General features: G+C 71.5%; 38 protein-coding genes and 1 pseudogene (1 of these 39 running past the window's edge). 16 read left to right on the top strand and 23 right to left on the bottom strand.

What is annotated here, in order from left to right; all coding sequences use genetic code 11:
* The first annotated feature begins 334 nt into the window (after positions 1-334).
* On the top strand, positions 335-1,294 hold the full coding sequence (locus RBH18_RS09725; protein WP_306205955.1) for a pyridoxal-phosphate dependent enzyme: 960 nt from the start codon (positions 335-337) through the stop codon (positions 1,292-1,294).
* A 143-nt stretch (positions 1,295-1,437) separates the two neighbouring features.
* Here RBH18_RS09725 and ppc read toward each other — a convergent pair whose 3' ends face one another.
* From ppc to RBH18_RS09755, 6 genes are all read right to left on the bottom strand, one after another.
* Positions 1,438-4,233: a phosphoenolpyruvate carboxylase gene (ppc, locus tag RBH18_RS09730; RefSeq protein ID WP_306205957.1), complete on the bottom strand. Its 2,796-nt coding sequence runs from the start codon at positions 4,231-4,233 to the stop codon at positions 1,438-1,440.
* Between the two features lie 179 nt (positions 4,234-4,412).
* A complete protein-coding gene (locus RBH18_RS09735; RefSeq protein ID WP_306205959.1) occupies positions 4,413-5,186 on the bottom strand; it encodes a DUF2927 domain-containing protein in 774 nt (257 codons plus the stop codon).
* 80 nt (positions 5,187-5,266) lie between these two features.
* Positions 5,267-6,379 carry a glycoside hydrolase family 6 protein gene (locus tag RBH18_RS09740; RefSeq protein WP_306205961.1) on the bottom strand — a complete coding sequence of 371 codons (1,113 nt, stop codon included), beginning with the start codon at positions 6,377-6,379 and terminating at the stop codon, positions 5,267-5,269.
* Positions 6,380-6,404: 25 nt separating this feature from the next.
* Positions 6,405-8,357: a radical copper oxidase GlxA gene (gene glxA / locus RBH18_RS09745; protein ID WP_306205963.1), complete on the bottom strand. Its 1,953-nt coding sequence runs from the start codon at positions 8,355-8,357 to the stop codon at positions 6,405-6,407.
* A complete protein-coding gene (locus RBH18_RS09750) occupies positions 8,354-10,249 on the bottom strand; it encodes a glycosyltransferase family 2 protein (RefSeq protein ID WP_306205965.1) in 1,896 nt (631 codons plus the stop codon). The genes glxA and RBH18_RS09750 overlap by 4 nt, the downstream gene beginning before the upstream one ends.
* Before the next feature lie 273 nt (positions 10,250-10,522).
* Positions 10,523-12,289 carry a hydrogenase maturation protein gene (locus tag RBH18_RS09755; RefSeq protein WP_306205967.1) on the bottom strand — a complete coding sequence of 589 codons (1,767 nt, stop codon included), beginning with the start codon at positions 12,287-12,289 and terminating at the stop codon, positions 10,523-10,525.
* 186 nt (positions 12,290-12,475) lie between these two features.
* Between RBH18_RS09755 and mfd the strand changes: the two genes are divergently transcribed.
* From mfd to RBH18_RS09770, 3 genes are all read left to right on the top strand, one after another.
* On the top strand, positions 12,476-16,090 hold the full coding sequence (gene mfd / locus RBH18_RS09760; protein WP_306205969.1) for a transcription-repair coupling factor: 3,615 nt from the start codon (positions 12,476-12,478) through the stop codon (positions 16,088-16,090).
* Between the two features lie 190 nt (positions 16,091-16,280).
* A complete protein-coding gene (locus tag RBH18_RS09765; protein WP_306205970.1) occupies positions 16,281-16,493 on the top strand; it encodes a hypothetical protein in 213 nt (70 codons plus the stop codon).
* Complete coding sequence (locus RBH18_RS09770; protein WP_306205972.1) at positions 16,480-17,139, top strand: hypothetical protein; 660 nt, start codon at positions 16,480-16,482, stop codon at positions 17,137-17,139. Before RBH18_RS09765 ends, RBH18_RS09770 begins: the two co-directional genes overlap by 14 nt.
* A 22-nt stretch (positions 17,140-17,161) precedes the next feature.
* Here RBH18_RS09770 and RBH18_RS09775 read toward each other — a convergent pair whose 3' ends face one another.
* Positions 17,162-17,632, bottom strand: a complete 471-nt coding sequence (locus tag RBH18_RS09775) for a MarR family winged helix-turn-helix transcriptional regulator (protein ID WP_306205975.1) — start codon at positions 17,630-17,632, stop codon at positions 17,162-17,164.
* 73 nt (positions 17,633-17,705) lie between these two features.
* Here RBH18_RS09775 and RBH18_RS09780 point away from each other — a divergent pair, with 73 nt between their 5' ends.
* Positions 17,706-18,893 carry an FAD-dependent monooxygenase gene (locus RBH18_RS09780; protein ID WP_306205977.1) on the top strand — a complete coding sequence of 396 codons (1,188 nt, stop codon included), beginning with the start codon at positions 17,706-17,708 and terminating at the stop codon, positions 18,891-18,893.
* 144 nt (positions 18,894-19,037) lie between these two features.
* On the opposite strand, the gene RBH18_RS09785 is transcribed toward RBH18_RS09780, so the two are convergent.
* A complete protein-coding gene (locus RBH18_RS09785) occupies positions 19,038-19,595 on the bottom strand; it encodes a TetR/AcrR family transcriptional regulator (RefSeq protein WP_306205978.1) in 558 nt (185 codons plus the stop codon).
* A 63-nt stretch (positions 19,596-19,658) separates the two neighbouring features.
* Here RBH18_RS09785 and RBH18_RS09790 point away from each other — a divergent pair, with 63 nt between their 5' ends.
* The gene (locus RBH18_RS09790) at positions 19,659-20,567 is read left to right on the top strand and encodes an alpha/beta fold hydrolase (RefSeq protein WP_306205980.1); all 909 of its coding nucleotides are present in this window, start codon (positions 19,659-19,661) and stop codon (positions 20,565-20,567) included.
* Between the two features lie 137 nt (positions 20,568-20,704).
* On the opposite strand, the gene RBH18_RS09795 is transcribed toward RBH18_RS09790, so the two are convergent.
* Genes RBH18_RS09795 through RBH18_RS09805 form a run of 3 tightly spaced genes read right to left on the bottom strand, consistent with a single transcriptional unit; the run spans position 20,705 to position 24,452 of the window.
* The gene (locus RBH18_RS09795; RefSeq protein WP_306205982.1) at positions 20,705-21,370 is read right to left on the bottom strand and encodes a hypothetical protein; all 666 of its coding nucleotides are present in this window, start codon (positions 21,368-21,370) and stop codon (positions 20,705-20,707) included.
* The gene (eccE, locus tag RBH18_RS09800) at positions 21,367-22,770 is read right to left on the bottom strand and encodes a type VII secretion protein EccE (RefSeq protein WP_306205984.1); all 1,404 of its coding nucleotides are present in this window, start codon (positions 22,768-22,770) and stop codon (positions 21,367-21,369) included. The genes RBH18_RS09795 and eccE overlap by 4 nt, the downstream gene beginning before the upstream one ends.
* Complete coding sequence (locus RBH18_RS09805) at positions 22,767-24,452, bottom strand: right-handed parallel beta-helix repeat-containing protein (RefSeq protein ID WP_306205986.1); 1,686 nt, start codon at positions 24,450-24,452, stop codon at positions 22,767-22,769. Before RBH18_RS09805 ends, eccE begins: the two co-directional genes overlap by 4 nt.
* A gap of 108 nt (positions 24,453-24,560) precedes the next feature.
* On the opposite strand from RBH18_RS09805, the gene RBH18_RS09810 reads away from it, so the two are divergent.
* Positions 24,561-25,367 carry an SUKH-3 domain-containing protein gene (locus RBH18_RS09810; protein WP_306205988.1) on the top strand — a complete coding sequence of 269 codons (807 nt, stop codon included), beginning with the start codon at positions 24,561-24,563 and terminating at the stop codon, positions 25,365-25,367.
* The gene (locus RBH18_RS09815; protein ID WP_306205989.1) at positions 25,364-26,443 is read left to right on the top strand and encodes an SseB family protein; all 1,080 of its coding nucleotides are present in this window, start codon (positions 25,364-25,366) and stop codon (positions 26,441-26,443) included. The genes RBH18_RS09810 and RBH18_RS09815 overlap by 4 nt, the downstream gene beginning before the upstream one ends.
* Here the strand turns inward: RBH18_RS09815 and RBH18_RS09820 are convergent.
* From RBH18_RS09820 to eccCa, 5 genes are all read right to left on the bottom strand, one after another.
* Positions 26,407-27,447 carry a right-handed parallel beta-helix repeat-containing protein gene (locus tag RBH18_RS09820; RefSeq protein ID WP_306205991.1) on the bottom strand — a complete coding sequence of 347 codons (1,041 nt, stop codon included), beginning with the start codon at positions 27,445-27,447 and terminating at the stop codon, positions 26,407-26,409. The genes RBH18_RS09815 and RBH18_RS09820 overlap by 37 nt on opposite strands.
* A gap of 89 nt (positions 27,448-27,536) precedes the next feature.
* Positions 27,537-28,760 carry a S8 family serine peptidase gene (locus tag RBH18_RS09825; protein ID WP_306205993.1) on the bottom strand — a complete coding sequence of 408 codons (1,224 nt, stop codon included), beginning with the start codon at positions 28,758-28,760 and terminating at the stop codon, positions 27,537-27,539.
* Positions 28,761-28,870: 110 nt separating this feature from the next.
* Positions 28,871-30,607: a WXG100-like domain-containing protein gene (locus RBH18_RS09830; protein ID WP_306205995.1), complete on the bottom strand. Its 1,737-nt coding sequence runs from the start codon at positions 30,605-30,607 to the stop codon at positions 28,871-28,873.
* A gap of 15 nt (positions 30,608-30,622) precedes the next feature.
* Complete coding sequence (locus tag RBH18_RS09835; protein ID WP_306205997.1) at positions 30,623-31,267, bottom strand: hypothetical protein; 645 nt, start codon at positions 31,265-31,267, stop codon at positions 30,623-30,625.
* Between the two features lie 116 nt (positions 31,268-31,383).
* Positions 31,384-35,349: a type VII secretion protein EccCa gene (eccCa, locus tag RBH18_RS09840; RefSeq protein ID WP_306205999.1), complete on the bottom strand. Its 3,966-nt coding sequence runs from the start codon at positions 35,347-35,349 to the stop codon at positions 31,384-31,386.
* A gap of 115 nt (positions 35,350-35,464) precedes the next feature.
* Here eccCa and eccD point away from each other — a divergent pair, with 115 nt between their 5' ends.
* Entirely contained in the window at positions 35,465-36,847 is a 1,383-nt protein-coding gene (gene eccD, locus RBH18_RS09845) for a type VII secretion integral membrane protein EccD (protein ID WP_306206001.1), read from the top strand.
* Here eccD and RBH18_RS09850 read toward each other — a convergent pair.
* Genes RBH18_RS09850 through RBH18_RS09865 form a run of 4 tightly spaced genes read right to left on the bottom strand, consistent with a single transcriptional unit; the run spans position 36,825 to position 39,898 of the window.
* The gene (locus tag RBH18_RS09850) at positions 36,825-37,577 is read right to left on the bottom strand and encodes an SUKH-3 domain-containing protein (RefSeq protein ID WP_306206003.1); all 753 of its coding nucleotides are present in this window, start codon (positions 37,575-37,577) and stop codon (positions 36,825-36,827) included. The genes eccD and RBH18_RS09850 overlap by 23 nt on opposite strands.
* Before the next feature lie 13 nt (positions 37,578-37,590).
* Positions 37,591-38,331 carry an SUKH-3 domain-containing protein gene (locus tag RBH18_RS09855; RefSeq protein ID WP_306206006.1) on the bottom strand — a complete coding sequence of 247 codons (741 nt, stop codon included), beginning with the start codon at positions 38,329-38,331 and terminating at the stop codon, positions 37,591-37,593.
* Between the two features lie 50 nt (positions 38,332-38,381).
* On the bottom strand, positions 38,382-39,128 hold the full coding sequence (locus RBH18_RS09860; RefSeq protein WP_306206008.1) for an SUKH-3 domain-containing protein: 747 nt from the start codon (positions 39,126-39,128) through the stop codon (positions 38,382-38,384).
* Entirely contained in the window at positions 39,125-39,898 is a 774-nt protein-coding gene (locus RBH18_RS09865; RefSeq protein ID WP_306206010.1) for an SUKH-3 domain-containing protein, read from the bottom strand. Before RBH18_RS09865 ends, RBH18_RS09860 begins: the two co-directional genes overlap by 4 nt.
* 133 nt (positions 39,899-40,031) lie before the next feature.
* On the opposite strand from RBH18_RS09865, the gene eccB reads away from it, so the two are divergent.
* From eccB to RBH18_RS09880, 3 genes are all read left to right on the top strand, one after another.
* Complete coding sequence (eccB, locus tag RBH18_RS09870; protein ID WP_306206012.1) at positions 40,032-41,459, top strand: type VII secretion protein EccB; 1,428 nt, start codon at positions 40,032-40,034, stop codon at positions 41,457-41,459.
* Between the two features lie 162 nt (positions 41,460-41,621).
* The gene (locus RBH18_RS09875) at positions 41,622-41,945 is read left to right on the top strand and encodes a WXG100 family type VII secretion target (RefSeq protein WP_306206054.1); all 324 of its coding nucleotides are present in this window, start codon (positions 41,622-41,624) and stop codon (positions 41,943-41,945) included.
* A 13-nt stretch (positions 41,946-41,958) separates the two neighbouring features.
* Positions 41,959-42,243 (top strand): WXG100 family type VII secretion target, encoded by a 285-nt coding sequence (locus RBH18_RS09880; protein WP_306206014.1) that lies wholly within the window; start codon positions 41,959-41,961, stop codon positions 42,241-42,243.
* 285 nt (positions 42,244-42,528) lie between these two features.
* Here RBH18_RS09880 and mycP read toward each other — a convergent pair whose 3' ends face one another.
* Entirely contained in the window at positions 42,529-43,815 is a 1,287-nt protein-coding gene (gene mycP / locus RBH18_RS09885; RefSeq protein ID WP_372338890.1) for a type VII secretion-associated serine protease mycosin, read from the bottom strand.
* Positions 43,816-43,968: 153 nt separating this feature from the next.
* On the opposite strand from mycP, the gene RBH18_RS09890 reads away from it, so the two are divergent.
* The 3 genes and pseudogenes from RBH18_RS09890 to RBH18_RS44240 all read left to right on the top strand — a co-directional run.
* Entirely contained in the window at positions 43,969-44,376 is a 408-nt protein-coding gene (locus tag RBH18_RS09890; protein ID WP_306206016.1) for a YbaB/EbfC family nucleoid-associated protein, read from the top strand.
* Complete coding sequence (locus tag RBH18_RS09895) at positions 44,373-44,711, top strand: hypothetical protein (protein WP_306206018.1); 339 nt, start codon at positions 44,373-44,375, stop codon at positions 44,709-44,711. The genes RBH18_RS09890 and RBH18_RS09895 overlap by 4 nt, the downstream gene beginning before the upstream one ends.
* Before the next feature lie 16 nt (positions 44,712-44,727).
* Positions 44,728-48,657 (top strand): annotated as a pseudogene (locus RBH18_RS44240) (WXG100-like domain-containing protein); the annotation flags it as partial.
* Positions 48,658-53,412: 4,755 nt separating this feature from the next.
* Here the strand turns inward: RBH18_RS44240 and RBH18_RS44095 are convergent.
* Complete coding sequence (locus RBH18_RS44095; protein ID WP_372338892.1) at positions 53,413-54,213, bottom strand: TIGR02996 domain-containing protein; 801 nt, start codon at positions 54,211-54,213, stop codon at positions 53,413-53,415.
* A 2,432-nt stretch (positions 54,214-56,645) separates the two neighbouring features.
* Between RBH18_RS44095 and RBH18_RS09905 the strand changes: the two genes are divergently transcribed.
* Positions 56,646-57,518 carry a hypothetical protein gene (locus RBH18_RS09905; RefSeq protein ID WP_372338891.1) on the top strand — a complete coding sequence of 291 codons (873 nt, stop codon included), beginning with the start codon at positions 56,646-56,648 and terminating at the stop codon, positions 57,516-57,518.
* 1 nt (position 57,519) lies between these two features.
* Here RBH18_RS09905 and RBH18_RS09910 read toward each other — a convergent pair whose 3' ends face one another.
* Positions 57,520-57,671: the final stretch of a hypothetical protein gene (locus RBH18_RS09910; RefSeq protein ID WP_306206022.1), read on the bottom strand. 367 nt of this gene lie beyond the right edge of the window; 152 of the gene's 519 nt are visible here — the last part of the coding sequence; its start codon lies off the right edge, out of view; the stop codon is at positions 57,520-57,522.

The following is a 57,671-nucleotide window of genomic DNA, read 5'->3' on the forward strand; positions in this document are numbered from 1 at the left end:
AAGGGAACGCCCGTTCCTGAGCCTCTACAGGCTCGGGGACGGGCGTTTCTGCATTTCTCACGCACGGCGCGACCGAGGAGCTGACCGGTCCGGTCACCCGCTCCGCGTGACCGCTGCGACACGGGCGTGACCCGCTACAGCCGACCGGCGCAGGGCCCCGGACTTCGCCTTGACGCGCATCGTCGTCAGCGCTGCGATTCGTCACGGTTGGAGCGAGCTGCTTTCTAGGGCTCTTGCGAAGTGCAGAGCTGCGGATTGCTTGGTTGTGCAGGGTGGGCCGGGAGTGGGGAATTGGCGCTCGGGTGCGGGGCTGGGCGGTTCGTAGGATCGGTGTATGACGACGGTGAGCTTGCAGGATGTTCGCGGGGCGGCTGAGCGGCTTTCGGGAGTTGCGCATCGCACGCCGGTGCTTCGGTCGCGGACGTTGGATGAGCGGGTGGGGGCTCAGGTCTTTCTGAAGGCCGAGAACCTGCAGCGGATCGGGGCGTTCAAGTTTCGCGGAGCCTACAACGCGATCTCGCGGCTCACGGACGAGCAACTGGCCAAGGGCGTGGTGGCCTTCTCGTCGGGGAATCACGCCCAGGCGGTGGCGCTGTCGGCGCAGCTGCTGGGGAGCTCGGCGGTCATTCTCATGCCCGAGGACACCCCGGCCGCCAAGGTGGACGCGGTCAAGGGGTACGGGGCCGAGGTGCTCGGCTACGACAGGTACACCGGCGACCGGGAGGCGCTGGGCCGGCAGCTGGCGGAGGAGCGGGGGCTGGTGCTGATTCCGCCCTACGAGCATCCGGATGTGATTGCCGGGCAGGGCACTGCGGCGCTCGAGCTGTTCGAGGAGGTCGGGGAGCTGGATGCGGTCGTGGTGCCGGTCGGCGGCGGCGGGCTGATCGCGGGGACGGGGATTGTCGCCAAGGGGCTGTATCCGGGGGTTCGGGTTGTCGGGGTCGAGCCGGCGGCGGGTGACGACACCAAGCGGTCGCTGGCCGCGGGAGAGCGGGTGCGGATCACGGTGCCTCGGACGATTGCCGATGGGCAGGCGGCGGAGATTCCGGGGGAGCTGACCTTCTCGATCAACAAGGGCCTGGTCGACGAGGTGGTGCTGGTCAGTGACGACGAGCTGCGGGACGCCCTGCGCTTCGGGATCGACCGGCTCAAGCTGGTGGCGGAGCCCAGCGGGGTGTCGGGGCTGGCGGCGTTGCTGGCCGGCCGGCTCGACCCGGTGCCGGCCCGGATCGGCGTGATCATCTCCGGTGGCAACGTCGGCGCGGCGCGGCTCGCGGAACTCCTGACCGCCTGACCCGACGAAGCGCGACGACCAAAAGCGCGGCCCGGAAGCAAGCGCGGGCATAGAAGCGCAAGCGAAGAGAACCCACCCGCGGATGCGGGAAACGGAACCGGCCGCTCCCGCAGGGGAACGGCCGGTCCGGGTGAGCGCGACGATCAGCCGGTGTTGCGCATGCCGGCGGCAATGCCGTTGACGGTGGTGAGCAGGGCTCGTTCGAGGGCGGCCGAGTCCGACGGCACCCGGCGCGACCCCGGCGCGGTGGCGAGCTGGCGGTCGACGTCGCCCAGCGCCCTGTACTGGCGCAGGAGCGCGACCTGCAGGTGGTGCAGCGGCTGCAGGTAGGTGTCGCGCACGTCGAGGGTGCGGGAGAGCTCGGCCTGCGACTCCAGCAGCTTCTCGGCGCCGGTGATGGCGAGGACCTGCTCGACCGTCTTCGCGTACTCCTGCTCGATCATGGTGAAGATCGGGTGGAGGTCCGCCGGGACGAGGGTCTCGACGTAGCGGCGGGCGATGGTGAGGTCGGTCTTCGTCAGCATCATCTCGACGTTGGAGATGAAGGTGCGGAAGAACTGCCAGTCGGCGTACATCTCGCGGAGGACCTCGACGTCGTGCTCCTCGCGGACCGCCGCGAGGCCGGTGCCGACGCCGAACCAGCCGGGGACGATCTGGCGGGTCTGGGTCCAGCCGAAGACCCACGGGATGGCGCGCAGGCCGCCGAGGCCGGCGTCCGCGTTGGGGCGCTTGGCGGGGCGGGAGCCGATGTTGAGCGCGCCCAGCAGCTCGGTCGGGGTGGCCGCCCAGAAGTAGGCGGGCAGGTCCGGGTTCTCGACCAGCGCGCGGTACTGGCGGTAGGCCGCCGCGGACGCCGTGTCCATGACCTTGTCCCAGCGGGCCAGGTTGCCGAGGTCGACCTGCGGCTCGGTGTGCAGCAGCGTCGCCTGCAGCACCGCGGCGACGGTGAGCTCGAGGTTCTCCCGGGCGAGGGCCGGCAGCGTGTACTTGTCGGAGATGACCTCGCCCTGCTCGGTGACCTTGATGGCGCCGTCGAGCGTGCCGTAGGGCTGGGCGAGGATCGCCTCGTGCGTGGGGCCGCCGCCGCGTCCCACGGTGCCGCCGCGGCCGTGGAAGAGCCGGAGGCGTACGCCGTGCCGGGCCGCCACGTCGCGCAGCGCGCGCTGGGCCTTGTGGATCGACCACTGGCTGGTGGTGATGCCGCCGTCCTTGTTGCTGTCCGAATAGCCCAGCATGATCTCCTGGACGTCGCCGCGGGCGCGGACGATCTCCCGGAAGGCCGGCAGGGACAGCATCTCGTCGAGCAGGTCGCCGCCGGCGTCGAGCTCGGCCGGGGTCTCCAGCAGCGGGACGATGCCGATGCGGGCGCGCGAGGTGTGCACGTCGATCAGCCCGGCCTCGCGGGCCAGGACGGCCGCGGCGAGGACGTCGTCGACGCCCAGCGTCATCGAGATGATGTACGACTCGATGACCTCGGCGCCGAACCGGTCCTGCGACTCGCGGATGGTGTGGAACACGTCGAACGTCTTGCGCGCCGACTCGGTCAGCGGGGCGTCCGCGGCGGCCAGCGGGCGGCGGCCGGTGAGCTCGGTGGAGAGCAGCTTGGTGCGCTCCTCGCGGCTCAGGGCGGTGTAGTCGTCGACCTCGCCGACCTGCGCGTACAGCTGGGCCAGCACCTCGTGGTGCTTCTCCGCGTGCTCGCGCACGTCGAGGGTGGCGAGCTGCAGCCCGAAGGCCGACGCGGTGCGGATGACCGACGCGACCGAGCCGACGGCCGTGAGCTGGCCGGAGTTGCGGGCCAGGGACGCGCGGATCAGCTCGAGGTCGGCGATCAGCTCGTCGCTGCCCAGGTAGTCGCGGCCGGGCACGTGCGGGGTGTTGCTGCTCAGGCGCTTGCGGGTGTTCGCCAGCTTGGCCTTGATGCAGCGGGCCTTCAGCCGGTACGGCTCCTCGGCGTTGACCCGGCGGAAGCGCCCCGAGACCTCGGGCAGCTTCTCGAGGTCCTGGGCGAGGCTGGCCGACAGGTCGAGGGAGACCCCGCGCAGCCGGCGGGAGACCGACAGCTCGTCGATCAGCTCGTCCATCGCCAGCTCGGTGGCCTGGATGCCGTGCTCGTGCTGGATGATCAGCACGTCGCGGGTGACGGCCGGCGTGACGAACGGGTTGCCGTCGCGGTCGCCGCCGATCCACGAGCCGAAGGTCAGCGGGCGCGCGGTCGGGGCCGTCTCCACGCCCAGCTGGCGCAGCGTCTCGGCGAGGTCGTCGAGGACCTGCGGGGCGGCCTCGGCGTACAGGTCCTTCAGGTAGTAGACCGCGTTGCGGGCCTCGTCGGTCGGGTCCGGGCGGTCCAGGCGCAGCTCGTCGGTCTGCCAGAGCAGGTCGATCAGCTCGGCGAAGCGGCGGGTGGAGACGGTGGTGTCCGAGGCGCCGTAGAGGATCTCGGCGCTCGCCTCGGCATCCAGGGCGTCGGCGAGGCCGCGCAGCTTGGAGAGGATCGAGCGGCGGGCGGCCTCGGTGGGGTGCGCGGTGAAGACCGGGCGGACGGCGAGCCGGCGGGCGGCGGCGGCCACCTCGTCGGCGGGCACGCCCTTCTCGGCGATGCGCTTGGCGGCCTGGTCGAGCCAGCCGCCGTCCCGGGCGCGGCGGCGGCGCAGGTCACGCGAGCGGTGCACCTGCTCGGTGATGTTGGCCAGGTGGAAGTAGGTGGAGAACGCGCGCGCGAGCTTGGTGCCGGTGGTGACGTCCATGGCGGCGAGCCGCTCGGCGGCGGCCGGGGCGTCGGTGCGCACCAGGGCGCGCACCTCCTCGACCAGGTCGAGCAGCGGCTTGCCCTCCTGCCGGGCGAGGGTCTCGCCGAGCAGCTTGCCGATGCGGCGGATGTCCTGCCGCAGGGCCGCGTCGGGCCCGTCGGGATCTATGTGGCCGTGCTGATCTGTCACTGGGGCGCTCCTTTGCCTTCAGGTGCTCCAGGACGGCGCTGTCCCGACTTGGCGATCGTATCGGTGCGACAGGGTGTGGTGTCGATTTGAGGTAAGTCTCATACGCCCTTACGTCCGCTTCGGGCGTCTCCGGTTTACCTCGGCGACACAGGACCCGCGGGGCGAATCAGGGCAAGGGGCTACGAACCGGTCACCCGTACGGCGCGGGTGACGGCCGCCTTGTCGTCGCCGGGGCGGACGGCGTCGCTGTAGAGGAGGCGGATGACCTCCTTGTCGAGCTTCGAGTAGCGGGTCGGCGCGGGAAGGTACCGGCCGTAGAAGATGCTGCCCGGGTACTTGTTCGAGTCGCGCAGCAGGCCCATGCCCTGCGTCAGCTCCTCGCGGATCAGGTGGCAGCGGATGCCCGGGCTCAGCCCCGACGAGCGGATCAGGACGTTCGCCCGGGTGATCGACGAGAAGCCGTTCCACTCGACGTGGACGAAGCCGTCGTTGCCGGTCACATAGTCGGGCTCGAGCGACTTGAACGTGGCGAGCGGGGCGAAGTGGAGGTCGATGTCGGCCGGGCCGGTCGTCAGCGCGAGGTCGGTGGACCGGCTGAGCGCGTTGAAGTCGGTGACGACCTTGTCGAGGCAGGTCCGGGCGCTCTTCGTCGGCTTGCCGTGCACGCGGACGGTCACCCGTGGCTTCGTCCACCGGATGACGGGCGCGGACTTGGCGCCGTACTCGGAGCCGAGGGCGATGCTGAAGAAGTAGGCGAGGCCGGCCTTGGTGACCGCCGGCTTCGGCGGGGTCCTGGACGGCGAGGCGGAGGGCGTGACCGGGGCGGGCGGCGTCGAGGCGGGCGGGGCGGCGGACGGGCTCGCCGGGGCCGACGAGCCGGCGGCCGGCGGGGTGCAGGCGGCCAGGGCCACGGAGGTCAGCAGCAGCATCGGCAGCATGCCGCGAAGCGTCACGGGAGTCCTTCGGAGTTGCCGGAACGGCGCAGGGCCGGGCCGCACGATGGTACGGCCCGGCCCTTGATCGCGCAGCCCCGCTATCCCGCGAGCGCCAAGGCGTAGTCGGCGAACCATTGACCGGCCGCGGGAGCGCCGTCCCCGCACGCGCCGTCGGACTCGCCCGGGCGTTTGATCCACAGGTACGCGTCCGCGAGCGCCACGCCCGTGGACGTCGTCGGCAGGTCCCCGAGCTTGCGGCCGGCCGGATTGCACCAGTGCTCGTCGCCGTCGGGGCCACGGTCGGCGGGCCCGTTCCCGTTGCGGCTGGTGTCGATCACGAAGCGGGCGCCGTTCAGGTGGCCGGACAGCTCGGTGCCGTACCGGATGTTGGCCTCGGTGGTCTCGAAGTTGGCCACGTTGAGCGAGAACCCGGCGGCCCGCTCGACCCCGGCCGCGCGCAGCGCCTCGGCGAGCCGGCCCGTGTCGGTGATCCAGCTGGGGTTGCCCGCGTCCAGATAGACCGAGACGCCGCTGTGGGCCGCGCGCAGCCTGTCGATGGCATAGCCGAGCAGCTGGTAGCGCTCGGCGCGGCCGGCGTCGTCGAGGCAGTCCTCGACCGCGTGCGGCATGGCGTCGGGTTCGAGGATGACGATCGCGCGGCCGGTGAGCGCACCGGCCATGCCGTCGATCCAGGCCTTGTACTCGGCCGCGGACGCCGCGCCCCCGGCCGACTGTCCCGAGCAGTCGCGGTGGGGGATGTTGTAGAGCGTCAGCACGGGCACCTTGCCCGCCCGCGCGGCCGCGGTGACCAGGGCGCGGGCCCGGCCCGCACCGCCCGGCGACGAGTCGGCGAACCAGGTGGCCACCGGACGGTCGGCGATCTTGCGGATCAGCGCCGCGTTCTCGGCCTGCCCGGCCGCCTGATAGTCGCGTACCTGCTGGGCCGCAGCCCCCGAGGGGTCGACGTAGAGCGGGATGGCGGCGTTCGCACTGGACGTCTGGGCGTCCCCGGAAGGACCGGAACCGGAGGGACCGGGGGAAGAGGTCGGCGACGGGGAGAGGGCGGGGGAGGAAGGGGAAGGAGGGGCGGAGGGCAGCGTCACGGCGACGCTGCCCAGTTCGTCGTCGCGGGTGAAGGCGACCAGGCCCACGCCCAAGGCGACCGCGAGAACCGCGGCCGCCGCGAGCACGTACCTGGGACCGACGCGCACCGGCCTGGCGTGTCGGACCATGCGATCAGAGCACCTGGACCCAGCGGGCCACCGAGGGCACGCCACGGTCGTCCATGAGGAACAGCATGTACCACCCGGAGGGGGTGATGCCCTTGGCTTCCGGGATCGACAGGCCCAGCTTGTCGCCGCTGCCCGGCGTGATGTCCAGGGCCACCGAGCGCTGGTCGACGTCGAGCACGTGCGTGACCGCACTCGGCCGGACCAGGCGCGCCTTGGTGATCCGCGCCGCGTCGGGCGAGGTGAAGGTCACCGTCGTCCCCCGCTTGACCTGCGACGGGCCGCCGGCGATCGAGGGGCGCGAGCCCTGGAAGAGGTACGGCGGGGAGTACACCTCGATGCGCTTCTCGAACGTGCCCGGACCCTTGCCGGACTCGTCGTACAGGGGATCGCTGCCCATGGTCACGACGCGGCCGTCCGGCAGCAGGATCGCCTCGGAGTGGTAGTTGCGCCCGACCGTCGACTCCGCCGCGGTCGCGAAGGAGTTCGACGACGGCTGGTAGATCTGCGCGTTGAAGAGGTCGCTGCGCGTCTTGTCGCCGTACTTGCCGCCGCGGTAGCCGGACGAGCCGCCGGTGGTGAAGACGGTGTCGTCGGGCAGGAGCACGGCGTTGAGGTAGCGCGCCGGCTGCGGCAGGTCGGGGCCGGGACGGTAGACCGGCTTGTCCTCGGTGAGGTCGATGATGTCCGTACGCTTCGTGGACACCTCCGACTCGCCGACGCCGCCGCCTCCGAAGATCATCACCTTCTGGTCCTGCGCCGGCGCGAGCAGCACCGACGAACTGGTCTCCGTGAGCTTCGGGTCGCGCAGGCCGGCGACCTCGGTGAACTTGTTGTTCCGGACGTTCCAGATGCCGGGCGTACGCCCGACGGTGTCGGACCCGTAGCCCGCGTTGGAGCCGGAGTAGAAGAAGTTGCCGTCCGCCATCAAGTGGAACGACGGGTAGGTCGGGAACGTCCGGTGCAGCTCGGGGGCGTCGACCCACTTCTTCTGCGAGGCGATGTACTTCTCGTTGTCGCCGGGGATGATGCGGCCGAACTCGTCGAGCCCGGAGACCGCGAGCACGTCGCCGTTGGGCAACTCGGCCAGCGTCGGGTACCAGCGGTTCTCGACCATGTCGCCGACCTTGACGTAGCGCTCGGCGACCGGGTCGAACTCGTACGACGTGTTGTCCCCGCCGTACTCCTGCTTCTCCCTGGTGATCTTCTCGGCGATGCCGTAGACGTTCTGCTTGTCGGCGCCGGTCAGCCCGGCGACCGTGTACTGCGCGGGCTGCTCGACGACCGGGCCGTCGCCCTTGTCCACGGCGTCGACGAAGACCTCGACCTCGGCGGCGTGCTGCATGACCTGGCCGCCGTGGTTCATGACGACCGCCTTGCCGAGCGTGACGTCCTCGCGGGTCTTGTAGACGCGGCCGTCCTTCCCGACGACCTGGGTGCCCTTCTTGAACACGTGCGGGCCGCTGGTCGCCGACTCGTTCTTGAGCTTCATGACGCCGTACGCGTGCTCGACGTCCTCGGCCAGCACCTCGTAGCTCTTCGTGCCGCCCGCGATCAGCAGGTTGCCGTTGGGCAGGAACGTGTGCCCGGCGCAGAAGACGTCGGTCGGGGTGGCCACGTCCTTGAACTCGTCCGTGGCCGGGTCGTAGATGATCGTCCGGAACGTGCCGGCCTCGAACGCGTCCCGGTTGTTGCCGCTGCCCGCGATGATGAGCAGCTTGCCCGTGTTGAGCAGCGCCGCGTGGATCGCGTTGACCTTGAAGTCCTGCGGGACGGGCAGGGCGGCCCAGTGGCCGTACTGCTCCTTGTAGGACTGCCGGTTGATCGTGAACTCGTGGTAGGCCTCGGCGCCCGCGGCGACCATCGGGCGGTTCACCACGGCGACGACGCCGAGCACCGCGACTGCGACCAGGCCGCTCGAGATCTTGCGAGCGAGAGAGGGGCGGTGGTGGGGCTTCATGCGTACGTCTTCTCCATCGTCTCCGTCTTTTCCATCGTCTCGGGGTCCAGCGAGCGCGTGGCCCGGGCCTTGCCGCGCGCCGACCGGGCATGCATCACCTGGATCCGCCACACCACGAGGGGCAGCAGGCAGATGACGAGGTTGAGGGAGGGCCACAGCCACATCCAGCCGTCCACGTGGCCGAGGAACGGCGACGCGATCAGCAGCCCCGCGTAGAACGCCGCCCAGCCCAGGCTGTGCCGGAAGGTGGAGACCCGGTCCGGGCTCATCGCGTCGCCCTTGGGCGTCACCACGAAGCCGGCCTTGCGGCCGAGGAGCGCGCCGATGTACGACGACACGTACAGCGGAGTGGACAACGTGGACACCAGCATGCCCGGCAGCCCGGAGGAACCGCTGTCCTCGTGCGGGCTGACGTTGTGGCGCCGGTTGAAGATGTAGAGGCCGATCTGGAAGAGGGCGGCGTCGACGTAGAGCATCAGCCACACCTCCTGCGGCACCTGCACGCCCTTGGCGCCGAGCAGCAGGTAGCAGGCGGCGACGCCGGCGCCGAGCAGCCAGGACAGCGCGGTCAGCGGGTAGTACGCCATCAGTAGCCCGTAGTGCAGCGCCCGGCCGAAGCCCAGCTTCCAGCCCATCTTCCAGAACTTCTTGACGACGACCTCGTCGGTGCCGCGCGACCAGCGGTGCTGCTGGGAGAAGTAGTCGGTCCAGCTGGACGGGCCCTCGCCGACGGCCAGCACGTCCGGGGTGTAGACCGAGCGCCAGCGCTTGCCGGTCTCCGGGTTGTTCGTGCTGTGCATGACGAGGCTGGTCGCCATGTCCTCGGTGATCGAGTCCTGCAGGCCGCCGATGCTGCGCAGCGCCGAGATGCGGACGGCGTTGTTGGTGCCGACGAGCATGGCGATGCCGCGCTTGTTGCCGGCGCGCTGCAGCAGCGAGTGGAACAGGTACTGCTGCGACTCGGCCCAGCGGGTGACGACGCTGTCGTAGTTGCCGTAGACCTGCGGGCCCACGACGAAGCCCACGTCCGGGTCGTCGAAGTAGCCGAGCAGCCGCTCGCAGAAGTTGGGCTGCGGCACGTGGTCCGGGTCGACCGAGACGAAGACGTCGTACGAGTCGCCGTGCCGGTCGATCCACGAGTTGTAGTTGCCGTGCTTGGTCTTCGCCTTCATGGCGCCCGCGGGCATGTTGTACTGCGGCATGCCCTTGCGCGTGTAGTGGCGGATGCCCCGGCGCTTGCACATCGCCTTGACCTCGGGGTCGTCGCCCTCGTCGAGCAGCCAGACGTCGTACGGGCCGGGGTGGCGGATCTTCAGCGCCGCGACCAGGGTCTGCTCGACCATCTCCAGCGGCTCCTTGCCGGGGACGATCGTGGTCAGGAACGCCACGCGCAACTTGCTGTTCGGCACGACGGGCACAGGATCTCGCGCCCAGATCGTTGCCAAGCACAGGGTCACGACGTTGACCAGACGGAACAACTCGATCAGCGACGTCGCCGCGATCATGAACACGGTGGCGCCGAAGACGACCGGCTTGAGGTCCGGGTCGGGCAGCTCGATGGCGGAGATCAGCCACGCGAAGAACGTCGTCTCGAACGCGAAGGCGAACAGCGTGATGAACACCGTCGCCACCGGCCGGCGCCGCGCGAGCCGGCGCATCTTGACCCGGTACTCCTCGGAGCGGTTGGTGCGCAGCTCGGCCGGCCCGGCCAGCACGCTGTACGCGCTGTAGCTGTACCGGAACGGAAGGATGTGGGTCTGGTCGTTGCCGCCGCTCAGGTTCTCCAGCTCGTGCCGGTTTCGGGGGGCCGGGATGACCGTTGTCTCGTCGAGTGGTGGTTCAGGGTTGCGGGGGCGTCCGGATCCCGGGGACGGGGTCTGAACAACACTCATGGCTTCCTTCCACGACATGCGATAACGGGGTCAGCCCGGCGTTGGGCGTGACGCATCGTGACGGCGAAGGCCGCGTGGCTTCCGCTGTCCGGGTGACTATTCGTGTTCGTTGATCTGCTGAATGACCGCGTGACCTGCGGTTTTCTCCTGCCGGGAGGCTGCACAACGTGCCATGCGCAGATTGCGGAATGGTGAACGTGGCCGCTCTCCGATCCGAGGAAGTTTCGGAGAGTGACGAAAACCGCCCGGCAATATCCGGATTTGTCGCGGGCTTCAGGCGGAGATCGGGACCGCCGGACGGACCGCCGCTTTGATCTGCTCGCGTCCCGGATGCTGGGACATCACAGGTTTCATCGGCCGCTTATTTGCATGTAGCAGCAGGTTATCGGGGGTGCGGACCGCGCGGGACTTGCCGACGAAGGCGTGCCGGGCGGCGGCGAATCCGGACCGGTCGCCGAAGATGTCGCTGCTCATCTCCGCCAGCTCACGGGTCTCGTAGACGTCGAGCGGAATGCGCTCGGCTTCCGCCCGGCGGGCCTTGCGCGCCCGGCGCCTCGCGGCCGACCGGGGATCGGCGAGGCGGACGGCGAGGGCGGACAGCCAGTCCCCGTACGCGTCGGGGTGGCGCGGCCCGAGCTCGTCCACCAGCCCGAGCGACAGGGCCTGCCGGGCGCTCACCGGCAGCCGCTCGTCGACGAGGCGCTGGGCCGTCTCCGCGCCGACGCGCCGGGGCAGGGTGAAGGTGTGCAGCTCGGAGCCGTACAGGCCCATGTCGTAGTAGGGGTTGAGCACGATGCCGTCGCGGGCCGCCACGACGTCCGCCCCGAGGCCGAGCATGACGCCGCCGGCTCCGGCGCTGCCCGCGTACGCGGCAATGGTCACCTGGCCGGAGCAGGTGATCACCTCGCGGCAGACCGCGTTGATGGCCTTGATGTTCGCCCACGCGGTGCCGGCCGGGTCCGCGGCGGCCTCGATCACGTTGAGGTGGATGCCGTTGCTGAAGGCGTCCGTGCCGCCGCGCAGCACCAGCACCCGGGTGTCCTGCCCGGCGGCGTGCCGGAGCGCGGCGAGCAGCCGGCGGCAGTGCCCCGGCGACATGGCGCCGTTGTAGAAGTCGAAGGTGAGCCAGCCCACTGCCCCGGAGCGCCGGTAGCGGATCTGCCGGTAGACCGGGCCCTCCGGCTCGACGCCGATCGGCACCGGCGACTGCGGCACGCCCGCGAGGTCGCGCCCGAGCACCGTCGTCGCGGGCAGCTTGACGCCGCCCACCTCCTTCAGGTGGCCCAGCCACAGACTGGCGTCGCCGGTCGCCACCAGCACCGCGCCTTGACGCCGGCCCAGGATCGTGCCGGGGGGTGCGCCGCGGGACAGGCCGAGGTGGGCGTCGTACGCGTAGACCTCGCGCCCGGCCACGGTGGTGCGGACGCCCGGGGAGCCGTCGGCGGCCCGGATCCGGCGCAGGATGGCCTCGGCCGGGTCGGACCAGTCGAAGGCGCGGTCGGCCTGCTTCATCGCGGGGCGGGGGCGGGCGCCGCGTACCTCGGCGGGGGTCTCGGCCGGCGGGGTCGGCCGGAAGCCGGGGTCGGCGGCCTTGGCGACGACCTCGAAGACGCACTCGAGGGCCGCGTCGGCGACGGGCCCGGAGTAGAGCGACGACTTGCGCGGCGCGCCGGCCGGCATCGGGAAGGTCCGGGTGGCCCAGATCGGCCCCGCGTCCAGCTCCTCCACGGCCTGCAGCGCGGTCACGCCCCAGGCCGGGGCGGACTCGGTGATGGCCCAGTCCAGCGACGACGGCCCGCGGTCGCCCACGGGCCCCGGATGGATGATGACGGTGCGCCGATGTCGCCAGACCTCGGCCGGCACCCGGTCCTTGAGGAACGGGCACACGATCAGGTCGGGGCTCGCCCGCCGGATGCCGTCGATCATGTCGGCCGGACTCGTGGCGAGCTGGACGCCGACCTCGTGGCCGGCCTCTCTCAGTGCGCACCACACCCGCTGGGTCAAGCCGTTGAACGCCGACACGAGCAGAACGATGCGCACATTGCCTCCCCAGACAATTCGATCCCTTTGCCCAGTCTTGTCCGCCGATCTAGGTGTTTGTCGCACACGCGGTCCGGCAGTTGTGTGTGGCGCCGGTTCTCCGGTGCGGCGGACTAAGCTGGGTCGGGTACCCCCCGTCCAACGGGCGCAGGGGTTTTTCGATGTGCTCTCGAGAGAGATTTCTTCATGCAACTCAGTGGCCTGATCCCGGCCGCCCTGCGTGACCGCGGGCTGGCGCGCGCCCGCGACCTGGCCCGCAAGGGCGGGGCCGACTCCGACGCACTCGACCTGACCGCCCCCGTCTCGCTGCGTCCCTTCGTGGTCGCCGCGGTCGCCGGGCTGCCCGAGTTCGGCGGCGCCGGCAAGCCCGTCCTCGCCGTCACGGCCACCAGCCGGGAGGCCGACGATCTCGCCGACGCCCTCGGCTGCCTCGTCGCGCCGGACGCCGTCGCCGTCTATCCCTCGTGGGAGACGCTGCCGCACGAGCGCCTGTCGCCGCGCTCCGACACCGTCGGCCGGCGCCTGGCCGTCCTGCGCCGCCTCGCCCATCCCGAGGCCGGCGCCGAGCCGCTGCGCGTCGTGGTCGCGCCGGTCCGGTCCCTGCTGCAGCCCCAGCTCAAGGGGCTGGGCGACCTCGAGCCGGTCGAGCTGCGCCCGGGCGGCGAGGCGGAGCTCGAGGGCGTCGCCCAGCGGCTGTCCGACATGGCCTACGCGCGCGTCGACCTGGTCACCAAGCGCGGCGAGTTCGCCGTCCGCGGCGGCATCCTCGACGTCTTCCCGCCCACCGACGAGCACCCGTCCCGCGTCGAATTCTGGGGCGACGAGGTGGAGGAGATCCGCACCTTCGCCGTCGCCGACCAGCGCACGATCGACGAGGTCGACCGGCTGTGGGCGCCGCCCTGCCGCGAGCTGCTGCTCACCCCGCAGGTCCGGGCTCGCGCCGCCGAGCTGAGCGCGGCGCACCCCGAGATCGCCGAGATCCTCGACAAGCTGGCCGAGGGCATCCCCGTCGAGGGCATGGAGTCGCTGGCGCCCGCGCTGCTCGACGGCACGGACAGCATGGAGCTGCTGATCGACTGCATGCCGGACGGGACGCACGTGCTGCTCTGCGACCCCGAGCGGATCCGGACGCGGGCGCACGACCTGACCCGTACCTCCGACGAGTTCCTGGAGGCGAGCTGGGCCGCCGCTGCCGTCGGTGGCCAAGCGCCGATCGACGTCGGTGCCGCCGCCTTCCGGACGCTGGCCGATGTCCGCTCGCACGCCGCGGTCCTGCGCCAGCCGTGGTGGACCGTGTCGCCTTTCGGCATTGCCGCGTCTCCTTCCGAGGACGAGACTCCTTGGCTCGAGGCGCCGTCGACGGAGGTCACGCCGGACCTGGGCGACGCGGTGGCGTTGAACGCACAGCCCGTCCCGCTCTACCACGGCGACACCGCCAAGCTGGCCGGCGATCTGCAGCAGTGGGCCGCCGACAACTGGTCCATCGCGCTGGTCTTCGAGGGGCACGGCACGGCGCAGCGGGCCACCGAGCTTTTGCGCGACGCCGGGCTGGGCGTGACGCCGGTCGACGCCATCTCCGCCGCGATCGAGCCGGGCCAGCTGCTGGTCACCTGCGGCGGGCTCAACCACGGCTTCGTCGACGAGGCCTCGCAGCTCGCGATCATCACCGGCAACGACATCACCGGCGGCCGGGGCGCGTCCACCAAGGACATGCGCAAGATGCCCAGCCGCCGGCGCAACACGATCGACCCGCTGGAGCTCAAGACCGGCGACTTCGTCGTGCACGAGCAGCACGGCATCGGCCGCTACATCGAGCTGGTGCAGCGCACGGTCAACGGCGCCGACCGCGAGTACCTGGTCATCGAGTACGCGCCGTCGAAGCGCGGCCAGCCCGGCGACCGGCTCTTCGTCCCCACCGACCAGCTCGACCAGCTGTCCCGTTACGTCGGCGGCGAGTCGCCCAGCCTGCACAAGATGGGCGGCTCCGACTGGCAGAAGAGCAAGGCCCGGGCCCGCAAGGCGGTCAAGGAGATCGCGGCGCAGCTCATCCAGCTCTACGCCGCCCGGCAGGCGTCCAAGGGCCACTCGTTCGGCCCGGACACGCCGTGGCAGCGGGAGCTGGAGGACGCCTTCCCCTACACGGAGACGCCCGACCAGCTCGCGGCCATCAGCGAGGTCAAGCACGACATGGAGCTGCCCGTCCCGATGGACAGGCTGATCTGCGGCGACGTCGGCTACGGCAAGACCGAGATCGCGGTGCGCGCGGCGTTCAAGGCGGTGCAGGACGGCAAGCAGGTGGCCATCCTCGTGCCGACGACGCTGCTCGCCCAGCAGCACTACAACACGTTCGCCGAGCGGATGAGCCAGTTCCCGGTCACCATCAAGCAGCTGTCCCGCTTCCAGACGCCCAAGGAGGCGGCGCTCACGCTGGAGCAGGCGGCCAACGGGACGGCCGACATCGTCATCGGCACGCACCGGCTGCTGTCGAAGTCGACCCACTTCAAGAACCTCGGCCTCATCATCGTCGACGAGGAGCAGCGGTTCGGCGTCGAGCACAAGGAGCAGCTCAAGGCGCTGCGCGCGTCCGTCGACGTGCTCACCATGTCGGCCACGCCGATCCCGCGCACACTGGAGATGGCGATCACCGGCATCCGCGAGATGTCGACCATTGCGACGCCGCCGGAGGAGCGGCACCCCGTGCTGACGTACGTGGGCGCGTACGACACCAAGCAGGTCGCCGCCGCCATCCACCGCGAGCTGCTCCGCGACGGCCAGGTGTTCTTCCTGCACAACCGGGTCGAGTCGATCGACCGGGCCGCCCGCACGCTGCGCGAGCTGGTCCCCGAGGCGCGCGTCGCCGTGGCCCACGGGCAGATGAGCGAGGAACAGCTCGAGAAGGTCATGGTCGGCTTCTGGGAGAAGGAGTTCGACGTCCTGGTCAGCACGACCATCGTCGAGTCCGGCATCGACATCCCCAACGCCAACACCCTGATCGTCGAGCGCGCCGACCTGCTCGGCCTGTCGCAGCTGCACCAGATCCGCGGCCGGGTGGGCCGGGGGCGCGAGCGGGCGTACGCGTACTTCCTCTACCCGCGCGAGAAGCCCCTCACCGAGCAGGCCCACGAGCGGCTCGCCACCATCGCGCAGCACACCGAGCTCGGCGCCGGCATGTACGTCGCCATGAAGGACCTCGAGATCCGCGGCGCCGGCAACCTGCTCGGCGGCGAGCAGTCCGGCCACATCGAGGGCGTCGGCTTCGACCTCTACGTGCGCATGGTCGGCGAGGCGGTCAGCGCCTTCAAGGGCGACCGGCCCGAGGAGGAGACCGAGGTCAAGGTGGACCTCCCGGTCGACGCGCACCTGCCCACCGACTACATCTCCGTCGAGCGCCTGCGCCTGGAGATGTACAGGAAACTGGCCGAGGCCCGCGACGACGCCCGCCTCGACGAGGTGGTCGCCGAGATGACCGACCGCTACGGCGAGCCCCCGGCGCAGGTCGCCAACCTGATCGCGGTGGCGCGCTTCCGGCTGCTGGCCCGGGCGTACGGGCTGACGGACGTCTCCGTGCAGGGCAAGCACCTGCGCTTCTCGCCGCTGCCGCTGCCGGACTCCAAGCAGCTGCGGCTCAAGCGCTACCACCCCGACTCGGTCTACAAGGCCGCGAACGACCAGGTCAGCGTGCCGCGCCCGAGCACCCGCCGGATCGGCGGCGAGCCGCTGCGGGACCTGGCGCTGCTGCAGTGGTGCGCTCAGCTGCTCAAGGACGTGCTCGGTGAGGCGCCGGCTCCGGTCAAAGCCTGACATTCTCCGAATACGCGTGCCCGGAGCAGCCCCCTGGCGGCCGGCGAGGTGGGTGCCCACTCCCGGCCGCAGCGCCCGCATCCGGCGTGACGTCGTGGTCCAGGCCGTCGCCCCTCCTGGTGGGGCGCGGTCTGTGCCAACGTCACCATGTCGCTTGCCAAGTGTCGTACGACAAGCCTAGTCTTGCGTCATGACACTCGTACCGGAGCAGCGAATTGACGAGGAGACCGAGGCGGTTCCCGAAGTCATCTGGTTCACCCGCGAGGAGTGGCGGGAGTGGGTCTTGAGCGGGGTCGCCGAGCTCGGGCTCACCTGGGAGGAGCTCCAGGCGCAGGCCAGGGAGGAAGACTTCGTCTCCTGGGACGCCGAGAAGATGTGGATGATGTACGGTGGCACGCTCTGATCTCGAGCGCCGTGCGCGGCGCTTCGCCGAAACGGTTCAGCACCTGCTGAACAGCACGGTTGCCGATCACGTCAACGTTCAGGCGGCGGCCACTTCCGACGCCGGTGTGTTCTCGGTGGGTCCGGGTCTGTCTGCGCGCAACCCTCGCGCGCGCCCGGTGAAGATGCGCACGGCCGATCCCACTGTCCCGGTGTTCTTGGATGTGTTCTTCATGCTCTCCCTGGACACCGAGGGCGAATTTCTCACCGTGCGCTCGTCCTCCTTCGGGGTGCGGGGCGCCCCCGATGAGGCTCAGGCGTGGTTCCACTACGACTACGAGCGCGACAAGGCGGGTTATGCCGAGGCGCACCTCCAGATCGTCGGGAGGCACGAGAAGCTCGAGCGGGCCATGAGCACGCTGAGCCGGCGGCGGAAGCGGAAGGGGCTCGGCGACATGCACTTCCCGGTCGGCGGCCGACGTTTCCGGCCCGCGCTCGAGGACGTGATCGAGTCCCTGATCGAGGAGGAGCTCGTCGAGCCGAAGGAGGGCTGGGAAAAGGAGCTGGAGCGATCCCGGCGCGAGTTCCGGGACATCCAGCTCCGGGCGGCGATCCGGCGGGCTCCCGACGTGGCGGGCCAGGCCCTGGCGGATCTGGCTCGCCGCTGACGGCGCCGGTGGGCTTCGGGCGCTACTCGTCCAGGGCGGCCAGGCGGTCGGTGAGGTCGTCGGCGAAGCGGCCGAGCAGGCGGCCGAGGGTGCTGCGGTCCTCCGGGGACCAGTCGGACAGGGCGTCCCCGAGCATGCCCAGCACCGTCTGCAGGTAACGGCCGATGGCGGCGGAGCCATCGGCTGTCAGCTCGACCCGGCGCGCTCGCTGGTCGTCGGGGTCGATGATGCGGCGGGCGAGGCCGCGTCGTTCCAGCTCGTGCACCTGCCGTGTGACGTGCGGGCCGACCACCTGCATGCGCTTGGCGATCTCGCCGATGCGCAGCGGCTCGCCGGCCATGTGGAGCGCGAGGAGCACTCCCAGCGCCGGGCGGTCCAGGTTGATGCCGGCGTTCTCTGTGGCGCGCTCGATGAGGCGGCTGCGGTTGAGCACCGTGCTGAGCTGGGAGATGCGAGGCAGGACGGCGAGCAGGTCTCCAGATGTGTCGGTCATCACTCTCATTTCAATACCTAAGTTAGGTATATAGTTTCCTCATCGCACTGAGACCTCACCGAGGAGGAAGCTCATGAGCAGGGTACTGATTTCCGGAGCGAGCATCGCGGGTCCCACCCTGGCGTACTGGCTGCGGCGACACGGGTTCGACGTCACCGTGGTCGAGAAGGCGGGCGCGGTCCGGGGCGGCGGCTACCCCATCGACATCCGGGGCACGGCGCTCGAGGTCGTACGGCGGATGGGGGTGCTGCCGGCGCTGCGGGAGGCGCACATCGACACGCAGCGACTGACCTTCCTGGAGCCGGACGGCAGCACGATAACCACGATCAAGCCCGACGCCATCGTCCGAGGGGTCGAGGGCCATGACCTGGAGGTCCCCCGGGGCGACCTGACCTCGATCCTCTACGGTGCCGTCCGCGACGACGTCGAATTCCTCTTCGGCGACAGCATCGGCAGCCTCGACGACGGCCCGGACGGGGTCGACGTGACCTTCCAGGGCGGTGCCCGGCGCCGCTTCGATCTCGTCGTCGGCGCCGACGGGCTGCACTCGCACACCCGGAGCCTGGTGCTCGGCCCCGAGGCGGACTATCACCGCTATCTGGGTCACTGCTTCGCCGGCTTCACGATGCCCAACGTCCTCGGCCTCTCCCACGAGGGCGTCGTGTGGAGCGCGGCCGGCCGGGGCGCCGCACTTTACGCGGTCGGGGACGGCGAGCAGGTTCACGGGTTCCTGACCTTCGACCGGGCGGAGGCGCCCTACGACGCCTTCCGCAACCCGGAGGCGCAGCGGGAGCTCGTCGCCGCCGTCTTCGCGGGGGACGGCTGGGAGATCCCCCGGATGGTCGCCGCCATGCGCTCCGCCGACGACCTGTTCTTCGACGTCGTCAGCCAGATCCGGATGCCCCGCTGGTCGACCGGCCGGGTCGCCCTGGTCGGCGACGCCGCCTACGGCCCGTCGTTCCTGACCGGCCAGGGCTCGAGCCTCGGCCTGGTCGGCGCCTACATGCTCGCCGGCGCCCTGGCCGGGCACGGCGACCACGAGGAGGCCTTCGCGGCGTACGAGCGGGACACCCGGCCCTACGTCGAGGCCAACCAGAATCTTGTCGACGAGGGCGACCGCACTCTGTTCCCGGCTACCGAGGAGGCTCTGGCCCGGCGCAACGAGATGCTGCGCGGCCTGACCGCGATGCCCGCCGAGCCGGGGCGCCCCGAGCATTCGGCGCTCATCCTGCCGGACTTCGAGGCCGCGGCTCCGCGGTAGGAGGCTCGTCGGTGGCGGCTGGGCGCACAGCGGGTCGGGCTCGGGAAGCCGGGCCGGTCAGTCGGTCGTCGGCGCGTTGAGCGGGGTCAGTCGGTCATCGGTGCGCTGAGCGGGGTCAGTCGGTCGTGGGCGCGTTGAGCGGGGTTAGTCGGTGGCCGGCAGGGTGAGCAGGGTCAGGAAGTCGTCGAACGCGCGGTCGGCCCGGGTGGTGTCGCCGGTGGCGTCGAGATCCATGATGAGGCCGCGGATGACGGCGAGCGCCAGGGTGCCGAGTTCGGGGCGGCCCAGGGTGCTCATGCCTTCCTCGAAAGGCCGCAGCCAGTCAGTGGTGGCCTCGTGCCGGAAGCCCGGCCACAGGTGCTGGCCCGGGTCCTCGCGGAGCCGGCCGAACATGCTCAGGTAGGGCTGGCCGTCGGGGCCCGTCATGGCTCGCCAGGCTCGGCGCAGCGTGACCGGGTAGGGCTCGTCCGGCCGGGGCGCCACCAGGTCGCCGAAGAAGTCGCGCTGGCGCCGGCGGGCCCGGTGCAGGATCTCGCGGAGCAGCGCGTCGCGGGTGCGGAAGTGGTAGATCAGCATCCGGACCGAGGTGCCGGACGCCGTGGCGAGTGGCTCGAGGCGGTCGGGCAGGCCGTGGGTGAGGGCGTGATCGACACAGGCGTCGAGGAGGCGCTCGCGGATCTCTGGTTGCTTGTGCCGGCCCATCGCCGCACTTTTTCACGTAACTGGCGGTACGTCTACCGTTGATCCTCTACCGAGGAGGACGTGATGCGGGTCGTATTCGTGCACGGGGCGTGCGTCAGGGACGGGAGGTGGTGGTGGCATCCAGCCGCCGAGGTGCTGCGCGAACGCGGCATCGGCAGCGTGGCCCCGGCGCTGCCGAGCTGCGGCGAGGGCGAGCGGGCGGCGGGGCCGGACGGTCCCGGGCTCGCCGACGACGTCGCCGCGGTGCGAGCGGTCCTGGCGGGAAGCGACGAGCCGACCGTGGTCGTGGCGCACAGCTACGGCGGCATCGTCGCAGCCGAGGCGGCGGCCCGCCCTCAGCAAGCTGCCGATCCGACGGACGTCGCTCAGCAAGCTGCCGATCCAGTGGGCGGTGCTCAGCATGCTGCCGATCCGACGGGCGTCGCTCAGCATGCTGCTGGTCCGACGGGCGTCGCTCAGCAAGTTGCTGGTTCGGCGGGCGTCGCTGGGCTAGCTGCCGGTTCGGCGGGCGTCGCTGGGCAGTCGGCCCGTCTGGGGGGCGTGCAGCACCTGGTGCTGGTGTCGAGCTACCTGCCCGAGCCGGGCGAGTCGTTGTCGGCGTTCGGAGCGCAGGAGCCGCCGGCGTACCTGGACTTCGATCCGGTGGGCGGCACGTTCGGCGCCCGGCCCGAACTGTTCGCGGAGACCTTCGCCCAGGACTGCCCGCCGGAGCTCGTCCGCGGCGGCCAGGCCCGGCTGGCCCGGCAGACGCTGACCGTGACCCAGGAGCCGGTCCGGGCAGCCGCGTGGCGTGACGTGCCGACGACGTACGTGGTGTGCACCGAGGACCGGGGCACCCCGGCCGAGGCGCAACGGCGGTTCGCACGCCGCGCGGATCGGGTCGTCGAGCTTCGGGCGGGTCACCACCCGTTCCTGTCGCAGCCGCGCGCCGTCGCCGACATCATCAGCGGGCTGCCGGGTTTTGCGGGGTAAGCGCAACCACTCACGCACGTAGCCGTGCGGGCGGGGCCGTTCAGGGGCGCCCAGCGCCCCTGGCCCCGCCCGTGCGAGCCCTCGGCGGGAGCGACGATCTGCACCCCCCACCCAGCTACGACATCGTTCTTAATCTTTTAAGGCCTGGCAACCGACCCCAGAAGCGCCTGCTCGGTCGGCGTGCTGCTGAGCATGACCCACTGCAGGCGCGCGCGGCTGACCAGGCCGACCATCTCGCCGGGCAGCTGCGGCAGATAGGTCTGCGCCTGCCGGATGCCCAGCACTGAGGCGGCCATCGCGGCCTCGGCGGGGGTGAGGCGCTGGAGGACGACCACGTCGCTCTGCTGGAGCAGCGCCTCGTCCCAGGATGCGAGGTCGTCGCGGACGACGAGGGTGGCCTGCCACGGGCCGCCGGCGCTGGGCGGGGGGCCGACCGCGGCGCCGGCGTCGACGATGACCAGGTGGGGGGCGCCGAGGGTGGCGGCGATGGGCGGGGGGCTGTCGGGCGGGAGGAAGGCGGCCGTCTCGCGGCCGACGCCGCAGCGGCGCAGGAAGGCGTCCCAGACCTGCTCGCGGGCCGTCTGGATGAACAGCCGGGCGCCGATCGCCAGCGCGCGGAAGGCCAGCAGCTGGGCGCAGCCGACGCCGCCGATCACCAGCATGCGGGTGGGCGCGGGGCGGAACGGGCGCAGCGTGACAGGCTGCTTCTGGCGGTTGCGGCCGACGACGAGGCCGGCGCCGCCCGTGCGGAGGCCGCCGTCGTCGAACGCGGCGGCGCCCGCCGTGAAGGTCGCGCCGATCACAGGAAACCTCCCAGGGGCAGGGTCGCGGCGAGGCCGAGGACCTGTTCCCCGTCGTAGCGTTCGGTGCGGCCGCCGGCCGCCTGGACGGCGTCATCGAGCGCCTTGTCGCCGGCGGCCAGCACGCCGGGGTCCGGGGCGGCCAGGCGGAAGGCCACCTCGACCAGGATCGCCTCGTCCTCGGCGACGCGGGCCGGGTTGTGCGTCACGGCGAGGGACAGCACGCTGCCCACGGCCGGCAGCTTGAGCAGTATCTCCTCGGGCTGCCAGTCGCGCACCGGCCAGTGGACGACGCGGCGGCAGCTGTGCACGAACTCCTCGACCCAGGCGGCGCGCCAGGTCTCGCGGCCGGTGGGGCGGGCCTCGGGATCGGGCCGCTTGCCGGCGGACAGGCGCCCGAGATGCGACACCGCGCCGAGCAGGCCCTCGCGGTCGAGGATGCGGGCGGACACCTTGTCCATGCGCAGGTGGCGGCGGGCGCGCTTGACGGCGGAGAGCAGCGCGGGGCGCAATTCGGCATCCGCGTACGCGTCGGCGGTGCGCGCGGCCTGCAGCACGAGCCAGCTGCGGCGTTCCGCGGGGACCTCGCTGCCGGTCAGTTCCCGGTAGGAGCGCTCGACCACGCCGGGCCCGACCACGGGGGCCGGGGTGACGGACACGAGCAGTTGCGCGGTGATCGGGAACGCGTGCGCCTCGGCCAGCGGCAGCATTGCGACCGGCGACGGCAGGCGCACGGGCTCGCCGGCGAACAGCACCGTGTCCTCCGGGCCCAGCTCGAGCACCGCGCACAGCCCGCCGCGATGGGTGATCAGGGCGACCTGCCGGTCGTCGAGCTCCACGGAGTCGAGGGCCACGGTCGGCTCGGCGAAGCCCAGCAGGTCGAGCGCCGCGCCCTCGCCGGACGCCGGTGCCCGGTGCGAGCGGCCGCGGAAGCGCAGCCACACGCCGAACCAGCGGTAGAGCCAGCGGCCGCGGAAGCGGATCAGCGTCGGCGACACCAGCAGCAGCGCCACGACGGCGACGGCGATCGTGGTGACGAGATTGCCCAGGGTGTACGCCGCGAGGACCGCCGCCGCGGCGAGCTGCCACGCGAGGAGCTGGCCGAGGCTGAGCGCGCCGAGCCCGGTCTTGACGAGCCGGGGGTGGCCGGGCCTGGTGACGACGGCGGGCGGCGGGGGCTCCGCCGGGGCGGCGCCGGGGCGGAAGTCGTAGTCGGCCTGGGGTTGCGCGGCGGGGCGTGCGGCGGTGACCGTCTGCGCGCGGGCCTGCGCCTGCGCGGCGGCGGGGCGTGCCTGGCCGGCGTACGCGGGGAGGACGGGCTGCGGCGCGGCCTGGCCCTGGGCGGGTTGCGGCTGCGCGGCGGGCTGTCCATAGGGGAGCGCGCGGCCGTAGGGGTCGGTCATCGCGCACCTCCCGTGGCCGCGACGACGTCGGCCACCTCGACGGTCCGCAGCTCGTCGAAGCTGGGCCGGCGGCCGGACTGGCGCAGCCGTTGCGCCTGCGCCTTGCGCACGCCCTCGAACAGCTTGCGCGCCTCGCGGGCGTTGCCGAAATTCTGGTCCCGCTCGATCGTCGCGAAGTGCCGGTGCAGCACGTCGGTCACCTGGTCGGCGAGCAGGTACTCGTCGGCGGTGGCCATCCGGCTCACGATCGTCACCAGCTGCTCGGGGGAGTAGTTGCCGAACTCGATGGTCTTCGCGAACCTCGATGCCAGACCCGGGTTGGCGTCGAGGAAGTCGAGCATCTCGCCGGTGTAGCCGGCCGCGATCACGGCGATCTCGTCGCGGTGGTCCTCCATGAGCTTGACCAGCGTGTCGATGGCCTCCTGGCCGAAGTCGCCCCCGCCGCCGAGCGACCGGGACAGCGTGTAGGCCTCGTCGATGAAGAGCACGCCGCCGCGCGCCTTGTCGAAGGCGGCGGCCGTCTTCTCCGCGGTGTGGCCCAGGTACTGCCCGACCAGGTCGCGCCGCGAGACCTCCCGGAACGGGCCGCCGGGCAGCGCGCCGAGGGCGGCCAGCAGCTCGCCGTAGATCCGGGCCACGGTCGTCTTGCCGGTGCCGGGCGCCCCGGCGAAGATCAGGTGGTGGCTGACCGCGCTGACCGGCAGCCCGGAGGCGCGCCGCCACTCGTTGACCTGGATCTCGTCGATGAGCGCGCGCACCTCCTCCTTGACGCCCTCGAGGCCGACCATCGCCTCCAGCTCGCCGAGCAGCTCCTCGGTGCGGGCGGCGTCCTGCTGCACGGCCTGCGCCGCGGCCTCCGCCCCGAAGACCGCGCGCTTGCCGGACGCGCCCTCGACGATCGTCGGCGTCGCGCCCTCGAGGATCTCGACGGCCGGCAGTCCCGTGTTCTCGAAGGTGCACGCCTCGACACTGCCGCCGCAGCCCCGGCCGAACGAGACAGCCGGCCCGCGGGTGTCGTGGATCTTGCAGCGGAGGAGCGACGGGCTGCTCTGCTGCGCCACGGCCACCCCGGCGCCGGACGTCTGCGAGATGTCGCACGCCTCGATGACCGGCTTGCCGTACTGGTAGACGTAGATGCCCCGGCTCGCGCAGCGGGTGATCGTCGTGGTGCGGATCGTGGGCGCGGCCCCGATGCGCACGATGATGCCGTCCTCGGAGAGATCGGCGAACTCGCAGCCGTCGACGGTGCCGTCCGCCTCCTCGACCACCAGGCCGTAGCGGGCGCCGGTCACCTTGCAGCGGCTCAGGTCGAACTCCGCCCGCCCCCGGATCGACACGGCCGGCCCGTAGCCCGCGGTCAGCGTGCAGCCGCTCATCGACAGCCGCGTGTTGTCGGCGGTCACCACGGCCGCGTCGCCGGCCCGCAGGGTGAGGTCGCGCAGCTCCACCTTGCCGCCGGTGCAGGTCACCGTCGCGTACGCCGAGCTGGACACGTCGATCGTGACGGTCCCCGCGCCCTGGGCGGCGACGATCGTCACCTCCCGGTCGGTGATGAACAGCGCCTCGTAGTAGGTGCCGGGCGCGAGGGACACGACGGCGTCCTCGGCCACCGCGGCGAGCGCCTCGCCGATCGACGGATAGGCGCCGGGCTGACCGGGGGCGACGAGCAGGGTGCGTGGCATGGTTCCTCGTGGGCTGGGGTGGAACCCGACGATATCGCAGGTCGGCGGGTCCACGGGACCCCCGGCGGGGCCGCTACGCTGTCCTGCACACACGGGGAAGGGGTATCGGTGGCACACGAGCGGATGCTGCCGCTGGCGGCGGGTGCGCTCCTGGTCGGGGGCACGGTGCACACGCACACGTCGATCCGGGGCGACGGCACGCCGAATCTGCATCCGGTCCTGCGCCGCCTGATCGAGGAGCTGCCGGCCGGACAGCGGGAGCGGTTCGCGGGGTGGTGCGCGGAGACCGTACTCATCTCGGACCGGCTGCACGACGCGGGGGCGGATCTGTCGGCCATGGCGGCCCGCTCGCTGCTGTGGGGGGCCCAGGTGCAGGTCGTGCACGTACGCGAGGACGGGGACCCGGTGCAGGGTTCATCGTTGCCGCCGTGCCGCACGTGCGCCGCGGTGCTCGATCACTTCGGGATGGAGCTTCCCGAGCCCGGGGTGCGTACCGTCGACGCTCCTGCCTCTCGTGACGAAGCTCGCGCGAAACGCTGGGCGCTCGATCTGGCGGCCAGTCGCCACACCGTCGTGCCGGCGGCGATCGAGGCGTGGTCAGCTTTCGGCGGCCTGGCGCAGGCCGCGGGGGAGACGGGCGAGGAGGTCGCTCCCCGGTCGTTCGTGATCGACCCCCGCCGAGTACGCACCAGCGTGGCGACTCTCACGGCGCTCGGTGCCGCCGTCGGCACGCCGCTGACGCCGCTGGGCGAGGAGGGCGACGGCACCGGCATCCTGTCGATCGACGCCGGCGGCCGGGTGTTCGTGAGCGATCACACCGGCGACTGGTTCCTCGGCCCGACGGTCCAGGCGGCCCTGGACGCCCTGTCGCTGGGCCGGGCCGTCGACCGGGTCAAGGCGGACGGCACCTGGTGACCGACTGGGCGCCTGTCACCGCGACCGAGCGGGCCATGCTGGCGGCCGTCGCCGCCGACGACCCGGCCGCGCTGCTGGCCGCCCTGGTCACCGGGCCACTGCTGATGCCGGTCTCGCCGGCCGCCGCCGCGGGCCGGGAGCCGGCGGGATGGGCGACCGGGATGCTCGACGGTGTGACGCACGTCCTGGCCTTCACCTCACCGGAAGCGATCGCGGCCTGCCTCCCCGGCCGGCCGGTGACCTACCGCACCGACAGCGTGCCGTCCCTGGTGGCGAACTGGCCGGACCCCTCGTGGCGGCTCGCCGTCGACCTCGGCCTGCCGATCGGCCTGGTGCTCGGCGGCCACGACGTGGCCGCGTTGCCCGATCTGACCGTCCCGGGCGAGTCCGCGCTGCGCGCCGCGGTGGAAGCCCAGGACGAGAACGCCGTCACCGCCGCGATGCTGCGCGCGGAGCTGATCCTGCCCATCGGGCCGGACGCCCCGCCGACCCGGGACCTGGGCGACCCGGCATTCCCGTGGCCGCGCGTGCCGGAGGGCATCACCGTCTACACGTCCGAGGAGCGGATGCGACAGGCTGTCGGCGAGGCGGACTTCATCGCCGTCACCAGCCTGCAACTCACGACAAACTGGCCGGACGACACCGCCGCGCTGCTGCTCAACGCGGGGACGCCGCTGGCCGTGTCGATCGCCGGCCCGACCGTACGCGAGCTCGCCACCTGGTTCGGCGAGCTGCGCGCTGCCATGGCGCCGTCCGTCTCCCAGATCGTGATCCCGCCCCTGTATGTGTCCGCGTACCTGGACCACGGCTACGACCGGGCCACCGGCCAGGTGCACACGCCGGTGGCCGGCGAGACGCCGGTCGCGTTGTACGAGCGGCTCGGGCTGCTGGGGGAGGGATCGCCGTTCCAGCCGGACGATCGCTGGGCCGTGGTGCTGCGCTTCAACGGCCCGGCCCCGTCAGGCTCGTCCCTTGTCGTGCCGGACGGCGCCACGCTGCACCGGCTCACCGCGGAAGGCGACGACGTGCCGGTGGCCGTCTATTCCGCCGCCGAACGACGCTGGTCCCCGAGGTAACGAGCGACCGGTTTCGTGTTGTAGGCGGCAATCGCGGCCGCGGCTGCGGCTCCGGCCACGAGCGGACCCACCATTGTGGAGTTCCACTCGATCTTCCCCTGGATCAGCAGCGACACGATCGCCACCAGGCACAACCCGGCCGTGATGCCGGCCGCCTGCGGGAATCCGTTCTCCCGGGTGCCGAAATACACGAGCAGGGCCGAGACCACGTGCATGAGCGTGAAAGCCGCCGTGATCAGAGCAAAGAGCGTGAAGATGACGTACGTGAACACGACGCCGTCGCCGTCCGCATGCACCAGAATCCGGATGCACCCCACCGTGGCGGCGCCCCACAGAATCACGGCCGGAACCAGCAGAACCACGGCCGCATAGAGGGCGGGAGGCCGTTTGGTGCCGTCATCGGGGGCTGCCCCAGCCTTGCGCGGCCGGACCCGGTTGTTCTCCGCGTCGGCACAGTTGTCCACGATCGCCTTGGCGCCCGGCTCGTACGTGATCGACTGCAGCGTGACGTTGCTGAGCGTCGCGCGGCTGGTGCCGTTGAGCAGCACCGCGCCCGCAATCTGTCCGAAGTCGACCTGCCCGTCGGCCGAATCGGTGCGCACGCTCCCGGCGATGGTCGCGCGGCTGATGGCGTACGCCGTCCCGGTCACCGCCACCACCGCCTCCCCGGCGCCGAACAACGTGCAATTCTCCACCGTGAGCCGCCCGCCCTCGGCCGAGACCGCGGCACCGGTGCTCGCCTTGAGCGTGACATCCCGAACGGTGACCTGGGAATCCTTGCAAGTCACCGCGTTGTACGCCGAACTGCTCACGTCAATGACGACGGACCCGGGCCCCTGCTCCGCAACCAGGGTGACGCTCTTATCGGTGACAAAAAGCGCCTCGTAGTACGTCCCGGCAGCCAGCACCACCACGGCCCCCTCGTCACCGACCGCCGAGAGCGCGTCCCCAATCCTCTGATGAGCACCCTCCCGGCCGGGGGCGACGAGTAGCTGCTGGGTCATGGCTTTCATTCCTCTTCATCACGTTCGGAAGCAGACACACCGCGGGCCGCCCACCTGCAACGGTGAACGGCCCGGTCCGGTCTTTCGGTTCAAGCGCCCGGCGGACGCTGCCAAGCCTGATCATCGTCCGGCGCGCGCGGCGCGCGCGGCTGCTGCTGCGCGAAGGCCGGCTCCGGAGCCCTTTGGCGTCGCTTCTTCCGGGACCGCCGAACCAAGAGGAAGACGATGAGACCGATGAAGAGTGCGAGGCCGCCGCACAAGGCGATGACCTGTAGAACAAACGTGGTCCGTGACGTGCAGTTGTTGCAGCCCTCGTACTGTGCCGCCCCGTTCAGTTCGCCGGTCGCTGTAGGCGAGGGTGCCACCGCCGCCCGGACGTCGGGCTTGCCGGTGACAGCGCGCTTGATGTCGAGGATGCCCCAGCCGTATTCGAAGTCATTGCCCTTTGTCCCGGCGTCCTGGGTGGTCCACAGGATCTGCTCCGTCACTTTCGCGGATCTGAGATTGGGCTGCTGGGTGCGGATCAGGGCCAGGGTCCCGGAGACGATGGCTGTGGCATCGCTGGTGCCGGAACTCTCCTGATAGCGGCCATCGGGAGCTGCGGCGATGATGTCCTCACCGGGCGCCGCGATGTCGGTCACGTCGGAGGCACTGCTTTCCTCGGCCTTGGTGCCTTCACGGGTGATGCCCGTGACTCCGACAGTCCGGTAGTTAAAGGCCGGCCAGCCGCCGATGGAGTTCTTGTTGCCGGAGGATGCGACGATCAGAACGCCCTTGTTCCAGGCATCTTCGATCACCTTGTCCAGTTCGGCGTCGTACCCGCCGCTGATCGAGACATTGATGACGTCGGCGCCGTGGTCGAGCGCCCACCTGATGCCCGTGGCTATGGCTTCGACAGGAATCCGCTTCGACTTGGTCATGACGGTGACCGGCAGGATCTTAGCCTTGGGCGCGATGCCGAGCACGCCGGCCCGCCCGCCGCTGCCGTGACCGTGACCGGCGATCAGCGAGGCCATGGCTGTCCCGTGGCCTTGCCGGTCGACCTGTCCCTTGGCCTTCTCGTCGAAGACGTCCACACCCGGTAGAACGTTGCCCTGGAGATCCGGATGGTTCGGATCAACGCCGCTGTCGACGACAGCGACGGTGATGCCCTCGCCCTGGGTCACTTTGTGCACGGCGGCTACGTCGAGGCTGTCGAGCCACCATTGCTTGTCCCGAGTGGAGTCGGCGAAAGCCGGACCCGCCGGGACAACCAGGGCGGTAACCGCGGTGAGCGCGGTCGCCAGAAGCGTCCCCCATCGGACGGCACGCATGTCGAACAACCTCCCGGGACCGCGCGGCGGCCACCAGCTCGTCGGAACACCGGACAGCCGGCCACCTCGGGGGAGGTGACCGGCCGTTACCGGGTCATCTGCAGTTCTGCTCAGCTCTGGCCGAGGGAGCGGCCCTGCTCCTGAGGACGGTGGTCGGCGGGTGTCTCCACATTGCCGACTCCGGACTCGGTCACGAACAGCTCGTCGTCACCGTCGTAGGCCCATTCTCCGGTCTCCGCCGATTCCTCGCGGCGCTTGTCCCGCGGACCCGGCACCGCGGCCTGGCCCTGCCGGCCCCCCAGCGCGGCCCTGGGCCCCGTGGTGGGAGCCTTGGCTCCGGTTTGTGCACCGCGGCCGATCAGATTCGGCTTGGCGGCGCCCGGACGCGGCGGCTGCCCGGCTCGCGTGCCTCCCGGCTCCGTCAGACCCGGTGTCGCAGGACGTGCGCCCCGACCACCGAGCTGCGGCGTGCCGGGGCGGGCACCGGTTGGTCGAGCCCCCGGCTCACCCGGCATCGCCCCACGGTTGCCGCCGAGGTTCGGCGCCTGCGGGCTCCGGCCGACACCTGGTGCACCGGTGCGTGGAACTCCCGGGCGTGCGGCGCCGGTGCTTCCGGGCAGACGAGGGGTTCCGGGCTTCGGGCCAGGTGGCGTCCCGGGTGTGTTCGGCCGTGGCCCGAGGCCACCTGGGCCACGGGTGCCGGGCAGCGTGGGCTTGCCGGGTGCTGGTCCTCGAGCCGGCGGAGGTGTCGGGCGCCCGGCCCCCGGCAGGCTGGCCTTGTTCGGGACGGAAGGCCGGGCCGGCGCCGGTCCACCAACCGGAGGCAGGCCCGGAGTGACCGGCGGTGCGGGCGCGGGTCCCGCAGGCGGCGGCGTCGGAGCGGGCGCCGGAGTAGCTACAGGAGGTGCGGCCGGCGGTGCGGCCCCGCCCGCGAGATCGAGGCCGGGCGGCGGCGCGGGTGCCGCCGGAGGCGCTCCGGGTGGAGGAGTCGCCGGGCCCGTCGCGGGCGGCGTCAGCTCGGGCGTGGTCGGCGCGGGACCTGCCGTAGGCGTCGTGGGAGCGGTCGGTGCGTTTCCCGGCCCACCGGTCCCGGGTGCAGCCGGCGCCGAACCGCCCAGTCGAGGCGCACCTGGTGCTCCTGGCGCACCGGGGCCCCCGGGCCGTGGTGGGGTGGGCACGTTGGTCACTGCGGCATCGATCGGACCCTGGTACGTCGAACCGCGGCCGAGCTTCTCGAAATAAGCGTCCATGAACGTGTCGGCCAGCGGCTTCACCACGGCGAGAGCCCCGGCCTTCGCGCCATCGCGCACCTCGTTGAAGCTCTGCGGATTGTCGCCGAAGGGATTGATCTTGCCGAGGAGGGACTCTTCGTCCCGCTTCTTCTGCTCCGCGGCCTGGTCGGCGAGGTAGTTCTCGTAGATGGTCTTCATCTCGCGCTGGGTCTGGGCAATCTTCGCCCCGACCTGCTCGAGGCCGCTGGCATTGTTGTCCGCGACCTGCTGCCACTCGTCGAGCGAGTAGAGCGCGGCGCCGACCTTCTGCATGAAGACCTTGCCGGCGTCGGAATTCCACTGCGCGGCCATGGCGTCCGCGTGTCGCTGCAGGTTCAGCTTGGTCGCGGAGAGCAGCGTGCTCGCGCGTCGCCACATCGCCGCGAGGGCGAAGGCACGCTCATCGCTCTCCTTGCGGACCATCTCCCAAAGCTCGTCAATGCTTTTGCTGTCCCAATTGGTCGCCTGGTAGGGAGTCGGGGTCCCGGACGTGGGCGGATAGTCGTCGGCCGCGGCTACGTAGCCGGGGATGTACGGCTTGCTGTAGCCGTAGTACTGGTCGGACTGGTCAGGCATGTCTCAATCCCCCCTTCAGGACCGGTAGTCGGCACTATTCGAGACGTCCAAGGACGGATCGTTCACGCCCTCGTCGTCACCGAAGACGGTGTACTCGCCCTTTTCCCCCTCGGCCACCACCTGCTCACCGTAAGGATCGAAGGCCGGGTTCTGGCCGTCGGCCGCCTTGTGCTCGCCGCCGAAGTAATCGCCGGGGTTCTGAGCCTCAGGAGGGATTTCGCCCTCGCCCTGCTGTTCTTCCTGAGCCTGCTCCTGGAGTGTGCTGAGCGACCGGGTGCCGTCCGCCGGGTTGAACACGTTGACCACGTCGCTGATGTCCGCCGCGTTCGTGGCGTCACCGGTCTCGTATTCGGCGGCGATGTTGGCGGCCGCCAGGTGCAGAGCGATGAGACCCTGATGAACGTCCTGCAGCATCTTGGCCAAGGCGTCGCGGCTGTGGTCGTGCTGGCCCTTGAAGAACTTGGCTTCTTCCATGCCGCCGGTGCCGAAGGGCGCGGCGACCTGGAGCATGGGCATGATGCCCTGCTGGAAGCTGGGGCCGAAGTTGTCGTTGACCTCGGCCTCGATGGCCTTGGCGAAGTCGCGCAGGCTCTGAACGTCGACCTCGATGTTGCCGTTCGCCAGCCATCCTGGGCTGGCGACGCTGTCGTCGTCCAACATGGTGTACCTCCCCCGTTTCCTTGCTTCCGCCGATCGGCGCCCGGGGCGCTGTATCGACGTTCTTTACCACTTTCGCCCAGGCCAGGGTGGCTGTGCAACCCCGCGGACGTGCGACGTTACGTGCGTTGCGGCAGGTCGAGCAACTGGACGAGCCTGGTGCCTCCACGGCGAGTGACGAGCCAGCCACGGCCTGGCGGGAGGGGGCCCGGGCGGACCGTGCCGAGGAGGACGCCCTCGTCTCGGTCGCCGCTCATGACGATGCCCGGGGTGCTCAGTTCGCGCAGGCGCATGAGGAGGGGCTCGTAGAGGGCTCGGCTGGCCCCGCCGGAACGCCGGGCGATGATCAGGTGGAGGCCGACGTCCTGGCCCTGGGTCACGTACGGGAGCAGGGGTGTCAGGGGGTTGCTGCTGCCGCCCGCGACCAGGTCGTAGTCGTCGACCAGGATGTAGAGCTCGGGGCCCTTCCACCAGCTTCGGGTGCGCAGCTGGTCCTGGGTGGTGTTCTCGTTGGGCAGGCGGTCCTGCATCACGGTGGCGATCTCGTTGATGATGCCCTCGGTGACCTGCTGCGACGAGCCGTACCCGATGAGGTGCGGGGTTTCGATGTGGCCGAGCAAGCTGCGGCGGTAGTCGACGATGACCAGCCGGGCCTGGGTGAGATCGTTGCGCTCGACGATGCTGCTGGCCAGGGCGCGCAGGAAGGTGCTCTTGCCCGACTCGCCCTCGCCGAAGAGCAGGAAGTGCGGCTCGGACTTGAAGTCGACGTGGACGGGCTGCAGGTCGATCTCGGCGATGCCGATGGGCAGGCCGGGGGCGCCGGTCTCGGGCAGGCTGCCGTACGGGACGTTGGGCGGGAGCAGCCGGATCGGCGGCGCGCCCGGGCCCTGCCACGCGTTGGCGAGGTCGCTGATCAGCTTGCGGGAGCCCTCGGGCAGCTGCTCGGGGTCGGAGATGCCGCCGGCCCGGGGCAGCGCGGCGAGGAACTGCATGCCGTCGGGGGTGATGCCGCGGCCCGGGGACTTCTCGGGCACGTTGATCGCGGCGCGCCGGTCGAGCAGCGAGTCGCTCGGGTCGGCGAGCCACAGCTCGAGGCGGGTGCCGAAGGTGTCGCGCACGGCCGGGCGTACGTCCATCCAGCGCGCCGCCGACACGAGCAGGTGCACGCCGAAGGACAGGCCGCGGTTGGCGATGTCGACGATGGCCGGCTCGAGGTCCTCGAAGCCGGTCCGCACGCCCGCCCAGTTGTCGATGACGAGGAACACGTCGCCGAACGGGTCGTCCTGGTGCTCGCCCAGCCGGCGGGCGCGGCGGTAGTCGGCCATCGACTCGACGCCGAGCGCGGCGAAGCGGCGTTCCCGCTGCATCATCAGCAGTTGCAGCTCGGCGATCGTGCGCCGGACCTGCCCCGCGTCCAGGCGCGTCGCGACGCCACCGACGTGCGGAAGGTCACGCAGCGAGGCGAGCGCGCCGCTGCCGAGGTCGAGGGCGTAGATCTGCGCCTCACGCGGGGTGTGGGTCAGGGCCAGCGACATGACGGCCGTACGCAAGGCAGTGCTCTTGCCGCTCTGCGGGCCACCCACGATGATCGCGTGTCCCGCCGCGCCGGCGAGGTCGAGCCACAGCACGTCGCGGCGCTGCTCGAACGGCTTGTCGACGATGCCGGCCGCGGCCTGGAGCTGGCCCTGCAGCGCCGGGTCGGAGACGGTGACGCCGCGGTTGGGATCCGAGGCGAGCGGGGGCAGCAGCTGGTCGAGGGTCGGCGCCTCCTTGAGCGGCGGTAGCCAGACCTGGTGAGCCGGCTCACCCCGGCCGGCGAGCCGGGCGACGAGGATGTCGAGCACGCTCTCGCCCATGACGTCGGGCGCGGGCTCTTCCTCGGCGGCGGGCTTCTCGACCGGCAGGCGCGCGGGCACGTACGCGGTCCCGTACTCCTGGACCCGGTCGTCGGTGTCCCCGGCCGCGACGGCCTCGGCGGTCTTGCTGCGGTAGGCCCCCGACACGTACGCCGCCTTGAACCGCACCAACGGCTCGGTGCCGAACCGCAGATAGCCGTGCCCGGGCGCGCGCGGCAGCTCGTACGCGTCCGTGGCACCCAGCACGACCCGGCTCTCCATGGCCGAGAACGTCCGCAGACCGATCCTGTACGACAGGTGCGTGTCCAGCCCCCGCAGACGTCCCTCCTCGAGCCGCTGAGAAGCCAGCAGCAGGTGTACGCCCAACGACCGCCCGACCCGTCCGATCTGGACGAACATGTCGATGAAGTCGGGTTTGGCCGTCAGCAGCTCGGAGAACTCGTCACAGATGATGAGCAGGCTCGGCAGCGCGGCCAGCGGAGCACCGGCGGCCCGCGCCTTCTCGTAGTCCCGCTGCGACGCGTAGTTACCGGCAGCGCGCAGCAGCTCCTGGCGCCGCACCAGCTCGCCGTTGATCGAGTCGCTCATGCGGTCGACCAGCGGAAGCTCGTCCGAGAGGTTCGTGATGACCGCGCTGGTGTGCGGCAGCCGGTCGAGCCGGGTGAACGTGGCGCCACCCTTGAAGTCGACCAGGACGAAGTTGAGCGACTCGGACGAATGGGTCGCCGCGAGCGCCAGCACCAGGGTGCGCAGCAGCTCGGACTTGCCGGAACCGGTCGCGCCGATGAGCAGACCGTGCGGCCCCATGCCGTCCTGCGCCGACTCCTTGAGGTCCAGCTCCAGGGGACTGCCGTCGGCGGCGACCCCCAGCGGTACGCGCAGCCGGTCCCGGTTCGGCCGCGGCGTCCAGGCCCGGTCGGCGTCGAACTCGTACGGGTCGCCCAGCTCCAGCAGCTCCACGAGCCCCTGCTCGCTCCCGAGCGGACTCGCCGACCCGCGCGACGCCACCGACAGTCGCAGCGGCGCGAGCTGCATGGCCAGCGTCTCCATCTCGGGGATGCCACAGGCGTCCGCCTTGCCGATGGGGGCGCGGCCGTCGTACGTGGTGCTGTGCATCTCCCCGTCGGCGGCCACCTCGAGCACCAGCCGGGCCCGGTCGAGCACCCGCGGCGGCGGCTGCGACAGGTCGATGATCGTGACGCCCTCGACGCCGCCCTCGGTCATCAGGTGGTCGGAGCCCGCGGTGTCGCCGCCGTCGATGATGACGACCACGTGCGGGCCGTCGACCGACGTCTCGCCGCCGGACGGGTTGAAGCGCGGCCGGCTGCCGAGCACGTCCTCGAGCATGGCGTCCAGGCCGGCGACGGTCGGGGCGACCATGCGCAACTGGCCGAGCGCGTCGGATTTCACCGGGTGCAGCGCGTGCGGGAGCCACTTGACCCACTCCCAGTCCGCGCGCCGCTCCGGAGAGGCGGCGACGGCGACGAGCATGTCGTCCGGCGCGTGGAACGCCGTCGCCTGCGCGATCAGGGCCCGCACCAGCGCGCGGCCGGCGTCGGCGTCACCGCGGACGTGCACGCGGGCGAACCCGTTCAGGGCCATGGTCACGGGCAGGTCGGGCACCTGGGCGTACGTGGTCACGAAGCGACGCAGCGCGAGCGCGCACATCGGCTCCATCTTCTCCAGCGTGGTGTTCGCCGGCGGGACCAGCGGCGTGGCCAGGTCCTGCGGGCCCAGCCCGAGCCGCACGGTCGCGAAGTCGGCGTCGCCGCGGCGGCGCTCCCAGAGGCGCGGGCCGACCGGCAGCGACCACAGCACGTCCGGATCGGGGTGCCGGTAGAGCGCGGCCTCTCGCTGCGCGCGGATGGTCTTGAGCACCTTCTTGCGCTGCCGCGACAGGTGCTGCATGTACTCCCGGCGCTGCTGCAGCATCTCCTGCTTGCTCGGCCCGCCGCCGGACTGGAACTGCGACGCCATCATGCCGACCGCCGACAGCCCGAACAGGCCGCCGGTGATGTAGCGCATCGTCGCGCCGGAACCGGTGGACTGGCCGGCGAACATCAGCGCCATCGCCATCGAGCCGCCGAGCATCGGCAGCGTCATCATCATCTGGCCCCAGCCCCGGCCGGACGGCGGCGGCACCTCGGGCGGCGCGTCCAGCAAGATCTCGCCGGACGGGTATTGCGGCTCCGGCCGGCGTGCCGGACGCCTCACCACCACCGTGCCCACGCTGACGCCTCCCCGTTGTCGCTGGCCGGGGCCCCCGGCCTGGGCCCATGGTAGGTAACCTCATCCCCGCTAGGACACCCGCGGGCCGTTGGCCCGACCGGCACGAGGGAGCGACGTGGTCACCCAGGCAGGAACCGGACTGGCGCGCATCGCCCTGATGGCGCCCAAGCGCCGGATCGATCTCGCACTGCCCGAGCACCTGCCGCTGGTCGGGCTGCTCCCCGCCGTCCTGCGCCAGTCGGACGAGGAGCCCACCGACGGCACCGGGCACGGGGGCTGGGCCCTGCGCCGGGCCGACGGCACGATGCTCGACCTCGCACGCACCCTCGCAGCACAGCACGTGCGCGACGGTGAGATGGTTCACCTGGTTCCGCGCCGCGCCGAGTGGCCCGAGCTCATGTACGACGACCTGACCGAGGCCGTCGCCGCCGGAGCCCGCCTGCGCGGCCGCGCCTGGACCCCCGGCGCCACCCGCCTCACCGGCCTCGTCGCCGCGGTGATCCTGCTCGCCCTCGGCCTGGTCGCCATCCTCTCGGCCGCGAGCCTCGGCTGGATCGGCGGAGCGGCCGCCCTGGTCGTCGCGGTGGTCCTGCTGGGCGCGGGCGTCCTGCTCTCCCGCGCGGTCGGCGACTCGGTCGCGGGCGCCGTCGTGGCCGGCCTCGGCCTCCCGTACGCGCTGGTCGGCGGCGCGATGATCCTCTCGTACGGCGAACCGCTGAGCGAGTACGGCGCCCCGCACGTCCTCCTCTGCTCGGTCACCCTCCTCGCCGCGGGCGTCCTGGGCATGCTCGGCGTCGGCGACGGCAGCCGGGTGTTCGTGGCCGCGATCTGGTCAGGCCTGCTCGGGGCGATCGCGGGCGGACTGGCGTACGGGCCGCTGGACGCCCCGGGCGCGGCCGCCGTGGTCGTCGCGCTGTGCGTGCTCCTGCTGCCCGCGATGCCGGCCCTCGCCGTCCGCATGGGCAAGGTCCCGATGCCCGTCCTGCCCCGCACGGCCGCCGACCTGGTCCGCGACGACGAGCAACCGGCCCGCGAACGCGTCTACCAGGCCACCGCCCGCGCCGACGAGGTCCTCACCGGCATGATCTTCGGCGCCGCGGTCGTCAGCATCGCCGCCCTGGTCGCCCTCGCCCGGGCCGGCACGGTCGCCACCCTGATCCTCAGCGGCGTGGTCACCCTCGCCTGCCTGCTGCGCGCCCGCCTGGTCCCCACCGTCCGCCACCGCATCCCCCTGCTCTGCACCGGCTTCGCGGGCGTCGTCCTCCTTTCCCTGTACGCCCTGACCGACCCCCTCTGGCGAGTCGCCGTCCTCGTGCCCGTGGTCCTCGTCGCCGGCGCCTTCGCCATCGGCGCCGGCCGCACCTACAGCCGCCGCCAGCCCTCCCCCCGCCTGGCCCGCCTCGGCGACGTGGCGGACATCGTGCTGCAGCTCGCCGTGGTGCCGGTGGCCTGCAGCGTGCTCGGCCTCTACGCCTTCATGCGAGGTCTCGCCGGCTGACCGCGAAGCCGTCCGTCGCCGGCGGAAGATTGACCACCCGGCACAGCGTGATCAGCGCCTCGTCGATGCTGTGGCCGAGGAAGAAGTCCTCCGCCCAGTGCAGGAGGAAGACCCGTCCGAGCCGGTCCATGACCAGTTCGGAAGGGCCGTTCTCGTGAAAGGCGAGCGGAAAGCCAGGGCCGGCGTAGGTCGCCTCGTCCTCGTACTCCTCCGCGAAGCCGGAAGCCCGCATGGTCGCCAACCGCTCGGCCGCCGGATAGAACAAGGCCCGATGCCGATCCACCAGGGACGAGACAATCAGCCCCCCGAACTCGTCGAGCGCCGCGCGGGCAGCGTCCGAGATCGGGAATTCCCGTAAGAACTTCGCATGACGCTCGAGCCAGGCGTCGATGGTGTCGCTGACGTTGCGTCCGGGGTGCCAGCCGGCCTTGGCCAGGATCAGGTGTACGTCGGGTGGGAAACGATCGGCTTCGGCGTGGGCGGCGGTGTATTGCTCGGCGATGGCTGAGGGGGAGATGGAGGGCCAGCGGCTGATGTCGCCGGTTTCGCGGTCGACGACGATCTGGGGGCCGCCGGTCGAGGTCGGGGGGCTGCCGGGGGCGACGGGTTCGGGGGTGCGCCAGGCGACCCAGCCGAGGTCGAACTCGTACAGGCTGATCTCCTGCGGCTCGTCGAAGCCGGCAGAAAGGCGGGCCTGGGCCAGGTCGTGCGCTTGGTCACGGGTGATCATGTCGCGATCGTTCCTATTCCGCCGGCGCGAAGCCGGCCGTTGAGGGCGGATACTCCCTTGCCCGGCACAGCGTGATCAGCGCCTCGTCGATGCCGTGGCCGAGGAAGAAGTCGCGGGCCCAGTGCAGCATGAACACCCGGCCCCGCGGATCCATGACGATCTCGCACGGCCCGTTCTCGTTGTACCCGATGGGAAAGGGAACCCCTGCGTAGGTTTCCTCGTCGTCGTATTCTTCGGCGAACCCGGCAACCCGCCCGGTCCGTACGCCGTTGGGCACCGGATAGAACAGGGTGCGGTAACGGCCCTCCCCGGGCACGACGACGAGTCCACCGAACTCGTCCAGCGCCGCCCGGGCGGCATCCGACTCGGGATACTCGCGCAGGGCGTCAGCCTCCCTGCCGCGCCACTCCGCCATGGTGTCGCTGACGTCGCGTCCGGGGTGCCAGCCGGCCTTGCTGAGGATGGCGTGGACGTCGGGTGGGAAGCGGTCGGCTTCGGCGTGGGCGGCGGTGTATTGCTCGGCGATGGCTGATGCGGAGATGGACGGCCAGCGGCTGATGTCGCCGGTTTCGCGGTCGACGACGATCTGGGGGCCGCCGGTCGAGGTGGGTGGTGCGTCCGGGGCGACGGGTTCGGGGGTGCGCCAGGCGACCCAGCCGAGGTCGAAGTCGTACAGGCTGATCTCCTGCGGCTCGTCGAAGCCGGCGGAGAGGTGGGTCTGGGCCAGCTGCTGGGCCTGGTCACGGGTGATCATGCCGAGTTCCTTCCTGGGCGGGCGTCGCGGACCCGACGTTATCGGGCGTCTCAGTCTTGGTCCGGCTCCGTGAAGCCGTTCATCGCCGACGGGAATCGGCGATTCCGGCAGAGGGTGACCAGCGCCTCGTCCATGCCGTGGCCGAGGAAGAAGTCTCTGGACCAGTGCAGCATGAACACCCGGCCACGCGGGTCCATGACGATCTCGCACGGCCCGTTCTCGTGATCGCCGAGGGGGAAAGCAGGGCCCGCGTAGTCCGCCAGATCCTCGTACTCCTCGACGAAGCCGGAGATCCGGGTCGTGGCGACGCCATCGGGCAGCGGCGAGAAGAGGCTTCTGTACTGGCTCTCGGCGGGTCGGATGACCAGTCCGCCGAATTCGTTGAGCGCCGTGCGGGCGGCCTCCGAGATCGGAAACTCCGCCAGCACCTGGGCATCCCGCTGCAGCCACGCGTCGATGGTCTCGCTGACGTTTCGGCCCGGAAACCAGCCCGCTTTGGTGAGCATGGCGTGGACGTCGGGTGGGAAGCGGTCGGCTTCGGCGTGGGCGGCGGTGTATTGCTCGGCGATGGCCGATGGCGCGATGGAGGGCCAGCGGCTGATGTCGCCGGTTTCGCGGTCGACGACGATCTGGGGGCCGCCGGTCGAGGTCGGGGGGCTGCCGGGTGCGACGGGTTTGGGGGTGCGCCAGGCGACCCAGCCGAGGTCGAACTCGTACAGGCTGATCTCCTGCGGCTCGTCGAAGCCGGCGGAAAGGCGGGCCTGGGCCAGCTCGTGGGCCTCGTCACGGGTGATCATGCCGGTTTTCCTTCCGGGGCTTCGGCGGGCGTGCGGCGCAGGGTCTCGGACCAGCCGCGGCGTCTGATCAGGGCGGTGATGACGGCGTCGAGGCCGGCTGCCACGTGGTGCTGGTGGTCGGGGTGGAGTAGGTAGAGGTTCGCCGCGGGGTCGAGAACGAGCTCGGCCGGTTGCTCGTTGACCTCGCCGCGGGGGACCGGCTCGCTGATGCCGACCGGGAAGACCGGGATGTCGAAGGCCGCTCCCTCGGTGAAGAGCACATCGCCGGGGTGCAGGACGCTCATGGGGCCCAGGCCGATGACTTTCTCCTCCGGGCCGCCGTACTGGGGGAGGGCCAGGCCGCCGAACTCGCGGAGGAGGTCGCGGGCCGCCACGCTGAACACCAGATCGGCGAGGACGGCGTGCCGGCGCGCCCACGCGTCCACCAGGCCCGAGATGTCGCGGCCGGGGTGCCAGCCGGCGTCGAGGAGGAGGTGGGTCACGTCCGGGGGGAAGCGGGTGGTGAGGGCGCGGGCGGCCGAGTACTGGGCGGCGACCAGGGGCGTCGGGGCGACGAGCCAGGGGACCAGGTCCTCGGTGTCGCGGTCGATGACGATCTGGCGGGTGTCCGGGAAGGGCGGCGGGGCCGGGGGCATGCCGCCGGTGGCGCTGTGGTCTCGGCGGATCACCCAGCCGTGCTCGAACTCGAGCACCTTCAGCGGCGGCTCCGGGTCGTCGTGCTGCGCGAGCCAGGTGCGGGCGCGGGCTTCGGCCTCGGTGCGGGCGATCATCCTTTTCCTCCCGTACGGACGGCAGCGCGCGACCGGGGCGGGCAACGGCGCACAGCCGGGATGCCTATCGTAGGCACCGGCGTACCGGGCTGACCTGCCACACCGGCGCGCCGTCACGGGAGGTTCGAGGGGTATGCCGTCACGGCGTGATCAGGTTCAGTCGTACCAGTTCTTCGTGCAGCGGTTGACGTCCGCGCTCGTGGCACGGGAGCCGGACCCGGAGGCGGCGCCGTTCCGCCGGCTCGGGGGCGCCGGGCTGGGCGGCATCATGATCGCGGTGCTCGTGCTCGCCGGCGCCGGCGTCTACGGCATCCTGCGTCCCGGCGGCGCCACCAGCTGGAAGGAGGGCGACGCGGTCATCGTCGAGAAGGAGACGGGTACGCGGTACATCTACCGCAAGAACGAGGACCGTCTCCACCCGGTGGCCAACTTCGCCTCGGCCCTGCTCGCCCTCGGCAGCTCGAGCACCCTGCAGGTCTCGCGGAACTCGCTGACCGGCACGTCCCGGGGCAATGTGATCGGCATCCCGGACGCGCCGGACTCGCTGCCCGATCCCAAGCGCATGCTCGACGGGCCGTGGACGCTCTGCTCGCAGCCCACCCGGGACGAGGCCGGCGATCGGGTCGCCACGACGGTGCTCACGGTCGGGCGGCGGATCGGGGGCGGGCGGGATCCGCAGGACGCGGCGCTGCTGGTGCGGGACGACGCCACCGACGTGCTGTACCTCGTGTGGCACGACCACCGCTACGAGATCGAGGACGAGGACACCGTCGTCGAGGGGCTCACGCTGATCTCCGCGCCCGTGATCGCCGCGGGTGGCGCGTGGCTCAACGCGCTGCCGGCCGGTGAGCCGATCGGGCCGCTCGACGTGGCCGGGCGGGGCGGGGCGTCGTCTGCGGTGCCCGGGGCCGTGATCGGCCGGGTGTACGGGGTGGAGAGCGCGGCGGGCGGCCGCCAGTACTACCTCGCGAAGCGCAGCGCTCTGGTGCCCATCACCGAGCTGCAGGCCAGTGTGCAGCTGGCGGATCCGGCGACCCGGGCGGCGTACAGGAACGCGAAGCCTGTGGTGCAGGGGCTGGCCGCTGACACCGCGGCTGCCGCGCCCAAGGAGGAGGCCGGGGCGGACGGGCAGTACAGGGCGCCGGCGCAGGTGCCCGAGATCGCCCAGCTGACCGGGGATCAGCCGGCGGTCTGCGCCGAGTACGCCCCCGGCGAGGACCAGCCGCGCGTGACCCTGGACGCGCAGGTCGAGCCGATCACCGAGCCGGTGAGCACCGCGGGCCGGACGAGCAACGGCGTGCCGCTGGCCGACCGGGTCGTCGTCGAGCCCGGCTACGGGGTGCTGGTGCGCGCGATGGATTCGCCGGACGCCCCGGCCGGAACCTTGAACCTGGTCACCGACCTCGGCATGCGTTACCCGTTGTCGTCGGACGATGTGCCGAACGTGCTCGGCTACGGCGCGGTGACGGCCGTCGAATTGCCGTCCAGCCTGGTCGTTCGGCTTCCGGCGGGGCCGGCGCTGGATCCCGAAGCGGCGAAAAGTCCGCTTGACGGAGATTGAGGCATTTACCGGTCTGGCGCCTTCCGGGCGGTAGCCGTTACCGTCATTGTCAGGAGGCGGCGCAAGGTCGCTACCAGCACTGTTCCGCGAGGGACGGCGCGAGACCGCCCCGGAGAGACCGGGGCGATCCAGTGAGAACGGGGGTGAACCGTCATGTCGCAGATGCAGTCCGATACCGGCATCATGCAGAAGACCTCGCAGGACGTCGATGGCGTCGCGGATCGGCTGACCAGCCAGCTGAACGGTCTGATGAGCCAGCTGGCGCCGCTCGAGAGCGCCTGGCAGGGTGCCGGCGCCGGGTCCTTCCAGCAGGTGCGCCAGCGCTTCGACCAGGACATGGCCAAGCTCAACGTGGCGCTGCGGGCGGTCGCCGAGGCCGTCGGTTCGGCCGGTAAGGACTACGACGTCAGCGACGAGGAGATCCGCTCCGACATGGAGTCGGCCGGCGCGACCGCCGGGCAGATCACCGCGGCGCTGAAGCTCTGACGGGGGAATTGGCATGATCAAGTACAACTTCCCGCAGCTCAACCAGGCTGCGGACGACTGCGGCAGCGCGACCAAGAACCTCACCGCCGAGCTCGAGGGGCTCCAGTCGGGCCTGCAGGGCATGCTCGGCACCTGGGACGGCGAGGCGAAAGAGGCCTACTACCAGCGGCAGAAGGAGTGGGACGCGGCGGCCAACGACCTGCGCGACCTGCTCGGCCGCATCGAGAAGGCCCTGCGCGAGTCGGCCGAGAAGATGCAGGCCCGCGAGAACGCGAACAAGGCCAAGTTCGGCGGCTGACCCTTCCGGTTCACCACGCGAAGCCCGGCGCCCGTAGGCGCCGGGCTTTCGTTGTGCCGGCCCTCCCGCCCGCCGACGCGCCGCGCGAGCCGACGCACCTGGCGAGCCGACTTACCTCGCGAGCCGACGCACATCGCGCGCTGCTCGGCTCGTCGGCGTGACTCCGCGCGCTGGTCGGCTCTTTGGCGTGACCGCGCGCGCTGTTCGGTGCGTCGGCGTGATCGCGCGGTGCTCGGCTCGTCGGCGTGATCGCGCGCTGTTCGGGCGGATGCCTTCGGGGCGGTCTCAGCTTGTCGGCGCGGTGGGCACGCGGAAGAACACGTCCTCCGGCTCTTCGGTGTCCACGTCCGGCTCCGGTTGCTGCTGCGGGGAGATGCGGGCGGGCCGCCAGCGGCGCTTCCGTCCGTACGGCGTCAGGAGCGCGACAGCCGCAACCAGCGCAACCGCCGCGGCCAGCCCGAGCGCGCCCCACATCGCGACCAGCCCGATCGTCTCCCACCGGTCCGCGCGAGCAGCCCGGGCCGGATCGTCAGGCAGCGCGGGCAGGGCCTGCGGCGCCTGGGCCGGCCGGTCCGTCAGCCGCTCGGTGACCGCCCGGTACGGATCCACCACCCCGCTGCCGTAGCCCTGCGCGGCTCCGCCCCGGGCCGGATCGGCCGTCGCGATCAGGCGTTGCCGCACCTCGTCGGCGTCGAGCCCGGGCTCCGCCGAGCGGATGAGCGCGACGGTGGCGCTGACCATCGGGGTGGCGAAGCTGGTGCCCGTCCACGCCTGGTGCCCGCGGACGCGCGTGGCGGCGACGACCTCGCCACCCGGGGCGACAATGTCCACGTACGACCCGATCTGCGAGATCTTGTCCAGACTGCCGTCATCGTCGATCGCGCCGACGCCGATGACGCCCTCGTAGGCCGCCGGGTACGGCACCGGGTTCCCCTGATCGCGCAGGTTGCCCGCGGCGGCGACCAGCACGGCGTCCTTGGCCTGCGCATATTTGACCGCTGCGGCCACCGCGGGATCGTTTTCGTAGAGCGTCAGCGACATGTTGATCACCTTGGCGCCGCGGTCGGCCGCGAGCCGGATGGCCCGTGCGAAGCCCGCGGGCGAGACGCTCTGACCGGACGCCTTGCCGTCGACGATCTCGCGCTCGGACACGCGGATGGGGAGGATCCGGGCGTCCGGGGCGATCCCTGCGAAGCCCACGCCCTGCACCCGCTGCGCGACGATGATGCTCGCCACCGCGGTGCCGTGGGAGACGCAGTCGATGTCGCCGCCCGCGCTGTTGCTGAGCATGTCGAAGCCGCGGTCCACCTTGCCGGCGAGCTGCGGGTGCGAGCTGTCGGTGCCGGAGTCGAGGACCGCGACTCGCACGCCGGCGCCGGTGCTGAACGGCCACACCCGCTCCGGGGCGAGCCACTGCTGCTGCCAGGGCGTCGCGGTGATCACTTGTCCGGATTCCGACGGGTTCTGACAGGGTGCGGGGGCGCGTCTCGCCGCCGCGGCCGGCCCGGCCCCGCCCGACGTGACAAGGACCGCCGCCGCTGCCCACGCGACCGCCCGCTGACCGAACCGCACCCGCGCCACCTCCCCGTACTCGTCGGCGCCGCAGGCATCGTAACCGGGCGGCCGAGGCTCCCGGGGACCCCGCAAGTCGTCGCCATTCAGTATGGTCGAAGGATCGGATCGCAGGTCGCAGGCCGGGTCCGCGCACCACGGGGGAGGAACGCCATGGATCTGGCGGCGATGCGCGCGCATGCCGACGAGCTGATGACGCGCTTCGAGCGCATGCGCTCCGACGTCGGCGGGCTCCAGCAGAAGCTCAAGGCGGTCAGCGTCACCCAGACGTCCGACGACGGCCTCGTCACGGTCACGGTCGGCCCGCGCGGCCAGGTGATCAAGGTCGACTTCGACTCGCGCATCTACCGGCGGCCCAACTCCAAGGAGCTCTCCGCCACGGTCACCGAGACGATCCGCCGCGCCACCGAGAAGGCGATGAGCGAGGTCGAGGAGCTGTGCCGGCCGTTCATGCCGAACTCGCAGTTCCAGGCGTACATCGAGCATGATCTCGACGGCATCTTCCGGCAGTTCGACGCCGACCTGCCGCAGCCGGACGACACGAAGGGCACCGAGCGATGAGCGACGCGCAGGACACGTTCCTCGACCCCGCCGAGGCCACCGCCGGAGCGAGCCGCCTCACCCACGCGGGCGAGGGCCTGCACAGCAACCTCAGCCGGATCGTGACCCAGATCAACGCCCTCAACGGCGGCGCGCCGTGGGGCACCGACGAGACCGGCACGAAGTTCAACGAGCAGTACCTGGCGGGCGAGGCGCCGGCGAAGCTCGTCCTCGACGCGAGCGTGCAGCTCGTCGAGCGGGTCCGCCAGCTCGGCCCCGACGTGACCGCGGCCGTCGAGGGCACCGTCGAGCAGGACGACCTCGTGGCCAAGTGGTTCGGCGGCGGCGACAAGTAACCGGGGGGCAGGCAGCGTGACGATCTGGAATCCCCGGGAGTCCCTCGGCGAGTACGCCTGGGTCTGGGACGCGGTCTGCTGGCTCAGCGCCGGTGAGGCCTGGCCCGAGGGCGACGAGGACCAGCTGCGCGAGCTGGCCGACCAGTGGCAGCAGTTCAGCGACGCCATCACCGCCGCCCTCAACGAGGCCGACCCGGCCGTCATGCAGATCGCCCAGGCCTGGGGCGGCGGCGCCGGCGGCGCGTTCAACACCCTCTGGAACCAGATCGGCGTCGGCGCGGAAACCGGCCTGCCGCTGCTCGCCTCGTCCGCGTCGGCCCTGTCGGCCTCGGTCAGTTCGACCGCGCAGGAGATCGAGTACGCGAAACTGACCGTCCTGATCGCGGTCATCATCACCGTGATCTCCGTCTTCGTCGCCCTGCTCATGGCCTGGCTCGGCGGCGTCTCCGCGACCGCGATCCCGGGCATCCTGGCTGGCGGCCGCCAGGTCGTCACCATGGCCATGAACCGGCTGCTGATGATGGTCGGCCGCAAGGCCCTCGTGAAGGGCGGCGAGAAGCTCCTCAAGGAGGCCGGCGAGCAGGTCGCGAAGAAGACGCTGAAGGACACGCTCAAGCACGGCGCCAAGCACCTCGGCAAGGAGATGGTCGAGGAGGTCGGCGAGGAGCTGATCATCGACGTGGGCGCCCAGGCGTACCAGATCAACAAGGGCACCCGCGACGGCCTGGACGGCAAACGCACCCTCATGTCCGGCACCGGCGGCGCCATCGGAGCCGTCATCGGCGCCCCGGTCGGCAAGGGCTTCAGCAAGGTCGCCGGCGCCATCCCGACGCCCAAGGTCAACATGAACTTCAAGGGCGCGGGCGCCATCAAGGGCGTCGGCAACTGGGCGGGCAACGCCGTCTCCGCCGGCACGGTCAACGCCGTCGTGTCCCCGGCCTCCAGCGTCCTCACCAACGCCGCCTTCACCGGCCAATGGGAGATGCCGGGCGCGAGCGACTTCCTGGGCGGCTTCACCGGCGGCGCGGGCAGGCCGGCCCTCACCGGCGTCGGCACAGGTACGGGCAACCTCCTCGCCGCCGGCACCAACGGCGCCATCAACCTGGCCGGCAAGGCGGCAACCGCCCTCGCCGGCCCCCCGAGCACGACCGCCCCCATCGTCGGCGACACGAACACGGACACCAGCGTCATCGCGCCCGTCGGCGGTGACTCGTCGGGCTCGTCCTCCTCCTCGTCCTCCTCCTCGGACTCGTCTTCCTCGTCGGGCTCCTCTGCCTCGGGCTCCGACTCTCCGGGCTCCGGGTCGTCCACGTCTTCCGCCGGCTCCTCGGCGGGTGCCGGCGGGCCGGGTCGCGCGCCGGAGGATGGCTCGGACGGTCCCGACGGCTCCGGCCCGCCGTCCGGCGACACCGCCCTGGCCGGCTCCACCGCGACGGCCGAAACCCCGGCCACCGGCGCGCCCGGCGGCGCCAACGGGTCCGACGCCGGCGACACCGTGGCCACCCCGCCACCGCCCGGTACGTCAACGGTGCAGCTCCAAGAGCCGTCGCCGCCCGCCGAGACGCCCTCCACAAGCGACAGCGACACCGAGACTGCCCCAGCCGCGAACGCGCCAGTAGCCAGCGACACCCCCGCGCCGACGCCTGGCGCCTCAGGCCCGGTAGCCGACAGCTCCTCGCCGCCGCCCGGCGGTGACAGCTCGTCTCGAGCCGGGGCTCCGGCAACGGACACTCCAAGCCCGTCTCCTGACTCGTCGTCCTCTTCGCCCTCCCCTTCCTCCTCCTCGAATGCTTCCGCTCCTGGCTCGTCCGCGCCTTCGCCGGGTCTGGTCTCCTCCGAGCCTTCGCCGGGTCTGGTCTCGTCTGCGCCGGACGCCGCCGGGCCGATCACGGACGCCGCTGTCTCGCCCGGCGCCGTGTCCGACACCACCTCGAACCCCTCGACCACCACGCCGACGGTGGTCCCCACCGGCATGCCGGGCTCTCCCGCAACCGTCTCGACCGGGGTGCCGGGGTCTCCCCTCACGGGCGGCTCGCCGAACCTCTCCACCAGCGCCCCGGCAACCGTTTCCCCGACGACGGGCCCGTCCACGACAACCCAAGCCGCGCCGGTCACCAATACCGCTACAGCGACTTCTCCCGCCGGCCCGAACACCACATCAACGACCTCCGGCCCCAGCCCGGCGAACTCCAGCACAACCGCAACGGGCACGAACCCGTCCTCGGCAACCGGGCGCATCAACCCCAACGCCCCCCACCTCGCCGGCGGCCACCCCGATTCCCGCCCGATCGCCACCACCGGCACCGTGCACGTCGCCCCCGCCACCGACCACGGGCCCCTCACCAGCGACGCCCAAGTCGGCACCCCCGATCACGCCGCCCCGGCCGCGCCCGCCCCGACCACCGACACGCCGTCGCCCGACCGCAACGTCCCCGCGTCGTCCGTCGACACCAACGTCGACCCGAACAGCGACCACGACAGCAACCAGGACAACGACGCCCGCACCGACGACCGCGGCACCACCTCGAACGCCGCCGACAATGCCGACACCAACCTGCACTCAGACGACGGCCCGTCAAGCGACGGCGACCGCTCGGACCCGGCCCTGGTAGTCGTACCCGTCAGCACCGGCTCTGCCTCCGCCGCTGTGCCCACGATCGCGGGCGGAGTCGACCCCGACACTTTCGCGAAGTCGAAGGGCGCGACAGTCGCCGACCAGGTCGGGTACCGGCTGAGCCCGGTGCAGCTGAACCCCGACATCGATGTGCACGGGGAAGAAGCGCAGGCAATCCTCATCAACGCCTCTCGGACGCTCGCGCAGAAGACGCTCGAGGGGCTGAAACCAGGCTCGGACCCGAAGGTCAGCAAGAGCAAGACGCCGGGCATGGCCGGGGCGATGCTCACCCCGACGGGTCGGCTCTACACCCACACGAGCATGAGGACGAACAAAGGTGCCGGTAGCGAAGCCCTCAACGTCCATCCGTCATTGAACGAGATACTGGCGGAGATCAAGAAGGCTTACGACGCGAACGACCAGCGCGGAGCCTTCGGCCACGGAAAGTGCGCCGAAGTGGCCCTGGTCTCTGATGCCCTACATGACCTGCAGAAGCTCTACGATGCCGCGCAAGCGGCCACCGACTTCCCCGCCTTCGCGGCTGCCGCCAGGTCATCGGCCGACTTCGCCGGGCCGACCGATGAGGCGTTGCTCGGTCAGTACGAGGTTGCGCAAAGCAAGTCCTTCGACGAGTTCGCGAAGAGCCAGCTGCGCGGCACGCAGATGGTCACGCACCAGATCATCCCGACGACCGATGTCCGGGCAGCCGACCACGGCACCTACGAAGAGCCCTGTGAGACGTGCAGGCAATACCTGCCGACATTCGGCATCGAGCCCGTAACCGACGTCGACCGTCTCCCCGGAGACACGATTCCGCCTGACACCGGCGCGCTGGGCAACGGGCAGCCGCTCAGCGATTCCCGCCCTGTCGGCGACCAGGGCCTCACCCCGCCGGCCGAAGCGGACCAGCAGGCGCTCGACAATGAGGTCCCCCGCACCGCCGACGGCCGCCCCGCGGTACACCCTGACCCACGTACTTCCCAGTGGCCGCAACTGGTCAATGACGGCGGCCCGGACGTGCCCGGGCGCAACACGAACTGCGCCGACGTCGGCCTCTCCGTCCTGTCCACCTGGTACGGCAACCCCCAGGTGTCCGGCGCCATGGCCCAGCCCAACACGACCGAGGCAGCCAGCACGGCACGTCAGGAGCAGTGGCTGGGCTCCGGCTTCGACCACCAGGGTGCCGGGCGTATGGGCCTGGACGCCGTCGCCGACCAGCTGCTCCAAGCCGGCCCCGGCTCCGCCGCCATCATCATCTCGACCTGGTCCGACGGCGGCGTCGCCCACACCTGGAACGCCGTCAACAGCGGCGGCACCGTCGTGTGGATCGACGCCCAGACCCGGCAGGTCAGCGACACAGCGCCGCTCTACGCCGACCGCGTCGCCAACAGCTGGTCCATCACCCTCGACGCCGCCGGCCGCCCCACAAACCCGGCCGCCGTCTCTCCGGCAAGTACCCGCTCAGCCACCGGCGCCACCACCGGCCCTTCCAGCCAAGAACGACTGCCGGCCGATCGCGGTGGTGCCGAGCCGTCTCCCGCCCGGGAGAGCACCACTTATCGGCCTGCCGTGGCACACCTCGAGAGCATCCGCAGCTCCGGCGCGTCCGGTGACGGGCAAAGCGGGGAACCGTCCGGTCCGCCGGCCGCGGATCCTTCCGTGGGAGATGGCGACCCGGGTGGAGATTCGCCCGGACATACCCGCACCGACGGCGGAGAGCAGGATGGCCTTCCGTCCGAAGTCCGCGACGAGGCGGCGGACGGAACCGCCGATGCCGAAGAATTCAACCCGCTGACCGAACGCGGGGATGACTTCGCTTCGCTCAAGACTGACGAGCAGGCTGTACTCGAGACGGGCATCACTTCGGCGCTACTGGACGCCGAGGTCATTCTTGGTGACCTGACGACCCTTGCCGACCAGTTGAATGCCGATCACGGGCCTCTGGGCGCCGATGAGGTCGTCAAGCTGGTGGGCGTCGATCATCGAGTGAAAAGCCTCGAGTCCACGGCTCGCAAATTCAAGGTCGAGCACCGTCCGGTGGGCCAGAGCATGGCAACGGCGCTAGGTGCGATGAACGACGTGGTGCGCTTCTCCCTGAGGGCTCCGGAGCAGGCCTACGGTGCGGTGGTCGCGCAGGCCCTGGAAACTATGCGTGCGCAGGGCTACCAGGTCGGCAAGCCCAAGAACTTCTGGGCGCCGGGTAATCGGTTCTTCGGGCTGAATGTCACCGTTGTCTCGCCGCCCACCCTGCAGTCGCCGACCGGCCGTACCTTTGAACTGCAGTTTCCGACGGAATTCAGCCTGCAGCTCGGCAAACTGACCCACGACCCGTACGAGACTCTCCGGGACGTCGGCAGGACAGCGGTCGAGCGAATTCACGCGTACCTCGACATCCTCGCGACGAACGTCGAGAAGAACGCATCGCAGCACATGCCCACCGGCATGTCCGACCGAGATGTGTTCCCGGCGCCCAAGGACAAGAGTTTGGCCAGCTGGCTGCGGGAGGGTGACAATGACCTTCTGTTCGAGGAATACCGCGACTGGTTGACGCAGCAGGGCGGCACGTTCGCCGAGCAACTTGCCGTGCGCAATCTAGACAGATCGAATGTGCCGGGCCTCGACCCGAGCATTTGGGAGATCGGTGATGGATCCACTGACGTTCCGATACAGCCTGGTGTACGAACCGGGAGATCCGGAGGAGAACCCGATTCGTCCGGGGGAGTCACCGCTCAACCTGATAGCGCGAGCGATCTCACCGGGACCGTTGCTGGCAGTGGCGTGGGACCATCCGACGCAGCAGTGGACCTTCCAGCCACGCACCGCGTTGGCGATGCTTCATCTGCACGCGGATCGGCATCGGACAAGGCGAGTGGATCGTCCGACGGCCGAGCAGCAGGCAGCGGTTTTCGCGACGAAGGAGTTGCCGGGCGAGGCGGAGTTGACGGCGATCTGCGAGGCAGCGCTGGCCGCGGGCTGAATGATCCGGAGGTTCCGAGAGACAGTGGTGAGGTTCCGCTACGCACTGATCTACCGGCGGGGGGATCCGGAGAAGGAGCCGACCAGCGCGGCGGAGGCTCCGACGAATCTGCTGGCCATGACGTCGGACCGGGAGCCGACGCGGTCGGTGGTGTGGCACCACCGGTCTCGGACGTGGCGGCGGGACACGGCGGTGTACGAGGGGATGTGGACGCATCCCGAGCGGTATCGGGCGCGGACCGTGGATCGGGCGACGGCGGAGCGCGAGGTGCTTCGGTTCGCGACGACTCCGCTGCCGAGCGAGGCGGAGCTGATGGCGATCGTCCGGACGGGTCTGCCCGGCTGACCTCGGACGGTACGGAGGGAATTGCGCGTGCCACCGATGAAGTTCCTCTACTTCCTTCTGTACGAGCCGGGGAAGCCGATTTCGGCGACGGAGCCCCTGAACCTGATCGCGGAGGGGGTGTCGACGGGCCCGCTGCCGGCGGTGGCGTGGGATCACGACCTGGCGGAGTGGACGTTCCAGCCGGGCGCGGCGGTGGCGATTCTGCATTTGAACTCGGAGGATCACCGGACGCGGCCGGTGGATCGGGCGACGGCGGAGCGCGAGGTGCTTCGGTTCGCGACGAAGGAGTTGCCCAGCGAGGCGGAGTTGACGGCGATCTGTCAGAGGGCGCTGGGCGCGACGGGCTGAGGGGGGACGGGCCCGCGGGGCCTCCTGCGGAGAGTGGGGGGACGGGCGGCGACGGCGGGGCGGATTTGCGGCGGGCTGCTGCGGGGACGACCTTTGGCGGGGTTTCGCTGGCTGAGGATGTGGGGCGGACCGAACGGGCCGTTGATGCGGCGTTGAGTGGTGGGGTGCTGCCGGCTGGGGCCGTGGTGGATGAGCGCGGTCGCGGTGTGGAGTTGGGCGGGCATCGGGTTCGGTTCGAGTTTGTTTCGCCTGCGGGGCCGGTGGCGCCGGTGGCGACGACGCATGCGGGGGTTGAGGAGACCGTCGTACGGGTGTCGACGGCGGCCGAGCCGGACTTCGTGCGGCGGGCGGTGGCGGCGGCGCTGGCCGAGGCGCAGCAGGTGCAGGTGGAGCGGGCTGCCGGGGTCCGGGTGGATGCGACCCGGGTGCTGTCGGAGGGGTCTCGGGAGGACACGCTCAGCGCCCGGGATGCGGGGCGGGTGGCGGAGCTTGCCGTGCTGGCCTCCGATCTGGAGAGCGAGACCGATCCGGGGCGGCGGGCTCAGCTGGAGGCCGACGCGCACAGTTTGCTGATCACGTCCGGGCTGCTCGAGGGGCCGCGGGACGTGCACGGGCATGAGGGGAACGTTCCGGTCGTCGGGGCGGATGCGGTTGCCGCGCGGCTCGGGCTGGTGGGGCAGCATCCGGCCGTCGTGGGGTTGCTGGCCGGGGTCGGGGGCGCTGCGGCGCGGGAGACCGCCTTGCGAGCGGCGCAGGCGGAGGTACGCGCCACCGCCCGCGACCTGGCTCGGCAGGCCATCGCCGAGCGGGATCGGGCCGATGCGCGGCTGACGGCGTACGTGGACAGCAGTTTGGATGTTGATCCTCAGCACGTGTTCACGCGGCTGGTGATCGGGGGCGGGTGGGCAGCGACGGCCGACTTCGTGACGATGGGCGCGCCGGGGCATGTGGACAGCGGGATGCCGCCGGTGCTCGCGATCGCCGAGCAGACCGAGCCGTGGGCCGGGCGGGCGGATCTCGGGATGGGGCAGGTGCCCGCGGAGCTGGAGCTGCCGGGGCTGCCGTTCCAGCCGGCCGATTTCGCGGAGGACGGGACGGCCTTCACGCCGTCGAGCGTGTTCGCCACCACGATCGGGGCGGCGCGGGCGCTGTCCGGCATGCCGACCTATCACGGGCTCGCCACCTCGGTCGAGTCGCGGGCGAGGAGTGACGGCGCGGGCTGGCCGGAGGGCGCCGAGTACAAGGTGACCGTGGGGGAGCGGACCTTCTGGGCGTCGTCGGTGGACGTGGCCACCGGGCCGGGGCCCGCGCGGGTGCCGTCGCCCGCCACGTCACCCGACGGCCGGTACGCCGACCCCGCCACCGGATACAGCGTCGAGCACGCGGGCGGGGACGTGACGTTCCGTGACCCGGAGGGGACCGTGGTCGGCGAGGCGGAGCTCCCGGCTGCCGCGCGTACGGTGATCGGGGGTGAAAGGCCCTTGCTCGTCGACACCACGGGCACCGTCACCGACACCCGGATCGCGGACGTCGACGGCGACGGGCAGCCGACCGGCTGGACCGTGGACGCGGCGACCGGAGTGGTGTACGACGCCGATGGCCGGCCGAGCGACGCGGCGCCCGCCCCCGTGCGCGCCCGGCTCGGGATCGGCGCGGACGGGCGGTTCACGGATCCGCGTACGGCCCGGCCCTCGGTTGATTTCGGGGGCGCCAACCTCGCGGACGCGTACCGGGAGCATGATGCCGTGCTGGTCTTCGGCGCGGGCGCGTCGGCCGCGTGGGACGTCGAGCAGGCGGCCGCGGGCGGTGCCGGCCCGATCGAGTGGGCCGCGCGGGCGTCGATGACCGACGACATCCGGGCGATCAAGGACGACGCCGACCGGCAGCGGGCGCTGGTCGAGGAGAGCTTCAAGGGCGGCAAGAACAGGCGCAACACCCTGCCGGGCCAGGGAGCCTACGACATCATCGGGCCGCAGCACATCAAGCAGTCGCTGCGCGAACTCTCGTCGGTGCGGCACACCGTGGACGGACGCTTCCTGGTGACCTTCTCGGACGGTGCGCAGAGCTCGTTCGACCGGGTCGTGTTCTCCGTCGGGCTCGCCGGGGAGCTGCCCGGAGGTCCGGCGGCCCTGCTCGACGGCCTCCCGCTGCGCACGGTGGACGGGCCGCCGACCACCGGGCTCCGCGGGCAGCGGGACGTGCTCGGCCTCGGCGACGGGCGCGGGCTGCGGGTGCTGGGTGCGGCGGCTGTCGACCGTACGCTGCAGAGCCGGCTCGCCAACCCCCAGCGCGCCCGGCAGGTGATCGGCGCCCAGGCCAAGGCGCTGCCGGCCGACTCGAACAACATCGCGCCCAGCATCCGCTTCCACGCCCAGCGCATCGCCGAGGCGAACCGGCTCGCCGGGCCGCCGGCCGGCTCAGACGGTTCCCCACAGGGGCCCGCCGTGCCAGGCCCATCCGGCCCGCATCCACGGGAAGGGGCCGAACCGCTCGTTGAGGGCGGCACCGTGCCCGGAGTAGTCGACGTACTTGGGGCCGAGACCGCCGTCGAGGCCGAATCCGGAGCCCCACGGCTGGACGGAGACCCGGTTGCCGCCGAGGTCGAGCCACTGCAGGGCGGGCATCCGCTCCGGCAGGGCGGCGACGAAGGCATCGGCGTCGGTGATGCCGGTCTCGTAGAGGTCGAGATGCCGCAGCCGGCGGAACCGGTCGGAGGCGCCCAGCGCCCGCAGACCGTCGTCGCCGAGCGGGCAGAAGCGCAGGACCAGACTGCTGAGCCGGTCGACCAGCGGGCTGACGGCGAGCCGGCCGGCGAGGGCGGCATCGACGTCGCTCAGGCTGACGTGGCGGACGGGCAGCCGCTCGTACAGGGAAGCGCCGTGCTCGAGGAAGGCCGCGCCGCTCAGCATGACGGCCTCGGGGAAGCCACAGTACGTGGCGAAGCCGTCGAGCAGCTCGCCGTCGACCCCGAACTTCGCCAGCAGCCGCTCGTCGTCCCCGAGACCGGAGTCGCGGAAGTAGGCGAGACCCGGGGCGGGTCGCTCGGGCAGGGTCATCAGGCGGACGTGCTCACGCCGGCTCGCGTCGATCTGCTCCCGGATGAGCAGCGCGTGGCCGGGGTCGGAGCTCTCGACGGCGTCGGCGTAGGCCAGCCGGACGTCGAGGTCATCCGGGGCGGCCAGGACGGCGGCGTACAGCTCGGCGGCGGACAGGCTCATCCCGCGAGCCTAGACACCGCCGGGGTGCTGGCCGAGGCGCGCCGGGCACTGCCTTCCGTCGTACGCGCGGCCGAGGTCACCTCGATCGTCGAACTCAACCGCGACTACTACGAGGTGCACACGGGCGCCGCGACGGCGGTCCGCGTCCGGCTGCGCGTCGGGCCGCTGACCGGCACGGCGCAGACCACCCGGGACAACGACGGCAACTACACGCTCACGGTGTCCGACCGGGCGGACGGCCGGGCGATCCGGTCCGCCCTGGCCCGCGAGATCGCCGGACTCGCGGCGTTGCACAACACCCACGTGTCGGTGCCGGCGGGAGTGCTGTCCGGCGGCGCGGGCGGCCCGATCGACCCCGCGGGGCTGAGCGCGTACGACCGGGGGCGGCTGGCGGAGATCCGGGCGCTGGCCGAGCAGTACGCGGGGGCGGACCGGGACACTCGTACGGCGCTGCGGGCCACCGTGGACGCCCTTGCCGAGCAGCTGGGCCTGCGCGCGGGGGACAGCCCCGACACGCGGGCGCGCTGGAGCCTGGTCCCGCCGGACGTCACCGCGACGCTGAGCAGGCTGAGCACGCCCGCGATCAGCTCGGCGTACGCGCAGCACACCTTCAACTCGCGCTGGGACACCGACGCCGAGCACTACCGGCAGCGCGACTACCGGCTCAAGCTCTTCGACCAGCAGACGATGCAGCCGCTGTCCGACCCGGAGATCGCGGCCAAGCTGCGGGAGCTCGCCGTGGCGGCCGAGCACGACCGGTCCGGCGTGGCCCTCATGCCCGAGCACGCCGGTCAGATCATCAGCCTGCCGAACCACCTGCTCAACCGCATCCACCAGGCCGATCCGCAACTGGCCGCACGCGTGGCGGCCGAGGGCGTCTACGTCGACCTGTCCGGCCGTCCGGAACTCGGGCCGTACTCGGTGACGGGCCTGCCGATGCCCAACTACGCCGACGCGCAGGGCGTGATCGCGTACGACATGAGCACGCCCGAGGGCCGCTACTCCCTGCTGATGGAGGACCGCGCCCGCGTCGAGGCGGCGATCCGGCGCACGCCCGGCGCCCACGTGCCGCCGCACGTCCTGGCCACGCACAGCCTGCAGTACTTCCAGGCCGGCAAGACGATGTTCTACGTCCCGGACGCGCTGACGGCGGCGCTGGCGGAGATGGCGCCCGAACCGGTCCGCTACCAGGAGGGGACGGCGACCTCGGTCACGTCCACGGCGACGACGGCGCTGGCCCACGAGGTCACCATCGCCGCGGCGGACCGGGTCACGGTCGCCACGTCCGGGTACGGCCGGGTGATCGACCCGGCGACCGGGCAGCCCGTGCCGCTCTTCAACGGCCCGCCGACCCGCCACCAGGCGAGGCAGGGCGGGGTCGGCGACTGCGGCATGATCGCCACCATCGGCGCCGTCGCGGGCCACCGGCCGGACCTGCTGAGCCGGATGATCCAGCCCAACCCGGACGGCACCGTCGACGTCGTCTTCCACGAGACGAGCCTGCCGGGGGCGCTCGTGACCCCGACCGGCAGGGAGTTGCGGATCACCGTGACGCCGGATGTGCCGCTGTCGTCGTTCAACACCGCCGAGTCCGCGTACGCCCGGCAGGTCCAGGTCGGCGCGAGCTGGGCCGCCGTGGTCGAGAAGGCGGTCGCCGCCCTCGACCGCACCTGGACCGACGCCCGCCGCGACCAGTGGCAGGACATGTACAACCGGGTCACCAACACCACCGACGTCGCCGCCCCCTCCGGCTACGCCCGGCTGACCTTCGGCAGCTTGCCGTTGTTGCAGGCCGAGCTCCTGTCCCAGCTCACCGGCCTGCCGGCGCGAACTGCCCGGTTCAATCCGACGGCCGGCGTGGAGCCCGCCACCGAGGCCCGGCTCAGCAGCCTGCTCGCCGCCGGCAACCCGGTGATCGTCGGTTCGCGCGGTGCCTATCCCGGCGGGGATCCCTTCGGGCTGGTGCCGGGGCACGCCTATGAGCTGGCGGCCGTCTCCCAGGGCCAGGTGTGGCTGCGTGATCCCTACGATCATCGGCATCCGGATCCCATGACGATCCGGGAGTTCCTCGACAGCGTGAACCAGTCGTTCGCCTATCTGGACGCGCCGGCTCCTCAGCCGTCGCCGCCCGCACCGACTCCGGCCAGGTCTTCTTTTGAGGTGCCGCATACGGCCGGCCGGATCCACACCGACGACTATGTCGCGACCGTCACCTACTACGCCGTCATGTCGGCCGGTGCCGAGGCGGAGGGCCTGACTGTCGTGGCCTCGGACGAGCATGGACCGAAGGTGGGTCGCTGGACGGCTCGCCCGGAGGCGTCCGGAGCGGGTGGTGAACGGCCAGTGACCCGGGAGACGGCGGAACGCATCGCCGCGGAGGTGCTCGGCTTCGTCCTGCCGGACGAGCTGTCACTCCGTGACATGCTGGGCCGGTGACGGGAATGGAAGACGACGTGACGGACGCCCCGCAGCCGCTCGAGATCGGCATGCGGAACGCGGTCGCTGTGCTTCTGCCCAACGGGTGGCAGGTCATGGTCATCTGGTGGCGGGGTGGGCCGGAACCGGTCGCGAAGCTGTCCGCCTGGACGGGCGGCAGCGAGGCCAGGATCGATGCCGTGGTGCCGCTCGGCGGGACGTTCCAGATCGCGGACGAGACGTGGCGACTGGTCGAGATGCAGTCGTCCGACAACATCGATCTGATCGCCCGGATCCGCCGGGTCGAGGCCGGCGATGCCGGTGGCGAGCCCGTCAACAACATCGAGGCGGCGGCCGAGCTGCGGCCCTTCGGTGAGATCGGCTGGGAGCAGATCACGGCGCTCAACGAACAGCTGCCCGAGCCGCTGGTGCCGGATCTCTACCTGCGGTGGCTGCAGCGGAACAACGGCGCTCAGCCCGTCCGGCCGTGCCGGCTGCCCGGCAGGGATTTTCTGCTCACGCCGGAGCGGCCGCTGCTCGGGCTGCACCCGGACTATCCGCCCTTCGATTTTCTGACAGCGCAGCGGCAGTGGCGGGATCCCTATCTGCCGCCGGATCATTTCGTGATTGCGGTGCCGGGTGGTGCGGGCGGTCTGCTGGTGGTGCACTACCGGCTCGAGCTGGAGCTGATCGACTATCTGCCGCCGCAGGCGATGACGGGCCGGCTCGACCCGGAGGAGCGGCGGAAGCTGCTGGTCCCCGCCGCCCCGGGCATCGACCGGTTCCTCGGGTCGCTGCGGGATTACGAGCCGCCCGCGGGCCCTCCCGTCGAGGTGATCATGCCGGGCAGCCCTCGCTACTGGGATCCCGCGACCTTCTTCGACGACTGAGTCAGAGCTGCGCGACCAGCCCCGCGTACGCGTCGCGCACGGCCGTGAGCCGGGTGCGCCGGAAGCGGCCGGGGTCCGCCTGGCCGCCGGCATCCGGTACGGAGTCCGCGCCCTCCGGCACGAACTTGAGCACCTCGTCCATCGCGGCGGCCG

It is taken from the genome of Actinoplanes oryzae, from assembly GCF_030757795.1.
In the GTDB taxonomy this organism is placed as follows: domain Bacteria; phylum Actinomycetota; class Actinomycetes; order Mycobacteriales; family Micromonosporaceae; genus Actinoplanes.

Excerpts from the sequence above, each read along its gene's own strand:
- RBH18_RS09880 (WP_306206014.1), top strand. The coding sequence starts at position 41,959 with ATGATCAAGTACAACTTCCCGCAGCTCAACCAGGCTGCGGACGACTGC.
- RBH18_RS09890 (WP_306206016.1), top strand. The coding sequence starts at position 43,969 with ATGGATCTGGCGGCGATGCGCGCGCATGCCGACGAGCTGATGACGCGC.
- mfd (WP_306205969.1), top strand. The coding sequence starts at position 12,476 with ATGCAACTCAGTGGCCTGATCCCGGCCGCCCTGCGTGACCGCGGGCTG.
- RBH18_RS09825 (WP_306205993.1), bottom strand. The coding sequence starts at position 28,760 with ATGCGTGCCGTCCGATGGGGGACGCTTCTGGCGACCGCGCTCACCGCG.
- RBH18_RS44095 (WP_372338892.1), bottom strand. The coding sequence starts at position 54,213 with ATGAGCCTGTCCGCCGCCGAGCTGTACGCCGCCGTCCTGGCCGCCCCG.
- RBH18_RS09790 (WP_306205980.1), top strand. The coding sequence starts at position 19,659 with ATGCGGGTCGTATTCGTGCACGGGGCGTGCGTCAGGGACGGGAGGTGG.
- RBH18_RS09875 (WP_306206054.1), top strand. The coding sequence starts at position 41,622 with ATGCAGTCCGATACCGGCATCATGCAGAAGACCTCGCAGGACGTCGAT.
- RBH18_RS09820 (WP_306205991.1), bottom strand. The coding sequence starts at position 27,447 with ATGACCCAGCAGCTACTCGTCGCCCCCGGCCGGGAGGGTGCTCATCAG.
- RBH18_RS09775 (WP_306205975.1), bottom strand. The coding sequence starts at position 17,632 with ATGACCGACACATCTGGAGACCTGCTCGCCGTCCTGCCTCGCATCTCC.
- eccE (WP_306205984.1), bottom strand. The coding sequence starts at position 22,770 with ATGACCGACCCCTACGGCCGCGCGCTCCCCTATGGACAGCCCGCCGCG.
- RBH18_RS09860 (WP_306206008.1), bottom strand. The coding sequence starts at position 39,128 with ATGATCACCCGTGACGAGGCCCACGAGCTGGCCCAGGCCCGCCTTTCC.
- RBH18_RS09830 (WP_306205995.1), bottom strand. The coding sequence starts at position 30,607 with ATGCCTGACCAGTCCGACCAGTACTACGGCTACAGCAAGCCGTACATC.
- RBH18_RS09765 (WP_306205970.1), top strand. The coding sequence starts at position 16,281 with ATGACACTCGTACCGGAGCAGCGAATTGACGAGGAGACCGAGGCGGTT.
- RBH18_RS09725 (WP_306205955.1), top strand. The coding sequence starts at position 335 with ATGACGACGGTGAGCTTGCAGGATGTTCGCGGGGCGGCTGAGCGGCTT.
- glxA (WP_306205963.1), bottom strand. The coding sequence starts at position 8,357 with ATGAAGCCCCACCACCGCCCCTCTCTCGCTCGCAAGATCTCGAGCGGC.
- RBH18_RS09895 (WP_306206018.1), top strand. The coding sequence starts at position 44,373 with ATGAGCGACGCGCAGGACACGTTCCTCGACCCCGCCGAGGCCACCGCC.
- RBH18_RS09805 (WP_306205986.1), bottom strand. The coding sequence starts at position 24,452 with ATGCCACGCACCCTGCTCGTCGCCCCCGGTCAGCCCGGCGCCTATCCG.
- RBH18_RS09750 (WP_306205965.1), bottom strand. The coding sequence starts at position 10,249 with ATGAGTGTTGTTCAGACCCCGTCCCCGGGATCCGGACGCCCCCGCAAC.
- eccB (WP_306206012.1), top strand. The coding sequence starts at position 40,032 with ATGCCGTCACGGCGTGATCAGGTTCAGTCGTACCAGTTCTTCGTGCAG.
- RBH18_RS09850 (WP_306206003.1), bottom strand. The coding sequence starts at position 37,577 with ATGATCACCCGTGACCAAGCGCACGACCTGGCCCAGGCCCGCCTTTCT.
- RBH18_RS09780 (WP_306205977.1), top strand. The coding sequence starts at position 17,706 with ATGAGCAGGGTACTGATTTCCGGAGCGAGCATCGCGGGTCCCACCCTG.
- RBH18_RS09785 (WP_306205978.1), bottom strand. The coding sequence starts at position 19,595 with ATGGGCCGGCACAAGCAACCAGAGATCCGCGAGCGCCTCCTCGACGCC.
- RBH18_RS09865 (WP_306206010.1), bottom strand. The coding sequence starts at position 39,898 with ATGATCGCCCGCACCGAGGCCGAAGCCCGCGCCCGCACCTGGCTCGCG.
- RBH18_RS09835 (WP_306205997.1), bottom strand. The coding sequence starts at position 31,267 with ATGTTGGACGACGACAGCGTCGCCAGCCCAGGATGGCTGGCGAACGGC.
- RBH18_RS09855 (WP_306206006.1), bottom strand. The coding sequence starts at position 38,331 with ATGATCACCCGTGACCAGGCCCAGCAGCTGGCCCAGACCCACCTCTCC.